Consider the following 50,840-nt stretch of genomic DNA (forward strand, 5'->3'; position numbering starts at 1 on the left):
GAGTTCTCTACTCTGGCGCGCGGACGACGCCGCGTAACGCGGGGACTGTACCACATTTTTACCGTTGATACCCAGGCTAGATTCATTCGTAGAAAGGACTACCCCAGTAGCCAGAGGAACAGCAGACCGAACATCAGTCCGACGGTTAAAATCGTCGCGCAGACGCTGTACTGAAGTTTGCCGTCCATCAGCGAATGCAGCGCGATGCCAACCACGACGGCAACCGGCATTAATGCCAGGAAGAACGGCCAGGTGTAGAGGAGGACAAATAGCGTGTTACTGCCATAGATCAGGAAGGGAATACCCAGCGCCAGCAGCCATGAAATAAAGCCAACGGCAGCGCCCGACAGAGACCAGGTGGTCTCGTCGCTGACTGCCGGCGGCGGTTCTGAACGAATAATACTGATGTTCTGGGTATTGCGCATATCGAATCCTGTTGACCTGGCGATCGGCATCCTGTGATGATGCCGCTGCCGTTTCAGGATCTGATAATATCGCTCTGTCGTAGCAGGTCTAATAATTGGTGCACCAAATTTGTTACCAATTGTTCACCGTCGAGGTGAATTTCGGCGCGCTCCGGGGATTCATACACTGAATCAATTCCGGTAAAGTTGCGCAGCTCCCCGGCCCGTGCCTTCTTGTACAGCCCTTTCGGATCCCGCGCTTCGCAGATCGCCAGCGGTGTATCGACAAAGACTTCAATAAAGCGCCCTTCGCCCAAACGTTCGCGCACCATCTGCCGCTCTGCGCGATGCGGTGATATAAACGCAGTCAATACTACCAGCCCGGCATCCACCATCAGCTTCGCCACTTCACCCACCCGGCGAATGTTTTCTTTGCGGTCGTCGTCGCTGAAGCCAAGATCGCTGCACAGGCCGTGACGCACGTTATCGCCATCCAGTAAATAGGTGCTCACGCCGAGCCGATGCAGCGCCTCTTCCAGCGCGCCGGCAACGGTGGATTTCCCCGAGCCCGAAAGCCCGGTGAACCACAGCACCACGCCGCGATGGCCATGATGCTGCTCGCGCTGCGCCTGCGTGACAGGATGCGCGTGCCAGACGACGTTTTCGTCATGTCGGGCCATTACTTGCCTCCCAGCAGGTCGCGGGCGTCCCAGTGCGGGAAGTGCTTGCGAATAAGCTGGTTCAGCTCAAGCTCAAATGCGCTGTATTGCGAAGCGCCTGCCTGAGCCTGCTCGTTCGGTTCGCGTACCATCCCTGCGCCAACGGTCACGTTGGTCAAACGATCGATAAAAATCAGGCCCCCGGTGACCGGGTTATCCTGGTATTTATCGAGTACCAGCGGCTCGTCGAAAGTCAGATCCACCAGCCCAATGCCGTTGAGCGGCAGCGATTCCACTTCGCGCTGGGTCAGGTTGTTAATATCAACCTGGTAGCGTACGCCATCCACGCGGGCGCGGGTTTTCTTACCGGCGATTTTAATGTCATAGCTCTGGCCAGGCGTTAGGGCCTGCTCCGCCATCCATACCACATCAACGCTGGCGCTTTGTACCGCAGGCAGAGAGACCGTCGCGTCCACCAGCAGGTCACCGCGGCTGATATCAATTTCATCCTTCAGCACGAGAGTGATAGCTTCCCCGGCCGCCGCTTCCGGCAGATCGCCGTCAAAGGTGACGATGCGCGCCACGGTGGATTCCACCCCCGACGGCAGCACTTTCAGGCGCTGTCCTACGCTCACGCTGCCGGCGGCAACCGTACCGGAGAATCCGCGGAAGTCGAGGTTCGGGCGGTTGACGTACTGCACCGGGAAGCGCAGCGGCTGGCTTTCCACCACGCGCTGAATCTCAACGGTTTCCAGCACTTCCAGCAGCGTCGGGCCGCTGTACCACGGCATTTTATCGCTCTGGCTGGCGACGTTGTCCCCTTCAAGCGCGGAAAGCGGGACAAAGCGAATGTCGAGATCGCCTGGCAGCTGTTCAGCAAAGGTCAGATACGCTTCACGGATGGTGTTAAAGGTCTCTTCGCTAAAATCGACGAGGTCCATTTTGTTCACCGCCACCACCAGGTGTTTGATCCCCAGCAGCGTGGAGATAAAGCTGTGACGACGGGTTTGATCGAGCACGCCTTTGCGCGCGTCGATCAGCAGGATCGCCAGGTCGCAGGTTGACGCGCCGGTCGCCATGTTGCGGGTATACTGTTCGTGTCCCGGGGTGTCGGCGATAATAAATTTGCGCTTCTCGGTTGAGAAGTAACGATAGGCGACGTCAATGGTAATGCCCTGCTCACGCTCGGCCTGCAGACCGTCCACCAGCAGCGCCAGATCGAGTTTTTCGCCCTGGGTACCGTGACGTTTGCTGTCGTTATGCAGCGAAGAGAGCTGATCTTCGTAAATCTGACGGGTATCGTGCAGCAGGCGGCCAATCAGCGTACTTTTGCCGTCGTCGACGCTGCCGCAGGTCAAAAAGCGCAGCAGGCTTTTGTGCTGCTGGGCATGCAGGTAGGCTTCAACGCCGCCTTCATTGGCAATTTGTTGTGCAATAGTCGTATTCATGGCGGCTCCTTAGAAATAACCCTGACGTTTCTTCAGCTCCATGGAGCCTGCCTGGTCGCGGTCAATCACCCGCCCCTGTCGTTCGCTGGTGGTCGAGACCAGCATCTCTTCGATGATCTCCGGCAGCGTTTGCGCATTGGACTCCACCGCGCCGGTCAGCGGCCAGCAGCCGAGGGTGCGGAAGCGTACCATCTGTTTTTTGATCATCTCGCCGGGCTGTAAATTGATGCGATCGTCATCGATCATCATCAGCATCCCGTCGCGCTCCAGCACCGGACGCTCCGCCGCCAGGTACAGCGGAACAATTTCAATATTTTCCAGATAGATGTACTGCCAGATGTCCAGCTCGGTCCAGTTGGAGAGCGGGAACACGCGGATACTTTCGCCCTTGTTAATCTGGCCGTTATAGTTGTGCCACAGCTCCGGGCGCTGGTTTTTCGGATCCCAGCGGTGGAAGCGGTCGCGGAAGGAGTAAATACGCTCTTTAGCGCGGGATTTCTCTTCATCGCGACGGGCGCCGCCGAACGCGGCATCGAAGCCGTATTTGTTCAGCGCCTGCTTGAGGCCTTCGGTTTTCATGATATCGGTATGCTTGGCGCTGCCGTGAACGAACGGGTTAATCCCCATCGCCACCCCTTCCGGGTTTTTGTGCACCAGCAGCTCACAGCCGTAGGCTTTAGCGGTACGATCACGGAACTCGTACATTTCGCGGAATTTCCAGCCGGTATCGACGTGCAGCAGCGGGAACGGCAGGGTGCCTGGATAAAACGCTTTACGCGCCAGATGCAGCATCACGCTGGAGTCTTTGCCGATGGAGTACATCATCACCGGGTTAGAGAATTCGGCGGCCACCTCACGAATGATATGGATGCTTTCCGCCTCCAGTTGCCGCAGGTGAGTAAGTCGTTTTTGGTCCATAACCGTTCCTTAAGCCAGATTTACTACAGAAGCCTTAAAGGCGTCTGAGGATGAGGTGTGTTGAAACCAGGCGAGCTGTTGATGTAATTGCACCACTTCACCCACCACCAGCAGCGCGGGCATCGGGGCGTCTTTCGCCAGGTTTTCAAGCTGTTGTAATGTGCCGGTCTTCGTTTGCTGATCGGCGCGGGTGCCGCGCGAGATTACCGCCACCGGGGTATCGCCTCCGCGGCCGTTGGCGATCAGCTGAGCGCTGATTTCCGCCGCTTTCAGGCTGCCCATATAAATGGCCAGGGTCTGGCCGCTTTGCGCCAGCCGCGCCCAGTCAAGCGGCGAATTTTCAGCGCCAAAGTGCCCGGTAATGAAGGTTACGCTCTGGGCATAATCACGATGCGTCAGCGGAATACCGGCATAGGCCGTTGCACCCGCCGCCGCCGTGACGCCCGGGACGACCTGAAACGGAATGCCCTCTTCGGCTGCGGCCTGCAGCTCTTCACCGCCGCGGCCAAAAATAAACGGGTCGCCGCCCTTCAGGCGAATCACCGTTTTGCCCGTTTTCGCCGCTTCCAGCAGCAGGCGGTTGATCTCCTGCTGCGGTACAGATACGCCGGCGGCGCTTTTGCCGACGCAGATTGTCTCCGCGTCCCGGCGCACCAGTTCACGTACTTCCGGGGTGACCAGGTTGTCGTAAAACACCACGTCCGCCTGCTGAAGGGCCTGCAGGCCGCGCAGGGTCAGCAATCCGGCATCGCCTGGCCCTGCCCCGACGAGAATAATTTCACCAGGGCGTTTTTCCGGCTGAAGAAGTTCATCTTCCAGCGCTTTTTCCGCTTCATCTTTATTGCCCGCCAGCATCAGGCTGGCAAAGCGACCGGTAAACACGCGCTCCCAAAAGCGGCGGCGTTCGGCGGTGGTTTTCAGATGGGTTTTAATATGGTGACGCCAGTAGCTCGCCGTTTCAGCCAGCCGCCCCAGGTTGGTGGGCAGCAGCGCTTCGATTTTTTCGCGCAAAATCCGCGACAGCACCGGCGCTTTTCCGCTGGAAGAGATAGCCACCAGCAGCGGAGAACGATCGACAATGGATGGAAAGACAAACGAGCACAGCGCCTGATTATCCACGACGTTGACCAGCCGATAGCGCGCGTTAGCCGCGACATAAACGCGTTGGTTCAGCTCGTCATCTTCCGTGGCGGCAATCACCAGGAATACGTCGTCAAGCTGCTGCTCTTCGAATACGGTTGCCCGCCACTGAATTTCCTCGCGCTCGACCTTTTCGGCAAGTTCCGGTATCAACGTTTCGGCGACAATTTGCACCTTCGCTTCAGCACGCAGCAAAAACGTAATCTTACGCGCGGCTATCTCGCCGCCGCCGATCACCAGCACGGGTCTGTCTTTCACTTCGGCAAATATCGGCAAGTATTCCACTGCGCAACAACTCTCTTACAATCAGCAATAGAGCGACTATAGGGTGCGGTTTAGAGCAAATGAAATTACGAAATGGAATGAGTTGTTACTCAAAAGAATAACGACCTGGGAAAGCAAATATCAAAAAGTGCTTAACACGCGGTTTTTCCACCATTTAAGAGCGATTGAAATTGTTTAACCCCGGTCACAGTTTCATACTACGCGGGTGAAATTGTTTTAAGTGCTAAAGGACCCCCTATGTTTTCCGCATTGTGCCGTCGCCTGCTCCCCCTGGCGTTGGGCGCAGGTTTTGTCTTCTCCGCCGCCCCGGCATTCAGCGCCCCGGGCGAAACTGCCAATGCCCAGGCTCGTCATATCGCCACCTTTTATCCCGGAAGAATGACCGGCACGCCGGCCGAGATGCTGTCGGCCGATTATCTCCGCCAGCAGTTCGCCCAGATGGGCTACCAGAGCGATGTGCGCAGCTTCAATACCCGCTACGTCTATACCGATAGCAATCAGCGTAAAAACTGGCATAACGCCACCGGCAGTACGGTGATCGCCGCTCATGAAGGCCAATCTCGTCAGCAGATTATTATCATGGCGCACCTGGATACCTACGCGCCGCAGAGCGATAAAGATGTTGAAAACAACCTCGGCGGCCTGACCCTGCAGGGGATAGACGACAACGCGATGGGTCTCGGCGTCATGCTGGAACTTGCTGAACAGTTAAAGAACGTTCCTACCCGTTACGGTATTCGCTTCGTTGCCACCAGCGGCGAAGAAGAAGGCCGGCTGGGTGCGCAGAATCTGCTTAAGCGCATGAGCGACGCGGAAAAGAAAAACACCCTGCTGGTGATTAATCTCGATAACCTGGTGGTGGGCGATAAGCTGTACTTTAATAGCGGCCGCAGCACGCCAGCATCGGTGCGCAAGCTCACCCGCGACCGGGCGCTGGCTATCGCCCGTAGCCACGGCATAGCGGCCTTCACCAATCCAGGGATGAACCGGGGCTTCCCGAAAGGCACCGGCTGCTGCAACGACGCCAGCGTTTTTGATAGCGCCGGGATCCCGGTACTGTCGGTGGAAGCGACCAACTGGTCATTAGGTAAGAAAGACGGTTATCAGCAGCGGAGCAAATCACGCAGCTTCCCGCAGGGCACGAGCTGGCATGACGTACAGCTGGATAACCTACAGTATATTGATAAAGCGCTGCCGGGGCGTATTGAGCATCGCGGACGCGATGTGATGAAAGTGATGCTACCGCTGGTGAAAGAGCTGGCGAAGGCGGAGAAGAGACCCGCCTCAAAATAGACTAACGATAAAATCCGGCAACAAGGACTGTCGCCATGATGCGTTTTCATTTTTTAATACCGCTAGCACTTCTCCGGGAGTGCTTTTTTAACAATCCTCGCTCAATCAGCAGGCGGTATGTCTCTCACCGTCTCCACTGCCAGAAGTCATTCAGCTTGCTGGCCAACCTGCGGGGAAAAGGGGTTTTCCTGTACCGTTGGCTGGGCACCGTCCTGTTGCCTGGACGGCGCAAGCACCGTCTGAACACACCGCTACAATCCGCGTAACCGATCCGTTGGATTTACGTTAGAGCGCTTCGAAAATATCTTCAGAATACCCGGAAGGCACATCCCTATCAGAATCAATCCTCCCCCGAAAATAACATTGGCGGAAAACGTTTCATGCAATAACCAGAGTGCGAATAGTGCGGAAAACACCGGCTCCAGATTGTAAATCAGAACGGCTCGCGTTGGCGTTGAATACCGCTGGAAATGCGCCTGAACCCAAAAAGCAATGACAGTAGAAAAGACTGCCGTTATCCCTAACGCGATGACAAGCTTGCTACTCCAGTTACGAGGGAGAATCTCACCTCCGCTGATGTGCTGTAGTCCCAGAAAGATTACGGCCATCGTAGAGATCTGTAAAAACGTTAGTGTCATATTATTATGACGCGCGCAGAAACGATCGAGCGCAATAATATGTATGGCGGTGAACAACGATCCAATAACGACCAACCCATCTCCCAGATGGAGCTGCCATCCCTGGATATCGGCCATCAGATATAAACCCGCAAGACCAAACAATGTCGCTAATATCGCGTCAAAAGAGGGGCGTTTCCCCATCAATGGTCCCGTGAGCAATAACACCCAAATGACGCTGAGCCCCGCAAGAAAACCGGTATTTGAGGCCGTTGTTAACTGAAGACCATAAATAAGGAACACAAATGAAGTTCCCAATAGCAGACCCAGTAGTAGACCAGACAGCAATGTTTGTCGCGATAATGTTCCCAATCCTCTCAAGCTGAACGGCAGCAAAAAGAAGGCCGAAAGCAGAAAGCGTAGCCCTAACACCATCATTACCGGATAGGTATTGACCACCATTTTCATAACCGGAAAACCAATCCCCCAGCCCGCCGCGACAACGGCCAGCAATAGCTCGGCAACCCAGCGTTTTGGCACTCTGGGCTTCATTTAATCCCCCCCAGGCGCTGTGCTGTACCGGCAAGCAACTCCACTGCTGTTTTAAGTTCTTCACGCTCCGTCATATGGCTAAAGCTCATGCGAATTGCCCCTTGAAGCAAGGCATCATTCAGCCCCATAGCGCTTAAAACATGGCTGGGTTTTTGTTCCGTTGAATGACAGGCTGAGGCACTACTGAGCGCAACTTTCATTTTGAGTTTTTTCAGAAGCATACTGGACTTAATGCCAGGCAAAGAGAAGTTCACGGTATTAGGCAGGCTTTGCGTCCTACAGCCATTTATCACAACGTCCGGCATTATTGATTCGAGGAGATCGATAAAATAACTCTTCATCTCTTTTTGAAACGCAATGCGCTGCGGATATGAGGAGATAAACAGCTCAGCAGCCTTTGCCATTCCAGCAATAGCCGGAAGATTCACTGTGCCGCTACGGATGCCTGACTCCTGACCTCCTCCATGAATGAGTGGCGAGTGCCGGAGGATGTCAGGCCGTGAGCTGTAGAGTGCGCCGACGCCTTTGGGGCCATAGAATTTATGAGCTGAAAAACTGACAAAATCAGGGCTGGACTGTGTCACCGAGAAGGGGAGTTTCCCCACGAGCTGGGCGGCATCGCTATGGAATAATATACCGTGCTGGCGCGCTATAATTCCAATTTGATCCAGAGGCTGTAGAACACCAGTTTCATTATTCGCTGCCATGACAGAAATTAGTCGAGTTTCTGGACGGATAGCCTCTTTTAGAGCCTCAATGGAGACGCGTCCCAGACGATCGACAGGCAGAAAAGTAATGTCGACACCGTGTCGCCTGACATACTCACAAACTTTTAGCAGGCATTCGTGCTCGATCGAACTGGTAATGATATGAACCTTGCCGGTGTGTAAGAAGTAATCAGACACCGCTCGAATAACCGTGTTATTTGCTTCAGAAGCACCAGAATTGAAAGTGATAAATTCCGCATTAGCCCCAATCATTTGTGCCACAATGGCCCTGCATTCTTCTAAATAATTTTGCGCTCTGATCCCTTCATAATGACTGACAGAAGATGCATTGGCGAAGTATTCGTCAAAGCAGTGTATAACAGTAGCGCGGACTTCAGGAGCCATGTTGGTTGTTGCGTTATTATCCAGATAAATCATGTTTATATCCACTTCCTGTTAGACAACCATAGGGTCTGCTTTTATAGACGATACGGCACTGTATTCCATTTTAGCGATGTGGCCTTCATCATCGCCAAAAAATATATTAGCGATGGTGAGATTATGATTTTGCGGTTTTTGCATAACAGTTAATGCGGTGCGGCCTTGTACCACCTTATTGTGATCTGAAAAATCAGACCAGTCGATGATCACAAAGTCACGGGCTTCTATAAATCGCTGTTTCAGTTTGAAAAGTATATCTTTATAGTGTTGGAAAATGATAGCTGGACATTTAGCAGTAAAAACGTCACCATTTTTTCTTGCTAAGACAAAAGGAATGACATCAGGGGCTGATAACTTTATTTCAGTATGAGATCCATTTTCAGTAATCAATAATCCTTCCGTATTGTCCTTGAGTTTCTTTTTTATACTTTCGATGGACCGATTTTTACTGGTTCGCTCGGAAAAAACCATTAATTTATCGCGTTTGATGAGAGTATTTTTTTGGATAAAAAATTCAATTTCCTCAGGAAGTTCTCCAGCCGTTTGCGGTTCTGATATCTTTTCGAGTTGAGGGAGAGTACAGCTATCTTCAGAACAGGCAATCCCGAGATCGTCTACCAGAATACCGTAAACGAGTTTGATATTTTTTTGATATTTACTGATAAGTTTTTTTCCGAAAGCAACGGCATCAGATAGCGTGTTAAGCGCAAACTCGTCTGCGCCAAATTGCCGATTGAAATGACCGCCTTCGAGGTAGACAACGAGCTTACCGGCACTTGTGGCGTAACTATTTTCGACTATAACTTCCAGGGAAGAATGATAATCACCTTTAGGTACTATTTCCTTTTCTAATGACATGACGCTACCTTGCGCTTTATTTAAGAAAAAACTCCCCAGCAACAGCCAGTAAAAATGGGGAAATCGAGGCGTTCAGAAAATATTGTGGTATTCGAATGATGAGAGAAAATCCGAAATATATTCTTTCTGCATTCGCCCTGACTCAAAAATATAAATACAATTTGTGGCCTGTGTCAAGCAAGGTACAAATGAGAACCTCAATCACAACGGATAATTATGAGATAATATCGTAATGAAACATAAATCACTTATATTCTTAATGGGTATAGTTTAAAAGACCAGGAATAATAGTTCATGATCGATGGAGATTTTGTCAAAGCAGATTTGTAGTTGCAGAAAAATCCATGACGCCGGGAGGCTGAAAATCGAGGCAAATCCCGGCAGCCCATCTTTCAGCCTTCCACGCAGACAAGGACGAGGCCCGGCGACAAGTCAGCGGTTATATTCTGGTAGATAACCATAGCGCCAGGCTTCACCATGACAACAGTGTGCTGAAGCCGGAAGAATTAGATAGCAGATACCCTTTTTACTGTAAAATCGTCGCCAATATGGCTTACCAGGTCAAAAAAGGGTTCTGCTGTTTTAGCCGGATGTTGTGGAAATCCCACAGGGCTACATTAGCCTTCGTGCAGCCCGCACTCTCTTTTCAGACCAAAGAAGCGCGTTTCTTCCTCCGCCATCCCCGGCTCCCATTTCCGGGTGGTGTGGGTATCCCCCACAGACAAATAGCCCTGCTCCCACAGCGGGTGATACTTCAGGCCGTGCTTTTGCAGATACTGATAGACGGTACGATTATCCCAGTCGATGATCGGCAGCACCTTAAACACGCCGCGCTGGATCGCCAGCACCGGCAGGTGGGCGCGGCTGCCGGACTGCTCGCGGCGCAGGCCCGCAAACCAGGTTTGCGCATTCAGCTCTTCCAGCGCCCGGTTCATCGGCTCGACCTTGTTAATATCATTGTACTTTTCAATACCCTCAACGCCCTGCTCCCACAGCTTACCGTAGCGCGCCTCCTGCCAGGCGGCGCTCTCCTTCGCCCGATAGATCTTCAGGTTCAGATTGAGTTTGTCCGTTAACTCGTCGATAAACTGGTAGGTTTCCGGGAACAGATAGCCGGTATCGGTCAGAATGACCGGAATATCCGGGCGCACCTGATTGACCAGATGCAGGCTCACCGCCGCCTGAATACCAAAGCTCGAAGAGAGCACATATTCGCCCGGCAGGTTTTCCAGCGCCCACGCGACGCGCGCTTCCGCGCTCAGCTTTTCCAGCTGGCTATTGGTTTCCGCCAGCTGCAAAACACGATCGACCTTCGGTAATGCGTTCAGCGCGTTTAGATCGAGTACGGACATAAGAACCTCGCTTGCCTGTTTCGCCGGGCGGTACTGCGTTTGCCCGGCCTACAAAACCCACAGGCCCGGATCGCTGCTCGCCACCGGGCACCTGGATGTTATTCCCAGAAATCACGGGCTGGGTCGAGCACCGGGCGAATGATGCCCGCACGCACCGTAAAGTCGCCGAAGCCTTCACCCGCTTCACGCTCTTTCGCCCAGCGCCCTACCAGTTCGTCGATCGAATCGAGAATTTCCGACTCGGTAATATTTTCCCGATAGATACGCGGAATACGCGTCCCGCTGCGGTTGCCGCCAAGGTGCAGGTTATAGCGGCCCGGCGCTTTACCGACCAGCCCCACTTCCGCCAGCATCGCGCGGCCGCAGCCGTTCGGGCAGCCGGTAACGCGGGTAACGATATGCTCGTCGCCAACGCCATGTTTGCTCATCACCGCCTCGACTTTATCGATAAACGACGGGAGGAAACGCTCGGCTTCCGCCATCGCCAGCGGGCAGGTCGGGAACGACACGCAGGCCATAGAGTTTTCGCGCTGCGGCGTGACGGCGTTCATCAGGCCGTGATCGCGGGCCAGCTTCTCGATCTTCGCCTTCTGATCTTCCGGTACGCTGGCAATAATCAGGTTCTGGTTCGCCGTAATGCGGAATTCGCCTTTGTGGATCTTCGCAATCTTCAGCAGGCCGGTTTTCAGCGGACGACCCGGATAATCAAGGATACGACCATTTTCAATAAACAGCGTCAGATGCCAGTTATTGTCGATACCCTTCACCCAGCCGATACGATCGCCGCGGCCGGTGAATTCGTACGGACGGATCGGCTCAAACTTGATGCCCGCCCGACGTTCCACTTCCGCCTTAAAGGTCTCAACGCCAACGCGTTCGAGGGTGTATTTGGTTTTCGCATTTTTACGATCGGTACGGTTACCCCAGTCGCGCTGGGTCGTGACCACCGCTTCCGCCACCGCCAGAGTGTGCTCCAGCGGCAGATAGCCAAACTCGCTCGCCGTACGGGCGTAGGTTTTCTTATTGCCGTGCTCAATCGATAAACCGCCGCCGACCAGCAGGTTGAAGCCGACCAGCTTGCCGTTTTCAGCGATGGCCACGAAGTTCATATCGTTCGCGTGCAGATCGATATCGTTCTGCGGCGGGATCACTACGGTCGTTTTGAACTTACGCGGCAGATAGGTCTGACCGAGGATCGGCTCTTCATCGGTGGTGGCGACTTTCTTCTGATCCAGCCAGATCTCGGCGTAGGCGCGCGTGCGCGGCAGCAGGTGCTCGGAGATCTTCTTCGCCCATTCGTAGGCTTCAGTATGCAGCTGGGACTCGTACGGGTTAGAGGTACACAGCACGTTACGGTTCATATCGTTGGCGGTGGCCAACGCGTCCAGCCCGACCGAATGCAGCATCTGGTGCACCGGCTTGACGTTCTTCTTCAGAATGCCGTGGAACTGGAAGGTCTGACGGTTGGTCAGACGGATACTGCCGTAGATGGTGTTATCGGCGGCGAATTTATCGATCGCCTGCCACTGTTTGGTGGTGATCACCCCGCCCGGCAGGCGGCAGCGCAGCAGCATCGCGTGACGCGGCTCCAGCTTCTGCGCCGCGCGCTCGGCGCGGATATCGCGGTCATCCTGCTGGTACATACCGTGAAAACGGATCAGCAGAAAGTTATCGCCTTTAAAACCGCCGGTCAGGCCGTCGTTCAAATCTTCCGCAATGGTGCCGCGCAGGTAGTTGCTTTCGAGCTTCATGCGCTCGGCGTCAGTCAGTTTACCTTCGACCACCAGCGGGCCTGGATGTTTTTCGCTCATTAGTAGACATCTCGCTGATAACGGCGCTCAACGCGCAGCTCACTTAAAAATTCGTCCGCCGCTTCGGCGTCCATCGCGCCGTATTCGGCAATCACTTCCAGCAACGTCTGCTCAACGTCTTTTGCCATACGATTGGCATCGCCGCAGACATAAATATGGGCGCCGTCGTTAATCCAGCGCCACAGTTCGGCCCCCTGCTCGCGCAGTTTGTCCTGAACGTAGACTTTTTGTTGTTGATCGCGGGACCAGGCCAGGTCGATGCGGCTCAGCACGCCTTCTTTGACGTAGCTTTGCCACTCCACCTGATAAAGGAAATCTTCGGTAAAGTGCGGGTTGCCGAAGAACAGCCAGTTCTTCCCTTCCGCGCCTTCCGCCGCGCGCTGCTGCATAAAAGCGCGGAACGGCGCGATGCCGGTGCCGGGGCCAATCATGATCACCGGCGTCTGCGGGTTGGCAGGCAGACGGAAGTTATCGTTATGCTCGATGAAGATGCGCACTTCGCCATCTTCTTCGACGCGGTCAGCCAGGAAGCTGGAAGCGCCACCGGCCCGAGCGCGGCCTTCGATGTCATAACGCACCACGCCAACGGTGACGTGGACTTCGCTTTCCACTTCCGCCTGCGAAGAAGCGATCGAGTACAGTCGCGGGGTCAGCGGGCGCAGCAGGTCGACCAGCGCCTGTGCATCCAGCTGCGCCGGGGAGAAACGCACCATATCGACAATCGGCGTGGTCGCGGCGTAATGCTGGAGCTGTGCCTTATCGCCCACCAGCGGCAGCAGGGATTCGCTGCGGGTTAAGGTGGCATAATTTTCCACGATGTTACCGGTGTTGACCGTCAGCTCGAAGTGCCACTCCAGCGCTTCGGCGAGCGGCAGCGTTTTGCCGTCAACCGTGACCGGCTCCTCGCCCGTCAGCCACAGCAGCTCTACCAGCTCTTTCACCAGAGCCGGATCGTTCTGGTACCAGACGCCCAGCGCATCGCCCGGCTGATAGCGCAGGCCGGAGTCGCCGAGGTCGATTTCAATATGGCGCACATCTTTTTCAGAATCGCGACCGGTAATTTTTTGATTCACCGCCAGCGTCGCGGTCAGCGGCGCTTCTTTGGTATAGGGGCTGGTGTGGATCTCGTTCACCGATCCGCTGGCAATCAGCTGAGACGGGACGGCGGCAGGGGCGCGCGCTTTCAGCGCCTCAACCACCCGAGCGCGCCATTCGGCGGCGGCAGCCTGATACTCTACATCAGCATCAACCCGGTCGAGCAGGCGTTCACCGCCCAGTTCGGCCAGCTTATTATCAAAATCTTTGCCGGACTGGCAGAAGAATTCATAGGAGGTATCGCCGAGGCCAAACACGGCAAATGCGGTATCGGTCAGCTTCGGCGCTTTCTTCGAAAACAGGAATTTATGCAGCGCGACGGCTTCTTCCGGCGGCTCACCTTCACCCTGCGTTGACGTCACCACGACCAGCAGCTTTTCGGAGGCAATTTGTTTGAATTTATAGTCGCCTGCGTTGACCAGCTTCACGTTCAGCTGCGCGGCCTGCAGATCGTCGCGCAGCGCTTCAGCGACGCGGCGGGCGTTGCCGGTTTGCGATGCCGAAATCAGGGTAATGGAGGGTACTTCAGCCGCCTGGGCTGGTGCAACAACCGCCGCGCCGGGCTGCTGGTTCAGCACCCCCCAAAAATAGCCGGAAACCCAGGCCAGCTGGGTGGGCGTGAAGTCAGTCGTGGCCGCCTGAAGGCGCGCCATTTGCTCCGGACTCAGCGGTAGCAAATTGGAAGGTGGGGCCTGTGTCGTCATGCGTTGTTATGTTCCAGTAAGCAAAGCTGTGATTCACGCCCTGTCAGCGTGATAAACAGAAGATAATGTATTTACTCTAAATAATTCGAGTTGCAGGCAGCGACACAGCGCCCATCAGGGCAAAGCCCAAGGCTGGGCCGAGTTATTGCCAACGCACATGCGGCTCGAAGTATGACGAGTGAGTAGGTTAACGGTGCAAATAGTAACAACTAAATAAAGGATGGAAATAACAAATAACCAAATGGACTAACCTGTTTTAGTTATAGTTATTAACAACAAAATCGATTAAATAAGCCCATGAAATATAGGCAATTAATTTGAACAGGCTGGATGAATGTGGCTATTTTCCGCTCAGGGCCGTTTTAGTTAATGCGAAAAAATGTGCTTTCCGGTACCCTACGGCGGTTTTTTGCCATATTGAGAAGAAAAGATGTCCACCACGCTGTTTAAAGATTTCACCTTTGAAGCCGCTCACCACCTGCCGCACGTGCCGGAAGGTCATAAGTGCGGTCGCCTGCACGGCCACTCTTTTATGGTGCGCCTGGAGATTACCGGTGAAGTCGATCCCCATACCGGGTGGATCATGGATTTTGCCGAGCTGAAGGCCGCGTTTAAACCCATCTACGATCGCCTCGACCATTACTATCTGAACGATATTCCCGGGCTGTCCAATCCGACCAGCGAAGTGCTGGCAAAATGGATCTGGGAGCAGATGAAACCGCGGGTACCGCTGCTGAGCGCGGTGATGATCAAAGAAACCTGCACCGCGGGCTGCGTCTATCGCGGCGAGTGATAGTGCCTTTAGCTGAATAAGACCCTGATAGCCCTGCGCTATCAGGGTTTTTTTATATCACGCGATATTGAGGTACTTGTGCGTCTGCATCGATAAGCGCCAGTTGCGGGCGATACAGGTTTCGATGCACAGGCGCGTCGCATCATCTTTCTGGCTAATTGGCTGAAGCGCGATAATACGCGGCTTTTCATCGGCCAGCGTTGCCAGCAGCTCATCCAGCGCTTCGATATCGCGCACGCGTCCAACCGGATGTTTAATTTCATCAGCCCGCTGTAGCGCCTGAGAGAGTACGTCATAGCCGCCGCGCATGTTCACCTTTGGCGACACCGTCACCCAGGTATGCGGCGTGCAGCGCACTTCGTGGGTGCCGCTGGTTTCAATCTGGCAGCTAAATCCGTTTTGCTCCAGTAAAGAGGTTAACGGCGTTAAATCATGAATGCAGGGCTCGCCGCCGGTAATGACCACGTGGCGGGCCGTCCAGCCCTGACGCCCGATGATAGCCAGCAGATCTTCGCTGCTCGCCGGGCCCCATTTATCGCTCTCTTTGGTTTTTGCCAGAATGCTGAACAGCGACACTTCCCGATCGGCAAGCTTATCCCAGGTATGTTTGGTATCGCACCAGGCGCAACCAACCGGGCATCCCTGTAAACGAATAAAAATGGCGGGAACGCCGGTGAAGTAACCTTCGCCTTGCAAGGTCTGGAACATCTCGTTAATCGGGTACTGCATAATCATCTCTGCTTAGGGTTGTGAGCGCGCATTATCGCAGATTTGCCCGCGCAGATCTTGTCCCGCGCTGCGCCGCGTGGTGGGTAGAACCTAAACCTTAATGATAAACCTCCGGCAGCTGGCCGATTCCATTATCCCGCACCGGCTGATTTAATTAGCCTGATAATCATCAGGCGACTATTAAGCGGCACGGCTAAAATTTTTGGTGTAACAAAACATGTATAATTTTGAAAGCCAAAAATAAAATAACAAACTTAAAAATAATAAATTTCAACGATGTACAAATGGATACACGAAATAATGAATTTATTGTCATAGCTTAGGGTCAAATTCGATCCACGACGCTAAATTATCTTAAAATAGCCTTAATAAACCGCACCTTATGTTCATTTTCCATTTAATATCCGTTTAATTTTCCGCGCCTAGAATCCAGTCAACCAACCATAATGAGACTGCATTCATGAATACATTATTAATTACTGGCGCGACCGGTTTTCTCGGGGGAGCAGTGTTAGAAAGCATTCTGAATAAAAAGAATGCGCCTAATCTATTACTGTTAGTTCGTGCAGATAATAGTGTAGCTGCCGTAGAACGGGTAAAGGAAAACCTGCGAAAATTCAATATTAGTGAAGAGAGATTAACGGCCCTGACGCCCGGCAACATTCTGCTGGGGGATCTGGCCAATCCGCAGCCCTTTCTCGACGACCCGCGCCTGAATCAGGTTACCCACGTGCTCAACTGCGCCGCCGTCGCCTCATTTGGTAATAATCCGCTTATCTGGAAGGTCAACGTCGAAGGCACGCTGCAGTTTGCCCGGCGGATGGCTCAGGTCGGCGGCCTTGAGCGCTTTCTGCACGTGGGCACCGCGATGTCCTGCTCGCCAGACCCCGATTCGCTGGTAGCGGAAAGCACGGCGTTTCGTGAACGCGCCGAGCATCTGGTCGAGTACACCCACTCTAAATCAACAATTGAGCGTCTCATGCGGCAGGAGTGCCCAACGCTACCGCTGGCGATCGCCCGTCCCTCTATTGTTGTTGGCCACACTCATCACGGCTGTCAGCCCTCCAGCAGCATCTTCTGGGTGTTCAGCATGGGGCTGATGCTGCAAAAATTTATGTGTTCGATGGAAGACCGCATCGATGTAATCCCCGTCGATTACTGCGCCGATGCGCTGCTGATGCTGCTTACCAGCCCGCTGGCGCGCGGAGAGGTGGTGCATATTTCCGCGGGAGAGGAAAACAGCGTAAGGTTTGCGGATATCGATAACGCGATGGCCTCCGCCCTCGAGCAGGCGCCGGTCGGCGATAAATACGCGCAGGTCAGCTATGAAACGCTGGTCAAAATGCGCCGTGAGCTGAAGGCTATTTTTGGCCCCTGCAACGAACGGCTGATGCTAAAAGCCATGCGCCTGTACGGCGCCTTCGCCACGCTTAACGTACGATTCAGCAACGACAAGCTGCTCAGCATGGGTATGCCAAAACCGCCGCGCTTTACCGATTACATTGACCGCTGCGTACAGACCACGCGCGGACTTTCTATCCCGCAGCAAATGGCGGTAGATTTTAAGTAGCCGCTTTTGCAGGTATAAAAAAAGCCAGCCCGAAGGCTGGCTTTTTCATATCAGATTAAGACAGGCTTATGCCTGACCTTTGATCTCTTTACGACCGTTGTACGGTGCTTTTTCGCCCAGCGCTTCTTCGATACGAATCAGCTGGTTGTATTTAGCAACGCGGTCAGAACGGCTCATAGAACCAGTTTTGATCTGGCCTGCAGCGGTACCCACAGCCAGGTCAGCGATGGTAGCGTCTTCAGTTTCGCCAGAACGGTGAGAGATAACGGCAGTGTAGCCAGCGTCTTTCGCCATTTTGATCGCAGCCAGAGTTTCGGTCAGAGAACCGATCTGGTTGAATTTGATCAGGATGGAGTTAACGATGCCTTTCTCGATGCCTTCTTTCAGGATCTTGGTGTTGGTTACGAACAGATCGTCACCAACCAGCTGGATTTTGTCGCCCAGTACTTTAGTCTGGTATGCGAAACCGTCCCAGTCAGATTCGTCCAGGCCATCTTCGATGGAGACGATCGGGTACTGTTTGGTCAGCTCTTCCAGGAAGTGAGTGAATTCTTCAGAGGTGAACGCTTTGTTGCCTTCGCCGGCCAGAACGTATTTACCGTCTTTGTAGAATTCAGAAGCCGCGCAGTCCATCGCCAGAGTGATGTCTTTGCCCAGCTCGTAGCCAGCAGCTTTAACCGCTTCAGCGATAACAGCCAGCGCTTCAGCGTTGGAGCCCAGGTTCGGCGCGTAGCCGCCTTCGTCACCAACAGCGGTGTTCATACCTTTAGCTTTCAGAACTTTAGCCAGGTTGTGGAACACTTCAGAACCCATACGTACGGCTTCTTTCAGGGATTTAGCGCCAACCGGCTGAATCATAAATTCCTGGATGTCGACGTTGTTGTCAGCGTGCTCGCCGCCGTTGATGATGTTCATCATCGGAACCGGCATGGAGTATTTGCCCGGGGTGCCGTTCAGCTCAGCGATGTGCTCGTACAGCGGCTGACCTTTAGAAGCAGCGGCAGCTTTGGCGTTAGCCAGAGAGACGGCCAGGATGGCGTTCGCACCGAAGTTAGATTTGTTTTCAGTACCGTCCAGGTCGATCATGATTTTGTCGATGCCAGCCTGATCTTTGGCATCTTTGCCAAGGATTGCCTGAGCGATCGGGCCGTTAACCGCGCCAACAGCTTTCAGTACGCCTTTACCCATGAAACGGGATTTGTCGCCATCGCGCAGTTCCAGCGCTTCGCGGGAGCCAGTAGAAGCACCTGACGGAGCAGCTGCCATACCGACGAAACCACCTTCCAGGTGTACTTCGGCTTCAACAGTCGGGTTACCACGGGAGTCGATGATTTCACGACCGATGACTTTAACGATTTTGGACATTAGGTTTTCCTCAGTACAAGTTAAACTAAAACTCCAGACAAACAATGCACCCGGATGGGTGCATTGCCGTTCTAACTCTTTTACTTCGCCTGACGCTTCTGGTACTCGCCAGCGGCTTTCACAAAGCCAGCAAACAGCGGATGGCCATCACGCGGCGTCGAAGTAAACTCCGGATGGAACTGACAGGCGACGAACCACGGATGGTTAGGCACCTCGATGATCTCGACCAACTGATCATCCCCGGAACGGCCCGCAATACGCAGGCCCGCATTTTCAATCGGCTTCAGCAACATATTGTTGACTTCGTAGCGGTGACGATGGCGTTCGGTAATGGTTGGCTCGCCGTACAGCTGGCGCACCAGGCTATCTTCAGCCAGCTGGCACTGCTGCGCGCCGAGGCGCATCGTGCCGCCGAGATCGCTCTTATCAGAGCGGACTTCGACATTACCGTCTTCATCACGCCATTCGGTAATCAGGGCCACGACCGGGTACTTACAGTCTGGCACAAATTCCGTTGAGTTGGCGTTTTCCATCCCCGCTACGTTGCGCGCGAACTCAATCAGCGCGACCTGCATCCCCAGGCAAATGCCCAGGTATGGAATGTTGTTTTCACGCGCGTAGCGCGCGGTGGCAATCTTACCTTCAACCCCGCGATAGCCGAAGCCACCAGGAATCAGGATTGCGTCTAAATTCTTCAGAATTTCGACGCCGCGCGTTTCCACATCCTGCGAATCAATCAGCTTGATGTTGACGGTGACGCGATTTTTCAGACCGCCGTGTTTCAGCGCTTCAATCACCGATTTGTAGGCGTCCGGCAGTTCAATGTACTTGCCGACCATACCAATGGTGACTTCACCTGCCGGGTTCGCTTCTTCGTAGATAACCTGTTCCCATTCGGCCAGGTTCGCTTCCGGACAGTTTAAGCTGAATCGTTTACAAATATAATCGTCCAGACCCTGAGATTTCAACAGGCCCGGGATTTTATAAATGGAATCGACATCTTTCATCGAAATAACGGCTTTTTCCGGCACATTGCAGAACAATGCAATTTTGGCACGTTCGTTCGCCGGAATAGCGCGATCGGAGCGGCAGACCAGAATATCAGGCTGAATACCGATGGAGAGCAGTTCTTTAACGGAGTGCTGGGTCGGCTTGGTTTTGACTTCACCCGCGGCGGCCATGTACGGCACCAGGGTCAGGTGCATAAACAGCGCGTTTTCACGACCGATATCCACCGCCAGCTGGCGAATCGCTTCAAGGAACGGCAGCGATTCAATATCGCCAACGGTGCCGCCGATTTCAACCAGCACCACATCATGGCCTTCACCGCCGGCCAGCACGCGCTCTTTGATCGCGTTGGTGATGTGCGGAATAACCTGAACGGTGGCACCCAGATAGTCGCCGCGACGCTCTTTGCGCAGGACGTCAGAGTAAATACGACCCGTGGTGAAGTTGTTGCGACGGGTCATCTTGGTGCGAATGAAACGCTCGTAGTGACCCAGGTCCAGATCGGTTTCAGCGCCGTCTTCAGTAACGAACACTTCCCCGTGTTGGATTGGGCTCATGGTGCCCGGATCGACGTTGATGTACGGATCCAGTTTCATCATGGTCACGTTAAGCCCGCGGGCTTCGAGAATGGCTGCGAGGGAAGCTGCGGCAATGCCTTTACCCAGAGAGGATACGACCCCGCCGGTCACAAAAATATAGTTCGTTGTCATGCTGAACCTGAGAAGTTAGGTTTAAAAGACGATGGAATAACCAGGACGGGAAAGCAGTATACCCGATCATGACTGACGCCACAAACTTTCATTATCCCTCCTTTTCATCAGGCCCACACAAACGCAGGGAGTGAGAAAATAGCCGCTTTTGGCGAAATGTTTTTGACGTAAATCAAGCGCTTGTTATTTAAAAAATCACACAAATAGCGCTTGATCACGAAAACTCTTTAGAGATCAGTTTCCTGGCGTTTTACTTCCTGCCACACCCGCTCCATGGTATCGAGGTCAACGCCGGTCATTTCCAGGCCGCGCGCGGCGACAATCCGCTCAACTTCGCGGAACCTGCGCTCAAACTTCAGGTTGGCTTTTTGCAGCGCAACTTCGGCTTTTACCCCTAAATGGCGGGATAAATTGACCGTCGCAAACAGCAGGTCGCCCACTTCCTCCTCCAGTTTAGCTTCATCCACCACGGCCTGCTGCGCTTCGTGCATCACTTCATCTATTTCTTCGTGCACTTTATCCAGCACCGGCCCCAGAGAGGTCCAGTCAAAGCCTACCGCCGAGCAGCGTTTCTGGATTTTATGCGCGCGCATCAGCGCCGGAAGGCTATGCGGGATGTCGTCCAGCGCGGAGTGCTGGGACTTTTCCGCTCGCTCAGCGCTTTTGATCTGCTCCCAGCGGGCCAGCACTTCGCTGCTGCTACCGGCGCTCGCCTCGCCGAAAATATGCGGATGACGGCGCTCCAGCTTGTCGCTGATGGCGGCGCAGATATCGTTAAAGTCAAAGCGCCCCTCTTCCTGCGCCATCTGAGCGTAGAAGACGACCTGGAACAACAGGTCGCCCAGCTCACCGCGCAGATCGTCAAAATCTTCGCGGGCGATAGCGTCGAGCACTTCATAGGTTTCTTCAAGGGTATACGGCGCGATGGTGGCAAAGGTCTGCTCTTTGTCCCACGGGCAGCCGTTTTCCGGATCGCGCAGACGCCGCATAATGCCGAGCAGGCGTTCGATTTGAGTCATAAGTCTGTCCTGATAAAAAAATGCCGGGTGGCGGTAGCGCCTGACCCGGCTGACATAAGCGTGGGAGTTTATCCGCCGTGCAGACGACGGGCGTCGATGACGTCAGGTACCTGATTCAGCTTCGCCAGTACGCGCCCCAGCACCTGCAGGTTGTAGATCTCAATGGTCATATCGATCGTCGCCATCTGCTGTTTAGTATCGCTGCGGCTGGCAACGCCCAGCACGTTGACCTTCTCATTGGCGAGAATGGTGGTGATGTCGCGCAGCAGGCCGCTACGATCGTTGGCCTGGACGCGCACCACCAGCGAGTAGCCCGCCGAGTAGCTCTCTCCCCACACCGCGTCAACGATGCGCTCGGGAGCATGAGACTGTAGCTCCGCGAGCTGATCGCAATCCGCGCGGTGCACCGAGATCCCGCGGCCCTGGGTGATAAAGCCCACGATCTCGTCGCCGGGAATCGGCTGGCAGCAGCGCGCAATGTGGTGCATCAGATTGCCGACGCCCTCCACCACCACGCGACCATTGTCTTTGCTGCGATTCTGCGGAGCGTGGGTTTTCTGTTGCAGCTGCTTTAACGCCGCCGCATCCTGCTCCGCCGCGCTGGGTTTATTAAACTGCGCCTGCAGGAAATTAACCATCTGGTTGAGGCGAATATCGCCCCCGCCAATCGCCGCCAGCAGTTCGTCCTGCTCGTTAAAGTTGTAGCGCGGCAGCAGATGCTTTTCCGCGTCCTTCAGGCTGATACCCAGATGCTCGAGCTCATCATCAAGGATCTGTCGCCCGGCAAGAATATTCTTGTCGCGATCCTGCTTGCGGAACCAGGCGTGAATTTTGGAACGCCCGCGGCTGGTGGTGACGTAGCCAAGGTTCGGGTTCAGCCAGTCGCGGCTGGGGTTGGGCTGCTTCTGGGTGATGATTTCAATCTGGTCGCCCATCTGCAGCTGATAGGTGAACGGCACAATACGCCCGCCGATTTTCGCCCCGATGCAGCGGTGGCCGACATCGCTGTGTATATGGTAGGCAAAATCGAGCGGCGTCGAACCCGAAGGCAAATCCACCACGTCGCCCTTCGGCGTAAAGACATAAACCCGGTCATCAAAGACCTGGCTGCGCACCTCATCCAGCATCTCGCCGGAATCGGCCATCTCTTCCTGCCAGGCGATCAGTTTACGCAGCCAGGCAATGCGATCTTCATAGCCGCGCCCGCCGCTGGCCGCTGCGCTGGCGCCCTCTTTATACTTCCAGTGCGCGGCCACGCCCAGCTCGGCATCTTCATGCATCTGGCGGGTACGGATCTGAATTTCAATGGTTTTTCCGCCGGGGCCAAGCACGACGGTATGAATTGACTGGTAGCCATTAGGCTTGGGATTGGCGACGTAATCATCGAACTCATCCGGCAGATGGCGGTAATGAGTATGCACGATCCCCAGCGCGGCATAGCAGTCCTGCAGGCGCTCGGCGACAATACGCACCGCCCGCACGTCAAACAGCTCGTCGAAGGCGAGATGTTTTTTCTGCATTTTGCGCCAGATGCTGTAGATATGCTTGGGACGCCCGTATACCTCAGCCTTGACGCCCTCGGTTTTCATTTCCGTGCGTAAATGGCTGACGAACTCATCAATATAATGTTCACGATCGATGCGCCGCTCGTGTAACAGCTTAGCGATTCGCTTATATTCCGCCGGATGCAGATAGCGGAAGCAGTAATCTTCAAGCTCCCACTTCAGCTGGCCGATCCCCAGGCGGTTGGCCAGCGGCGCGTAAATATTGGTACACTCTTTTGCCGCCAGTACGCGCTCATCTTCCGGCGCATCTTTCACTTCACGCAGATGGGCGATGCGCTCGGCGATTTTAATCACCACGCAGCGGAAGTCATCGACCATCGCCAGCAGCATGCGGCGAATGTTGTCCACCTGTTCAGAGGAGACCGAATCCGTATGGGTGGCTTTAAGCTGGCGTATCGCGGCCATGTCCCGCACGCCGTGGATCAGGGTGACAACCGATTTCCCGACGCTCTCCTGCATGATCTCTTCGCTGACGACGTTACCGTCCGCCAGCGGGAAAAGCATCGCCGCGCGCAGCGTATCGATATCCATGCTCAACATGGAGAGAATTTCCACCATCTCCACGCCGCGCCATAGCAGGAGATCGGCCTGCGGATGCCCCTGCGTTTTCTCTCGACAATAATCCCAGGTTTCGGCTAAGCGTTCACACGACTGCTGGCTGGAAATTCCCAGACTCGCGATCCATTTCTTCGGGTCAAATTCACCAGCTTTATTTAAATGTGCACTTCTTACCGCAACCATTGTCCTCTCCTTAAGGGACCGCCTGCCGAAGTCGGCAAGCCTCAACTTTTACACTTCATCCTTCAAACCGCGTCAACGCTGGCGTTCGTCTTTTATCTCAGTCACCTGCTTCTGAGGATGCCGCTTCACTGCGATTTGAATGATTCTTGTGCTCAAACAACACCATTGATTCCAGATGTCCGGTATGCGGGAACATATCGAGCATCGCCAGGCGTTGAATGGTATATCCCGCCTGCAATAAAACGTCGCTATCGCGCGCCAGGGTCGCCGGGTTACATGAAACATACACCACCCGACGCGGCGCTAATTTTATAATATGTAACATAACGCCCGCCGCGCCGGCGCGCGCCGGGTCGAGCAAGACCTTATCAAAACCGTGCTTCGCCCACGCCTGGCGGGTGACGTCCTCTTCCAGGTTCTCATGGAAGAAAGTCACATTATGCAACCCGTTCAACGCCGCGTTCTCCTGGCCCTTCGCCACCAGCGCGGGAACCCCTTCAACGCCAACCACCTGCGCCGCACGCTTCGCCAGCGGCAGGGTAAAGTTGCCCATGCCGCAAAAGAGGTCCAGCACGCGATCCTGAGGCTGGATATCCAGCCATTCCAGCGCCGTGCGCACCATCAGCTGGTTTACGCCATCGTTCACCTGGATAAAATCGCGCGGACTGAACACTAAGCGTAGACCGTCCGAGGTATACCAGGGCGCTTCCCCGCGAATATGTTCCAGTATCTCGCTTTGCGGGGCGAGGTACAGGGAAAGACCGTGAGATTGCGAAAAACGTTCCAGCTTTTCTTTATCTGCCGCGGGAAGCGCCGCCGTATGGCGCAATACCATCAGCGGGCCGTTATCCGCCTGCACCAGCTCAACGTGGCCAAGCTGACGCACCGATTTCAATTCGCTAAGACATTCACGTACCGCGGGCAATAGCGCACCAAGAGTGGGCGCCAAAACGGGGCACTGCACCACATCGACGATCTCGCTGGCGTTAGCCTTGCGGAAGCCCATCTGTAATTGTTGGGACTTTGGCTGATAATTCAAGCTCAGACGCGCCCGGCGGCGATAGCCCCACGGCGAAGCGGCTATAATGTCATCAACCTCGCGCTTCATCAGCCTCGCGAGCGCGGCGCGTTTGCTCTGCTGCTGCAGTTCAATGCTGGCGTGCTGCTGCTGGCACCCGCCGCAGATGCCAAAATGCGGGCAGCGCGGCGCCTGCCGCTGCGGGCTATCGCTAAGACGGCGTTTAACCTGGGCGCGGGCGTACTGTTTTTTATCTTCGACCACAACAACGTCAGCCTGCTCCTGTGGCAATAAACCGCTGATAAACAGCGCCTTACCCTGATGACGCGCAACGCCCTGGCCGAAGGGGTCAAGGTCATTTACTGTAACGGTTATGATCTGGCGCGTCGTCACACGCCGTTTTGCAGAGTAGAATTGCGCCATCGTAGAGATTTGTCTCAATTAAATATACTGACTCTGGATAAGAGTTCGGTCAGGATGAGCCAGAGTAACAACGCACCAGCCTCCTGAAAGATGATGTGTATATTCTCCCATAATGGAACCGCATGACCAACTACAGCCTTCGTGCCCGCATGATGATTCTTATTCTGGCGCCTACCGTCCTGATCGGTCTGCTGCTCAGTATTTTCTTCGTCGCACACCGCTATAACGACCTACAGCGCCAGCTGGAGGATGCCGGCGCCAGTATTATCGAACCGCTGGCGGTCTCCAGTGAATATGGCATGAATTTGCAAAATCGCGAGTCAATCGGGCAGCTCATCAGCGTGCTGCACCGCCGCCACTCCGATATTGTGCGCGCCATTTCCATCTACGACTCGCAAAACAGGCTGTTTGTCACCTCTAACTTTCAGCTCGATCCCGGCGAACTTCAGCTGCCAAAAGGGGAACCCTTTCCCCGCCGCCTGAGCGTGGTGCGCCACGGCGATTTGATGATTTTGCGTACCCCTATTATCTCGGAAAGCTATTCACCGGATGAATCACCGGGAAGCGATGCCAAGATGCCGGACAATATGCTGGGCTACGTGGCGCTTGAGATGGATCTCAAATCGGTGCGGCTACAGCAGTACAAAGAGATCTTTATCTCCAGCGTGATGATGCTGTTCTGTATCGGTATTGCGCTGATCTTCGGCTGGCGTCTGATGCGCGACGTGACCGGGCCGATCCGCAATATGGTGAACACCGTTGACCGCATCCGCCGGGGCCAGCTTGATAGCCGCGTCGAAGGCTTTATGCTCGGCGAGCTGGATATGCTGAAAAACGGCATCAACTCCATGGCCATGTCGCTGGCGGCCTACCACGAAGAGATGCAGCATAACGTCGATCAGGCGACATCGGATCTGCGGGAAACGCTTGAACAGATGGAAATCCAGAACGTCGAGCTGGATCTGGCGAAAAAACGCGCGCAGGAAGCGGCGCGAATCAAATCCGAATTCCTCGCCAACATGTCCCATGAACTGCGCACACCGCTCAACGGCGTCATTGGCTTTACCCGCCTGACGCTGAAGACCGACTTAAACACCACCCAGCGCGATCACCTGACGACCATTGAGCGTTCCGCGAATAATCTGCTGGCCATCATTAACGATGTTCTGGACTTCTCTAAGCTCGAAGCCGGGAAGCTTATTCTGGAGAGTATTCCGTTCCTGCTGCGCACTTCGCTGGACGAGGTGGTCACGCTGCTGGCGCACTCGGCGCACGATAAGGGGCTGGAGCTGACGCTGAATATCAAAAACGATGTGCCGGATAACGTCATTGGCGACCCGCTGCGCCTGCAGCAAATTATTACCAATCTGATGGGCAACGCCATCAAGTTTACCGAACACGGCAATATCGACGTGCTGGTGGAACAGCGCGCCATCAGCAACTCAAGGGTACAAATCGAAGTCCAGATCCACGATACCGGTATCGGAATTCCTGAACGCGATCAGTCGCGTCTGTTCCAGGCGTTCCGCCAGGCCGACGCCAGCATCTCCCGTCGCCACGGCGGAACCGGACTTGGGCTGGTCATCACCCAGCGGCTGGTGAAAGAGATGGGCGGCGATATCTCCTTCCATAGCCAGCCTAATCGCGGCTCGACGTTCTGGTTCCATATCAGCCTCGACCTCAACCCCAACGCGGTTCCCGACAGCGTGCCAACCCAGTGCCTGGCGGGTAAAAAGCTGGCCTATATCGAGGCCAACGCGGCGGCGGCGCAGTGTACGATGGAGCTACTGGCGACAACGCCGCTGGAGGTGGTTTACAGTCCGACGATGACCGCCCTACCGGATGCTCACTACGATATCCTGCTGGCCGGCATTCCCGTATCAATACGCGACCTGAGCCAGCATCGCGATAAGCTGGAAAGAGCCAGCAAGCTTGCCGATCATCTGGTGCTGGCCCTGCCGTGCCACGCCCAGGTCAGCGCCGAAACGCTGCGCCAGGACGGCATTGCCGCCTGTTTGCTTAAGCCACTGACCTCAACGCGCTTACTGCCGGCGCTGACGGCCTCCTGCCAGACGCAGCCGACGGTTCTGCCGCCGCGTTCCGATAGTAAGAAGCTTCCGATGACGGTCATGGCCGTTGATGACAATCCGGCGAATCTCAAGCTTATCGGCGCCCTGCTGGAGGATTTGGTCCAGCACGTTATCCTCTGCGACAGCGGCCAGCACGCCGTCGAGCGGGCCAGAGAAACGCAGCAGGATCTGATTCTGATGGATATTCAGATGCCGGAGATGGATGGGATCCGCGCCTGCGAACTGATTCACCAGCTCCCTCATCAACAGCAAACGCCGGTGATCGCCGTGACCGCCCACGCCCTGGAAGGGCAGCGAGAGAAATTACTCAGCGCGGGGATGAACGACTATCTGGCGAAACCCATTGAGGAGGATAAGCTCTACAGCCTGCTGCTGCGCTACCAGCCGGGAAAGACGCTACCGCCGCAGGTCGCCGCGGAGCCTGTTGAGCCGCCCGTTAACCATGACATCACCCTCGACTGGCAGCTGGCGCTGCGTCAGGCGGCGATGAAACCGGATCTGGCGCGGGAAATGCTGCAGATGCTGCTCGCCTTTATGCCGGAGGTGCGTAATAAGGTAGAAGAACAGCTGGTGGGAGAGCAGCCGGAAGGCGTGCTGGATCTCATTCATAAGCTTCACGGCAGCTGTAGCTATAGCGGCGTGCCGCGGCTGAAAAAACTGTGTCACACCCTTGAGAGCCAGCTACGCGCGGGCACCGCCGCCGAGGAGATGGAGCCGGAGTTTCTGGAGCTGCTGGATGAAATGGACAACGTCGCGCGCGAAGCCTGTAAGCTGTTGGGGATTTAGAGGATGTAAAACGCGAGCCCCGGTCTGCGCTTCGCGACCGGGGAAAAACCTATAATAGCCGGCCCATTTTCAGCACGGCGGCGACGTTTCTCGCCGTCATACGCACGTTTTCGGCGGCATTTTCCAGTGCTTGCTCCAGGGTGCAAACGGAATAAATCACGCTGAATACCGCATCCAGGCCGTGCTGATGCACGACGCCGACGTCAGCCGTCAGGCTCCCGGCAATGCCGATGACCGGCAGGTTGTAGCGTTTTGCCACCCTCGCCACGCCAACCGGCACTTTGCCGTGAACCGTCTGGCTATCGATACGCCCTTCGCCGGTGATCACCAGGTCCGCATCCGCCACGATATCGGCAAGATGGAGCGCATCGGTCACAATCTCAATGCCCGGCCGCAGCTTTGCGCCGCAAAAGGCGTACAGGCCCGCGCCCATTCCCCCCGCCGCGCCGCCGCCTTCAAGATGCAGCACATCAAGTTCTAAATCGCGATGGATAATATCGGCAAAATGGGCCAGCGCGTTGTCCAGGCAGGGGATCATCTCCGCCGTCGCCCCTTTCTGCGGCCCAAATACCGCCGTCGCACCCTGTGGTCCCGTCAGCGGGTTGGTAACATCGCAAGCGACGTCAATACGACAGCCGGCCAGGCGTTTATCAAGTTCGCTAACGTCGATGCGCGCGAGGCTCTCCAGCGCGCGTCCGCCGGCGGCAATCTGCTGGTTATCTTTGGTCAGCAGTTTCGCCCCCAGCGCCTGTACCATCCCGGCGCCGCCGTCGTTCGTCGCGCTGCCGCCGATGCCGATAATAATTTGCCTCACTCCGGCATCCAGCGCATGGCGAATCAGCTCGCCGGTCCCCCATGAAGTGGTCAGCAAAGGATTTCGCCGCGCCGGCGGTACGCTCTCCAGGCCGCTTGCCGCCGCCATTTCAATAAACGCGCACTGCCTGTCGCCCGACAGGCCATAGAAGGCCTCCACGGGTTCACCGAGCGGACCGGTGACGGTGACCGCAATCCGGCATCCCTGGGTCGCGGCAACCATGGCTTCAACGGTTCCTTCGCCACCGTCGGCAACCGGCAGCTTGACGTACTCCGCATCGGCGTAAATTTCCCGAAAACCTTGTTCTATCGCGGTTGCGACATCCAGCGCACTCAGGCTCTCCTTGTATGAATCCGGTGCGATCACTATCTTCATATGCTGTCCTTAAAATGAACGATTACCCGACGCCGTGCAGGAAACCGGTCCCCGAAGGGACCGGTATTTCTTTAGCGCACCATGCATGGACGCTTGTTATCAAACGTCCAGTTCGGGATCAAATACTGCATGCCCATCGCGTCATCGCGCGCGCCCAGGCCGTGTTTCTGGTACAGCTCATGGGCTTTCATCACCCGATCCATATCGAGCTCCACGCCCAGACCCGGTTTCGCCGGTACCTGTACCATCCCGCCTTTAATTTCAAAGGGCTCTTTGGTCAGACGCTGGTTACCCTCCTGCCAGATCCAGTGGGTGTCGATGGCGGTAATTTTACCCGGCGCTGCCGCTGCCACGTGGGTAAACATCGCCAGCGAGATATCAAAGTGGTTGTTAGAGTGCGAGCCCCAGGTCAGGCCAAACTCGTGGCACATCTGCGCCACGCGGACGGAACCCTGCATGGTCCAGAAGTGCGGATCCGCCAGCGGAATATCGACGGACTGCAGCGACAGCGTGTGGCCCATCTGACGCCAGTCGGTCGCGATCATATTGGTCGCCGTCGGCAGGCCGGTGGCGCGGCGGAACTCCGCCATCACTTCGCGTCCGGAGAAGCCCTGTTCTGCGCCGCACGGATCTTCCGCATAGGCCAGAGAGCCTTTCAGGTATTTGCCAATTTTGATCGCTTCATCCAGCGACCACGCGCCGTTCGGATCGAGGGTCACGCGCGCCTGCGGGAAGCGCTTCGCCAGCGCAACGATGGACTCCGCTTCCTCTTCCCCGGCCAGTACGCCGCCTTTCAGTTTAAAGTCATTAAAGCCATATTTCTCATACGCCGCTTCCGCCAGGCGCACCACCGCATCCGGGGTCATCGCTTCATCATGACGCAGGCGATACCAGTCGCATTTGTCATCCGGCTGGCTCTGATACGGCAGCGGCGTGGCTTTACGGTTGCCGACGAAGAACAGGTAGCCGAGCATTTCCACTTCGCTGCGCTGTTGGCCATCGCCCAGCAGAGACGCCACGTTCACGCCCAGATGCTGGCCCAGCAGGTCAAGCATCGCCGCTTCGATCCCGGTCACTACGTGAATTGTGGTACGCAGATCGAAGGTCTGCAAACCGCGTCCACCGGCGTCGCGGTCGGCGAAAGTATTGCGCACGGCGGTCAGCACGTTTTTGTATTCACCCAGCGTCTTACCGACCACCAGCGGGATCGCGTCCTCCAGGGTGGTGCGGATTTTCTCTCCGCCGGGGATTTCCCCGACGCCGGTATGGCCGGAATTATCTTTGATCACCACGATATTGCGCGTGAAGAACGGGGCGTGCGCGCCGCTCAGGTTCATCAGCATGCTGTCGTGGCCCGCGACCGGAATGACCTGCATAGAAGAAACAACGGGGGTCGAAAATTGTGCGCTCATAATTTAGTCCTTATTCAAATCAGTGACGGCCGAAAACGGGGCGTTTACGGTCAAAAGTCCATCCGGGGATCAGGTACTGCATTGGGCCTGAGTCATTACGCGCGCCGCCGGGCAGCTTTTTATACGCCTCATGCGCTTTCTGTACCTGCTCCCAGTCCAGCTCAACGCCAAGTCCTGGCGCGTCCGGAACAGCAATTTTTCCGTGCTTAATCTCCAGCGGATTTTTGGTCAGACGGCAATCTCCCTCCTGCCAAATCCAGTGGGTATCGATGGCCGTGGGGTTACCCGGCGCCGCCGCGCCGACGTGGGTGAACATGGCCAGTGAAATATCAAAGTGGTTATTGGAATGACAGCCCCAGGTCAGGCCCCAGTCATCGCACAGCTGCGCCACGCGCACCGCGCCGGACAGGGTCCAGAAGTGCGGATCGGCCAGCGGAATATCCACGGCGTTCAGCATCACCGCATGGCCCATTTCGCGCCAGTTGGTGGCGATCATGTTAGTTGCCACCGGCAAACCGGTGGCGCGGCGGAATTCCGCCATCACTTCGCGGCCGGAAAAGCCCTGCTCGGCGCCGCAGGGGTCTTCGGCGTAGGTCAGCACATCGTTCAGCCCTTTGCACAGGGCGATGGCTTCATCCAGCAGCCAGGCGCCGTTAGGGTCGACCGTAATGCGCGCATCCGGGAAACGCTTCTTCAGCGCGCGGGCGGTTTCGATCTCCTGTTCGCCGGGCAGCACGCCGCCCTTGAGTTTGAAATCTTTAAAGCCGTAGCGATCCTGCGCGGCTTCCGCCAGCCGCACCACCGCCTCGCTGTTCAGCGCTTCCTGATGACGCAGGCGATACCACGCGTGGCTGCCCGGCGTGCTTTCCAGATAGGGCAGATCGGTCTTCGTACGATCGCCCACGTAGAACAGGTAGCCCAGCACGGTCACCGCATCGCGCTGCTTGCCCGGCCCCAGCAGTTCGCAAACCGGCACGTTGAGCGCCTTGCCCAACAGATCCAGCAGCGCAGCCTCCAGCGCCGCCACCGCGTTCACCCGCAGTTCGAACGTCCAGGCGCCTTTACCAAAGGTGTCAAAATCCGCGGCCTGGTTGCCTTTATGCACCTGCTGAACCACTTTATTCAGGCGGGCGATTTCCTGCCCCAAAACCATCGGGATCGCCTCCACCAGCGTCTGATAAATCACCTCGCCGCCGGGCGCTTCGCCGACGCCGGTATTGCCGGCGCTGTCGGTCAGCACCACGATATTACGGGTAAAGTACGCGTTATGGGCACCGCCGATATTGAGCAGCATACTGTCCTGCCCGGCTACCGGGATAACCTTCATGTCGGTGATAACGGGGCTCGATTGCGTTGTCATGATGATTGTCCTGCCACAGGTTTCAGTTCAATACGCTTAATATCGCCGACCAGAACCAGATAGCTCAGCACCGCCACCAGCGCATGGACGCCCACATAAATCAGCGCGCCGTTAAACGAACCGGTGGTGCCAACGATGTAGCCAATCGCAATCGGCGTCACGATGCCGGAGATATTGCCGAACATGTTGAACAGACCGCCGCTCAGCCCGCTGATCTCTTTCGGTGCCGTATCCGCCATGACCGCCCAGCCCAGCGCGCCGATGCCTTTACCGAAGAAGGCCAGCGCCATAAAGCCGATAATCATCCACTCCACGTTGACGTAGTTACAGAACACCATCACCATCGACAGCAGCATCCCCATCACGATCGGCGTTTTACGCGCGATGTTCAGCGAGCCGGTACGACGCATCAGCCAGTCGGAAATAATCCCGCCGAGCACGCCGCCCGCGAAGCCGCAGATAGCCGGCACCGAAGCGACAAAACCGGCTTTCAGAATGGACATGCCGCGCGCCTGCACCAGATAAACCGGGAACCAGGTGATAAAGAAATAGGTTAAAGCGTTAATGCAGTACTGTCCGATATAGACGCCAATCATCATGCGGGAGCCCAGCAGCTGCTTAATTTGCCCCCATTTTACGCTAAACGGCACCTTGGCTTTGGCCGCCGCCTGATCCATGTTGATCAGCGCGCCGCCTGCGGCGATGTAATCGAGCTCTTTTTGGTTCACGCCCGGATGCTGGTTGGGTTCATGAATGACCTTCAGCCAGACAAAGCTGATGATAATCCCGAGTCCGCCCATAAAGAAGAACACGTGCGACCAGCCCACCTCATGGGTCAGCCAACCCATGATTGGCGCAAAAATAACGGTGGCAAAGTATTGCGCGGAGTTAAAGATAGCCACCGCGGTGCCCCTCTCCTGCGCCGGGAACCACGCCGCGACGATACGGCTGTTTCCGGGGAAAGATGGCGCTTCGGCCAGGCCGACAAGGAAACGCAGGGTAAACAGCGCGACGATAATGCCGAAGCCGCTGAAGATATCGACGAAGCCCTGCAGCAGGGTAAACATGGACCAGATAAAAATGGACCAGAAGTAGACGCGTTTTGAACCGAAACGGTCAAGCAGCCAACCGCCCGGGATTTGGCCGATCACATAGGCCCATGAAAACGCGGAGAAAACATACCCCATGCCAACGGCGTCAAGACCAATATCTTTGGCCATCTCCGATCCGGCAATGGATAAGGTGGCGCGGTCGCCGTAGTTGAAGGATGTGACGATAAACAGCATCACCACTATCCAGTAGCGAGCATTGGTGCGCTTTTCAGCGCCGCTCGCCGCCTGACTTAATGAACTCATTGTTGCACTCCTGAATCATAGCGTTAGCTACGTTCATTCTGAACAGCACAACCTGTAGGGTACTCAGAATGACGTGTTAGTGTTTTTCATTGTTTTCGTTATATCTGGCACTGCATTGGGAACTGGCAGGGAAAGTATAAAAAGAGGGGCTGGCGGGCTCACCGTGCAAATACACAGCTTTCACCGGCTGAGTAAATGTGATTTATGGCGTATGCCTAATGAGATGGGGGATGGTTCACGGAAATGAAAAACCGCGCGCGTTCAGAGGCGGAAACGGCGGTGCAAAAGGCAGGAGTGTGAATCAACTCTCTTGACCCCGTGAAATAGCCCGGTAAAGGCCCTGGCATTACACAGGTTTTAAGGCAAATGCCCGAAGCCAGCTACGTGGAGAATTGGTACGATCTTTTTGACCGTTAATCTGGCTCTGGCATTGAACATCAGTAAAAAAGGAGCGCCCTCTAGTGTAGGGAGAGGGCGAAACTTTTTAATCGAGCAGCGACGCCCACTGCGTTACCCACGGGTTAGAGACGCTTTCGGGTTCCGGATCTTCGCTGGCGTCAATCATCAGCATCTCGCCAACGCGCGTGCCGCCCTGTTCCTGCAATAACGCATCAAACTTTAGGCCGCCGCCGCAGAAGTTAGCGTAGGTGCTATCGCCCAGGGCGATAATCCCATAGCGTAAATGCGGCTGATACATATCTTTGATGCCTTCGTACAAGGGCACGATACTGTCCGGTAAATCACCCTGTCCGGTGGTCGATGTCACCACCAGCACATATCTACCGCTATACGACTCCCAGTCTTTGACCTCGGGATCCTCAAAGACTTTCGCCTGATGCCCCAGCCCGCTCAAAATAGCCTGCGCCTCTTCGGCGACCAGGAGCGAATTTCCATACATCGTGCCGACAAAAATTCCGACTTCTGCCATGACTATCTCCCTGAATTGACCTGTATCTCTTCATCCTGACCGCAGTCGTCGGCAAACTCAACCCTTTCATTTAGCGGGAGAAGGCCGCGCCAGCCAAACTGCGACAGCGCGCGCATCCAGACGTCGTCAAGACCGGCGCGAATAACCAACGGTTCGCCGGTAAAGGGATGCGTTAACGAGAGCTGGCTGGCGTGCAGCATCAGCCGATCGCAGCCAAAGTGCGCCGCCGCGCTGCGATTCTGCCGCAAATCGCCGTGTTTGCTATCGCCGATAATCGGATGGCGAAGATGGGCAAGATGGCGACGTAGCTGGTGTTTACGTCCGGTTTTCGGTTCCAGCTCCACCAGGCTATAGCGGGTCGTGGGGTAACGGCCGGTCGCCACCGGCATCTCTACCGTCGCCAGGCCGCGATAATGCGTCACCGCCGGCTGCGGGTCTTTATTTTCGCGGGCAAACTTATCGGCGATTTTATCCAGTTCCTCAACCAGCGGGTAATCAAGCACCGCTTCGTCGTTCAGCCAGCCGCGAGCGATCGCATGATAGCGTTTCTGCATTTGATGCTGCTCGAACTGCTGCGACAGCAATCTTCCCGCTTCGCTCGACAGCCCCATCAGTAGCACGCCGGACGTCGGCCTGTCGAGGCGATGGGCGGTGAACACGTGCTGGCCTATCTGGTCGCGCACGGTCTGCATCACCACCACTTTTTCATCACGATCCAGCCAGCTGCGGTGCACCAGCCAGCCCGATGGCTTGTTCACCGCGACCAGCCACTGGTCCTGATATAAAATCTCCAGCATCAGGCTTCGCCGCCGGCAAACAGCGCATCCAGCAGGACCAGTTCGGCCAGCACCCGCTCGCGCACGGGGTGAGCATTATCCAGAGCCATCTCATAATAGGGCGCAACGGCGAAGTTCTGCGGCAGCGGCGTTCCGCTTTCCAGAAGCTGGTGCATACGCGGAATCAATACCCACTGCAGCCATTCAAGCGGCTCCATGGTGTCGAGGCAAAACGGCTGTTCGCTGGCAAACGCGCGGCTATCGGGGGCACTATCCTGCCAGTGTTCCGTTTCGCGCAGCAGCGCTTCAATGGCGAGCAGGCGCTCGCGCACGCGATGGTCAAGAGTCATGGGAAACCTCGGTGAGTTAAAAACCGGCGCAGAATAGCAAATTCAGACGAGAAATAAAAAAAGGGAGCACTGTATAAAACAGTGCTCCCGGTTCGTTTTGCAGCAATCCAGCTACATTGGTGCTCCCTGCTCGTCCTTGAAAACTTTTCCTGAGGTCTCCTGACCATGTTCATCCATAAACAGTTGCATCCTGCTTTCACACCACCCCGATGCGAAATAACTCATCCTTAAGTCTGTCCTGATCTTCCTGATCCACCGAACGTCCCGCTCGGCTCTCGTTCTCCTTCCTGGAGGTGTCCTTTTACGCAATCCTGCGTTATCCTGTGCTTCATCCTGAAGCCTGTCCTTGCAACGCCATCCCGGCGGGTCCTGCAGAAGCGTCATCATCCTGATGTTCACTTCGTTTATCAACTCCCTGTCGATGTGTATAGAATCCCTGATTCCGCCCTGTCTTACAACCCTTGTTAAGACAATATCTTAAGATTAATCGTCAGTATCCTTAATGAGAAAATCATTAATCACTTGAAAAATATTATATTTCTTAAAATACGCCCCCTGAAGGATCGGCTTAAATGATGACGATCTCTTACAGGTCTTGTAAGAGATCTCTCACAAAAGTTTGGGTACTGTGGATTACAGAACTGGCTTAAGGGAATTAAGGAAACTCGCAAGCGAGGGAGAAAGGGTCGTCCGTTTTCGGGTGCCGAGGGTCTCTTTGATCACTTCACCGCTCATATTACAGACCGAAATGACCTCCAGTTCGCTGTCCAGCGTGGCGATAAACAGCGTGGGCGACAGCTTCAAACGCTTTTGCACCAGCAGATGACCAATCAGATTCTCCTGCACCCGCTGGAAATCATCCGGGCTCCAGGTTTGCAGCAGCGTCATGGTTTCATCGGCAGTTTCATCGGCAAAACGCGCCTGCATATCGCCGGCAAACTGAGTGGTATAATAAGCATGAAGCGGTTGTTGTACCACAATCTCCAGCGCCCGTTCAACCGCGTCAATATTTTGTGCTAATGAAAACGGCTGCGGCTGCCAGAAAACGCCGTCATCATCCGTGCCGTTGACGCACGGCGACGGGATACCGTAAAGCTCTTCGCTGCGCGGCAGGCTGGAGCGCTGCTGCTGCCACGCCTCACAATAACGTTGGGTAAATGCTTGTAGCGCTTCTGCGGTTTGCTGGTCCACCGGTTTCTCTCTTCACGTTAGACAGGATACACTTGGCATATAGTGTAACCGCTTTAACTATGGTGAAACATGTCTTCTTACGATAATCATCAGGCGCTGGCTGGCCTGACGCTCGGAAAATCAACCGATTACCGCGATACCTACGACGCAAGCCTGCTTCAGGGCGTCCCGCGCAGCCTGAACCGCGACCCGCTGGATCTGCACGCCGATAACCTGCCGTTTCACGGTGCCGATATCTGGACGCTGTATGAGCTCTCCTGGCTGAACGCCAAAGGCCTGCCGCAGGTCGCCGTGGGCCACGTGGAGCTCAGCGATACCACCGTAAACCTGGTGGAATCAAAAAGCTTTAAGCTCTATCTCAACAGCTTCAACCAGACGCGCTTTGCCGACTGGCAGGCGGTCGAGGCGACGCTGGCGCGCGATCTCAGCGCCTGTGCGCAAGGAGAAGTGAAGGTAGCGCTGTATCGCCTCGATGAGCTCGAAGGCCAGCCGGTCGCTCATCTGCACGGTACCTGCATCGACGATCAGGATATTGAAATCGATAATTACCAGTTCAGCGCCGATTACCTGCAGGACGCCGCGGCCGGCAAAGTGGTCGAAGAGACCCTGGTCAGCCATCTGCTGAAGTCCAACTGCCTGATTACCCACCAGCCAGACTGGGGGTCGGTGCAAATCCAGTATCGCGGGGCGAAAATCGATCGCGAAAAGCTGTTGCGCTATCTGGTGTCATTCCGCCACCACAACGAGTTCCACGAGCAGTGCGTAGAGCGCATCTTCAATGACATTCAGCGTTTCTGCCAGCCGGAAGCCCTTTCCGTTTATGCGCGCTACACGCGACGAGGCGGTCTTGATATCAACCCGTGGCGCAGCAATACCGATTTTGTGCCGGCCACCGGTCGCCTCGCCCGTCAATAGTAAACATTTTCACAATTTGCGCGCGTTAACCCGCGCGCAAGGTTGTGAAAACGCCATCAGCAGGGCTATTGTAATCACAGGAAGACGATAATCGTCCTGTAAGGAGTTCACTTGATTACACATGTTAGCCCGCTTGGTTCAATGGATATGCTGTCGCAGCTGGAAGTGGATATGCTTAAACGCACCGCCAGCAGTGACCTGTATCAACTCTTTCGCAACTGCTCGCTTGCTGTGCTCAACTCGGGGAGCCTGACCGATAACAGCAAGGAGCTTCTGTCTCGTTTTGAAAACTTCGATATTAACGTGCTGCGTCGCGAACGCGGCGTGAAGCTGGAACTGATCAACCCGCCGGAAGACGCTTTCGTTGACGGGCGTATTATCCGTTCCCTGCAGGCCAACCTGTTTGCCGTACTGCGCGATATCCTGTTCGTCTACGGCCAGATCCACAACACCGTTCGCTTCCCGAATCTCGATCTTGAAAGCTCGGTGCATATCACCAACCTGGTATTCTCCATTTTGCGTAACGCCCGCGCCCTGCACGTCGGCGAAGCGCCAAACATGATTGTCTGCTGGGGCGGCCACTCGATTAACGAAAACGAATATCTGTACGCCCGCCGCGTCGGCACCCAGCTGGGCCTGCGCGAACTGAATATCTGTACCGGCTGTGGACCGGGCGCGATGGAAGCGCCGATGAAAGGCGCCGCGGTCGGCCACGCGCAGCAGCGTTACAGAGACAGCCGCTTTATCGGTATGACCGAGCCGTCGATTATCGCCGCCGAGCCGCCGAACCCGCTGGTGAACGAACTGATCATCATGCCGGATATCGAAAAACGCCTGGAGGCGTTCGTGCGCATCGCCCACGGCATCATCATCTTCCCGGGCGGCGTGGGCACGGCGGAAGAGCTGCTCTATCTGCTGGGCATTTTGATGCACCCGTCGAACAAGTCGCAGGTTCTGCCGCTGATTCTCACCGGGCCAAAAGAGAGCGCCGATTATTTCCGCGTGCTGGATGAGTTTATCGTCCATACGCTGGGTGAAGCCGCCCGTCGTCACTATCGCATTATCGTTGACGACGCCGCGGAAGTGGCCCGGCAGATGAAAAAAGCGATGCCGATGGTGAAAGAGAATCGCCGCGAGACCGGCGACGCCTACAGCTTCAACTGGTCGATGCGCATTGCGCCGGACCTGCAGATGCCGTTCGATCCGACCCATGAGAATATGGCCAACCTTAAGCTCTATCCGGACCAGCCGGTGGAAGTGCTGGCAGCGGATCTCCGCCGCGCCTTCTCCGGTATCGTCGCCGGTAACGTTAAAGAGGTGGGTATCCAGGCTATCGAGAAATTCGGCCCGTATAAGATTCACGGCGACCCGGCAATGATGCGCCGCATGGACGATCTGCTGCAGGGCTTTGTGGCGCAGCATCGTATGAAGCTGCCGGGCGGCACCGCTTACATCCCCTGCTACGAAATCTGTTCCTGAGTTCTCTTCTGCTCTTCTCCCGGGCGGCGGCTTACGCCCCCGGGCTATTTCTCCCCGCCCGGGCGGCACTCTTTCTCCGCTTTTTCGCTTCTGCATTCGCCCGTATGCTTTCCAGATAAATCATTCCTTTTATGAATTTTTAGCATCGCCTTTACAAAAGCCAATCGTTTGCGTTTCCAAAAACTGCAATAAATATCACCAGGAAAAACGCCTTTTAACGTAAAAACGTCGAGAACTTCGCATTTTTACAGTAAAAACCTCGTTATTACGTCGCGCCACTATTCTCTCATATGCTGAAAATGATAGCCTCCGCGCCACAAATCTCTGGCTGATCACCAGAAACAGGCTGTTGGACTAAAATTGCTTACATTTAAAGTGGATTATTGCATTTGAGATCGCGATCACTGATGCATTCACCATATAAATGTATCTTCCCGCACCAATTGTTACGGAGAAAATGCCTAAAAAACCGTAAACAAACGAATTTCATATTATTTGGTCTTTTTTATTCAATAGATTTTGTTGCTTCCTCCAGGAGATACAGATGGAAACCACTCAAACCAGCACCATCGTTTCGGATGCTACCCGTAGCGGTTGGCGTAAGACGGACACCATGTGGATGCTGGGCCTGTACGGCACGGCTATCGGCGCGGGCGTCCTGTTTCTACCGATCAACGCCGGCGTCGGCGGTATGATCCCGCTGATCATCATGGCGATTCTGGCCTTCCCGATGACCTTCTTCGCCCACCGCGGGATGACCCGTTTCGTGCTGTCCGGTAAGAATCCGGGCGAAGACATCACTGAAGTGGTCGAAGAGCATTTCGGCGTTGGCGCAGGTAAGCTGATTACCCTGCTCTACTTCTTCGCCATCTACCCGATTCTGCTGGTCTACAGCGTGGCGATCACCAACACCGTGGAAAGCTTTATGCTGCACCAGCTGCACATAACGCCGCCGCCTCGCGCCATTCTTTCCCTGATTCTGATTGTCGGCATGATGACCATCGTGCGCTTCGGCGAGCAGATGATTGTGAAAGCGATGAGCGTGCTGGTGTTCCCGTTCGTGGTCGCGCTGATGATTCTGGCCTTTTATCTGATTCCGCAGTGGAACGGCGCGGCGCTGGAAACCCTCTCCCTGAGCAGCGCGACCGCGACCGGCAACGGCCTGTGGATGACCCTGTGGCTGGCGATTCCGGTGATGGTGTTTTCTTTTAACCACTCGCCGATCATCTCCTCCTTCGCCGTCGCGAAACGCGAAGAGTACGGCCAGGGCGCAGAGAAAAAATGTTCCAGCATTCTGGCCCGCGCGCACATCATGATGGTGCTGACCGTCATGTTCTTCGTCTTCAGCTGCGTACTGAGCCTCTCCCCGGCGGATCTGGCGGCGGCGAAAGATCAGAACATCTCGATTCTGTCTTACCTGGCGAACCACTTTAACGCGCCGATCATCGCCTGGATGGCGCCGATCATTGCGATGATCGCCATCACTAAATCCTTCCTTGGCCACTACCTGGGCGCTCGCGAAGGCTTTAACGGCATGGTGATTAAATCCCTGCGCGGTAAAGGCAAGTCCATCGAAATCAATAAACTGAACAAAATCACCGCTCTGTTCATGCTGGTCACCACCTGGATTGTGGCGACGCTGAACCCCAGCATCCTCGGGATGATCGAAACCCTGGGCGGCCCGATTATCGCGATGATTCTGTTCCTGATGCCGATGTACGCGATTCAGAAAGTCCCGGCGATGCGTAAATACAGCGGCCACGTCAGCAACGTTTTCGTGGTGATTATGGGCCTGATTGCTATCTCCGCGATTTTCTACTCTCTGTTTAGTTAATATCCCCCGCGCCGCCTGACGGCGGCGCTCCCGACAGCACTGGATGCATCATGATCAGCGTATTCGATATTTTTAAAATCGGCATTGGCCCTTCCAGCTCCCACACCGTTGGACCGATGAAAGCGGGCAAACAATTCACGGACGATCTTATTGAGCGCGGGCTGCTTTCCGAGGTAACCAAAGTCGTCGTCGATGTCTACGGCTCCCTTTCCCTGACGGGAAAAGGCCACCATACCGATATCGCGATTATTATGGGCCTGGCGGGCAACCTGCCGGATACCGTCGACATCGACGCGATTCCCGGCTTTATCCAGGACGTCAACACCCATGGCCGCCTGATGCTGGCAAACGGCCAGCAGGAAGTGGCGTTCCCGGTCGATCAGTGCATGAATTTCCACGCCGACAACCTGTCGCGGCATGAAAACGGCATGCGTATTACCGCCCTCGGCGGCGAGAAGGTTCTCTACAGCCAGACGTATTACTCCATCGGCGGCGGGTTTATCGTCGATGAAGACCATTTCGGCGTGACCCGCGAGGCGCCGGTCGCCGTACCTTATCCGTATAAAAACGCCGCCGATCTGCAGCGCCACTGCCGCGAAAGCGGGCTATCGCTCTCCGGGCTGATGATGCAAAACGAGCTGGCGCTGCACAGTAAAGAAGCGCTGGAGCAGCATTTTGCCGCGGTCTGGGAAGTGATGAGCAGCGGAATTGAGCGCGGCATCACCACCGAGGGGGTTCTGCCGGGCAAGCTGCGGGTGCCGCGTCGCGCCGCCGCGCTGCGCCGGATGCTGGTAAGCCAGGACAACACCAACAGCGACCCGATGGCGGTCGTTGACTGGATTAACATGTTCGCCCTGGCGGTTAACGAAGAGAACGCCGCCGGCGGACGCGTCGTGACCGCGCCGACCAACGGCGCCTGCGGTATCGTACCTGCGGTGCTGGCCTACTACGACAAGTTCATCCGCAAAGTGAACGCCAACTCGCTGGCGCGCTATATGCTGGTCACCAGCGCCATTGGCTCGCTCTATAAGATGAACGCCTCGATTTCCGGCGCCGAAGTGGGCTGCCAGGGTGAAGTCGGCGTAGCCTGTTCAATGGCGGCGGCCGGTCTGGCTGAACTGCTTGGCGGCAGTCCGGGTCAGGTATGCATCGCGGCGGAAATTGGTATGGAGCACAACCTCGGTCTCACCTGCGATCCGGTTGCCGGCCAGGTGCAGGTGCCGTGCATCGAGCGTAACGCTATCGCAGCGGTCAAGGCGGTCAACGCCGCGCGTATGGCCCTGCGCCGCACCAGCGAGCCGCGGGTGTGCCTCGATAAAGTCATCGAGACCATGTACGAAACGGGCAAAGATATGAACGCCAAATATCGTGAAACCTCGCGCGGCGGCCTGGCCATGAAGATTGTCGCCTGCGATTAACGCCCCCCTCCCGGTATGCTGCGGCATGCCGGGCTTCCTTTCCCTGCCCTCCTCCTTCATTTATGTTATATAAATGATAATTTAGTTATTTATTAGTTATAAAGACGATTTGTTACCTTACGGAAAAACCGCTCAAGGAGAACAAATCATGCTCAGATTATCCCGCCCGGCGCTGCTGCTACTGCTTGCAGGCTTATCCGCTTCCGCGCTGGCGAAAGCGCCGGAGACCGTGAATATCGGTTATCAGAAAGCTAATATCTTCGCGCTGCTTAAATATCGCGGCACCCTCGATGAAAGCTTCAAAAAGCAGGGTATCGCCGTCCGCTGGATTGAATTTCCCGCCGGGCCGCAGATGCTGGAAGGGCTGAACGTCGGCAGCATCGACCTCGCCGCCACCGGCGATGCGCCGCCGGCCTTTGCCCAGGCGGCGCAGGCGGATCTGGTCTATTTAGCCCACTCCCCGGCGAACCCAAAAACCGAGGCCATCGTGGTGGCGGAAAACTCGGCAATTAAGAGCGTGGCCGATCTTAAGGGCAAGCGCGTGGGGCTCAATAAAGGCTCCGACGTAAACTACCTGCTGGTGACCGCGCTGGAGAAAGCCGGGCTGAGCTATAAAGATATCACGCCGGTCTATCTGCCGCCTGCTGACGCCCGCGCCGCCTTCCAGCGCGGCGCTATTGACGCCTGGGTTATCTGGGATCCGTTCCTCGCCGAAGTGGAAACGAACGCCAAAGCGCGACAGATTGGCAATGCCGAAGGGCTGGTGCCGCACTACACCTTCTACCTGGCCAGCCGCAAATTTGCCGACACCTATCCGGATACCGCAAAGCAGGTGGTGGATGAGCTGGGTAAACTGAGCGAATGGGCCAACAGTCATCAGGACGATGCCGCCGGGATCCTCTCCACCTCAACCGGGCTGGATAAGGCTATCTGGCTGAAGACGCTGGCGCGTCTGCCTTATGGTGCCGAGCGTATGACGCCTGCGGTCTATAACGAACAGCAGGCGCTGGCGGATACCTTCACCCGTATCGGCCTGCTGCCGGTGAAAGTCGATGTTCGCAGCGCGACCTGGTCGCTGGATAAGCAGTAAGTCTTCCCTTCCCGGGTCGCGGCGCAAGCGCCTTACCCGGGCTACCGGCCCGCAGACGGCGGTGGATCCGTAGCCCGAGCGCCGCCTCCGGGAAAAACCTCCCGCCCCACAGTTCAGCCCCTCACCCTTCGAGGAGAGGGGGACCGGCAAAATTAACTCACCTTCTCTTCACTTCCGACCGCGACCTGCGCGCCGTAGCGATAGCCTGCGCCCGGATGCGGCGCAGCCAGCCGCGGGCCGGCGCCAAACAGCTTCTCGCGCAGGGTTCCCTCGCGATACTCCTGCTTAAACACGCCGCGCTTTTGCAGCTCCGGAACCAGCAAATCCACCACGTCGCGGAAGGTTTCGTGGGTCACCGCATAGGCGAGGTTAAACCCATCGACGTCGGTCTCTTCGACCCAGGACTGCAGCTCATCGGCGACCGTCTGCGGGCTGCCGACCACCAGCGGCCCGAAGCCGCCGATCCCCGCCCAGTCCGCCAGCTTCTGCACGGTCCACTGGCTGTTCGGATCGGCGGTGGAAAACGCCTCGACCATCGACTGAATCGCGTTGGTATGCAGATACTCCAGCACCTGATCCGGCTGATACTGACCAAGGTCGATGCCGGTCCAGCCGGAGAGCAGAGCCAGCGCCCCTTCGTAGCTAACGTACGGTTTATACTCCTGCCATTTAGCCTGAGCTTCACGATCGGTTTCGCCGACGATGACCGTCTGCATATTGAAGATCAGGATGCTGCGCGGATCGCGCCCGGCCTCCTCGGCGCGACGGCGAATATCCGCCACCGTCTTTTTCAGCAGCACTTTCGACGGCGCGCCGACAAATACGCACTCCGCGTGGCCGGCGGCGAACTGCTTGCCGCGGCTGGAGGCGCCCGCCTGATAGAGTACCGGCGTACGCTGCGGCGACGGCTCGCAGAGGTGGATCCCCGGCACCGAGAAGAAGTTCCCCTGATGGTTAATCGGGTGAATTTTTCGCGGATCGCTGAAGATCTTACGTTCCCTGTCGCGCAGCACCGCGCCATCCTCCCAGCTCCCCTCCAGCAGCTTATAGACCACCTCCAGATATTCATCGGCATAGTCGTAGCGGGCGTCGTGGTCGGTCTGCGCTTTCTGGCCAATATTACGCGCCCCGCTCTCAAGATAGGAGGTCACGATATTCCAGCCCACTCGCCCCTTGGTCAGATGGTCGAGGGTTGAAAGACGGCGGGCGAACGGATAGGGATGCTCAAAAGAGAGCGAAGCGGTCAGGCCGAATCCCAGATGCTCCGTCACCAGCGCCATCGGCGTAATCAGCGCCAGCGGATCGTTGACCGGCACCTGCGCCGCCTGGCGGATCGCCGCATCGCCGTTGCCGTTCAGCACGTCATAGACTCCCAGCACATCGGCGATAAATAGCCCGTCAAACTTGCCCCGCTCCAGCAGACGCGCCAGGTCGACCCAATACTCGAGGTCTTTATACTGCCAGGAGCGGTCGCGCGGATGGGCCCACAGCCCCGGCGACTGATGGCCGACGCAGTTCATATCAAAAGCGTTCAGACGAATTTCACGTTGTGATGACATAGCACTCTCCACGGCGCGCCCCGCTGTCGGGACGCGCGCATAATCATTAAAGGAATCAGGGGATAAAAGGCGTTCAGAACGCCGGACATCGGGCGGATTGTTTGACGCCCAGGGTCCGCAGCGCTTCGTCGGCCACGGCGGCGGCATGGTCGGCCACCTGCGGCAGCCCCATTAATTCTCCGAAATACGCCCGCGCGGCGGGTCCGGAAACCAGCAGATTGGGCGTAATCCGCCCTTCCCGGCCTATCGCCCGCGAGCGGCGATCGACGTCCAGGCCAAGGCCGAACGCATCGGCGCGAATCAGCCCACGCTGGCTCAGCTGACGCAGCAGCGGCTGGCTGTCGGTCAACCCGCCGTGCGCCGGGCCGGTGGTTAAAATAAAGTGGTCAGCGCTCAACCGCAGCGTTTCACCGCGCCGGGGCGCCAGGGTTAGCGCCAGCTTTTGCGCGTCGCCTTCCAGCGCCGTCAGCCTGGCCGCCAGCACCCGCAGGCTGCCGTCGCGCTGGCGCTGCTCAAGGACCCCGGCGACCTGCGGAGCGATACGGTAGCGGTGAACGTCCCAGTAGCTGCGCAAATGACGCAGGAAGCGCTGGCGATCGGCCACCGTCAGCCCCTGCCAGATGCTCTGCCCCTGATTACGCACCGCGTCCAGCACCACCTGCCAGGCCTGTCCCTGCTCCGCCGCGCGCTCGATATCCAGACGGATTTGCCGCAGCCGCTGGCGCAGCGTTCCGCGATCGTATTCGCCAGGCCAGGGTTCACTACTGCCGCTGAGGTTGCTGCGGGACAGCAGCCCGCGGCGTGAAAATGCCGCGATCGGCCCCCGATGGCCCAGACGCGTCAGGGTCGCGACGGTGTCCGCCATCGTCAGGCCGGTGCCCATGACCGCGACGCTCGCTTCCGGGGCGATAGTTGCCAGCACGCCCGCTCGCCAGGGGTTAGCGATGAGCGCCGGATGCGTTGCGAACGGCGTCGCCAGCGACGGCAGCGACGGCGGCGGATGGCTGATGGCCAGCACCAGCAGATCGGCCTGCAGCCGACGCCCGCCGTCGGTGACAACTTCACCATGATTAACGCTCAGCGCCTGCTCGCGCAGATGCGTCAGCCGCCCGCCGCTGGCGCGCGCCTCCTCGGCGAAACGCTGGGCGACATAGCGGCCAAACTGACCGCGCTGCGGATAGACCGCGCCGTCTGCCAGCAGGGCATGAGGGTCATCCGCAAAGGCGGGTTGGCTGCGGTACCAGCGATCGAACGCGCCCTCCTCTTCACCGGCAAGCTGCATCCGCGCGGCAGGAACGTTAATCCGATGGCTCGGTTCGGTCGTGGAGTAGGCCACGCCCGCGCCGGGCACCTCGCGCGGCTCCAGCAGCGTGACCCGCACGCCAACCGGCGCCAGGCGCAGGAGATGAATCGCCACCGCCGCACCGCTAAATCCGCCGCCGACAATCACCACGTGCGGTTCAGTTTGCATAGCCCACCGCCTTCACAAATCGGTGTAACATACGCGCCTCCTCAGCTTGCGCTGACCTGTTTCACCGGACGCTTATCGCCGCCGATGGTTTCGCCAAACGGGCCGGTATTGACGCTACGCGCCTTCGGCTGATCGTGGCCTGCCAGCGGCAATAGCGGCATGACCAGGTCAGCGAAACGATGGGCTTCTTCCAGATGCGGGTAGCCGGAGAAGATAAAGTTGGTGATACCGAGCGCCTGATATTCACGAATGCGTTCTGCCACCTGCTGCGGATTGCCGACCAGCGCCGTCCCGGCCCCGCCGCGCACCAGCCCCACGCCCGCCCACAGGTTCGGCGCAATACGCAGATTGTCGCGCGATCCTTTATGCAGCGAACTCATTCGCGCCTGGCCGGTGGAGTCCATACGGGCAAAAATTTTCTGCGCCTGGGCGATAGTTTCGTCATCAAGGTGTGAAATCAGCCGATCGGCGGCGGCCCATGCCTCCTCTTCGGTTTCGCGAACAATCACATGCAGACGAATCCCGTACTGCAACGTGCGGCCCCGCGCGGCGGCGCGCTCGCGCACTATCGCCAGCTTTTCGGCCACCAGCGCCGGCGGCTCCCCCCAGGTCAGGTAGGTATCGATTTGATCGGCGGCGACGTCGATGGCTTCCTCAGAGGAGCCGCCAAAAAACAGCGGCGGGCCGTTTTCCTGTACCGGCGGAAACAGCACTTCCGCGCCTTCCACGTGGATATGCTCGCCGTGATAATCCACCTTTTCGCCTTTCAGCAGGCGCGAGTAGACGTCGAGAAATTCGCGGGTGACCTGATAGCGTTCGCCGTGGCTGAGGAAAATACCGTCGCCTTTGTTCTCCACCGGATCGCCGCCGGTCACCACGTTAATCAGCAGCCGACCGCCCGACAGGCGGTCGAGCGTCGTCGCCATCCTCGCCGCCAGCGTCGGCGGCTGCAGGCCCGGACGAACGGCCACCAGATAGCGCAGGCGGCGGGTCAGCGGCGCCAGCGCCGAGGCCACCAGCCAGGAGTCTTCGCAGCTTTTCCCCGTTGGGATCAGCACGCCGTAGTAGCCGAGGCTGTCGGCCGCCAGCGCCACCTGCTGCAGGTAAGGCAAATCAACCGGGCGTCCGCCCTCCGAGGTGCCCAGGTAGCGGCCATCGCCGTGGGTGGGCAGAAACCAGAACACGTTGATTTTATCGTCGGTTTTTTGCGTCATTATCCATTTCCTATATAACCATATCCGATATTTATCGAAGAGTTGTTTTAATTTGGTTATATGAGTGTTAGCGATAATCGTGCCAATGGTGAATAAAAAATTAACACTATAAATTCAGTGAGTTACAAAAAGTCGAACCTTACGCCGCTGTTGCAAATGCCGCAGCCAATGCGTCCGGACTGCGGCATTTGCAACAGACCGGCGAGTTAGCCCTCTGGTTTCCGTCCCCGGCACAGGATAACTTCAGGGCATCAAATACCGGAGGTCACCATGCTGAATCCTGAATTTCCATCCTCTACGCCCGCGCTGATCGACCCGGCGTCAAAAGCGTTTCAGAGCCTGCTGGATAAACTGGCCCCCACCGAGGCGACCGTGCTGATTGTCGGCGAAACCGGCACCGGTAAGGAGGTCGTCGCCCGCTACCTGCATCACCATAGCCCGCGCCGCCACCGGCCGTTTCTGGCCGTCAACTGCGGCGCGCTCAGCGAAAGCCTGGCGGAAGCGGAGCTGTTCGGCCATGAAAAAGGGGCGTTTACCGGCGCGGTACAAGGCCATCCCGGCTGGTTCGAGGCGGCGGAGGGCGGCACCCTGCTGCTCGATGAAATCGGCGAGCTTAGCCTGCCGCTTCAGGTCAAACTGTTGCGCGTTCTGCAGGAGCGCGAAATCACCCGCGTCGGCTCGCGCAAGGCCATTAAGGTGGACGTGCGGGTGATCGCCGCCACCCACGTGGACCTGATGCAGGCCATCCGCGAGCGTCGTTTCCGCGAAGACCTCTACTATCGCCTGAATATCGCCCTCGTCCCGCTGCCGCCGCTGCGCCAGCGTCGCCAGGATATTCCCGTACTGGCGGACCATTTTCTCTCGCTCTACGCCCGCCGCCTGGGCCGCCCGGCTCGTCGTCTGGCCCCGGAGACGCTGGCAAGGCTGATGGAGTACCCCTGGCCGGGCAATATTCGCGAGCTGGAAAACACTCTGCATAACGCGGTATTGCTGAGTAAAGAAGAGGAGATCGGCCCCGCCCAGCTGCGGCTGACGACGCTGAACAATGAGCCCTCGGCGGCGGGCGATAATGAGCTCGACGATTTTATTCGTCGTCAGCTTTCCCTGCCGGGCGAGCCGCTGTGGGAGAGGGTCACCGGGGCGTTAATACGCGGCGCGATGGCCCACAGTGACGATAATCAAAGCCAGGCCGCGGCGCTGCTCGGTATTAGCCGCCACACGCTGCGCACGCAGCTGGCCAATTTTGGCATCATTAAAAGCCGCCGCCGTCAGGAGCCTCTCTTCGGCGCGGCGGTCAACAGCGTCTCTCGCGACCGGGAATTGCGCATCGGCTTCCAGCGCTTCGGCAATCTTGGCATCCTGAAAGCGCGGCAAAGTCTCGAGCAAGCCTTTGCCAGCCGCGGCGTCAGCGTGCTGTGGAGCGAATTCCCCGCCGGGCCGCAGCTGCTGCACGCCCTCGCCTGCGATGAGATCGATTTTGGCACCACCGGCGAAGCGCCGCCGGTTTTCGCTCAGGCGAGTAACGGCGAGCTGGTCTACGTCGCCTGGGAACCGCCCGCTCCGCAAAGCGTGGCGATGGTCGTCCCGCAGCACAGCGACATTCGCACCATTGCCGACCTGCGCGGCAAGCGTATCGCGCTGAATAAGGGCTCTAACGTGCACTGGCTGCTGCTGCATATCCTGGAAGAGGCCGGGCTGGCATTAAACGACGTCAAAGTGGTCTATATTCCGCCGAAATATCCGCTGACCGCCAGCGATTACCTGGCGGTGGACGCCTGGATGATGTGGGATCCGCTGCTCAGCGACGCGGAATATAGCGGCGAATTACGGGTTGTTGCCAGCGGCGAGGGGCGCGTCAATAATCACCAGTTCTACCTGTCGCGCCGCGACTACGCCAGCCGCAATAGCGATATCATGCAGCGCCTGTTAGCCGAGCTGGCGCAGACCGGCCAGTTTATTGACCAGCACCGGGAGCAAGCCGCCGGACTGCTCTCCGCCGAGCTGGGGCTTAACGCCGCCTCTCTGACGCGCGCCTTATCGCGCCGCAGCCATCGTCCGCGGCCGATGGATCTCAACGTGATTCGCGCCCAACAAAGTATCGCCGATCGCTTTTACGCGCTGGGGCTTATCCACAAACCGGTTTCGGTGCGCGAGGCGGTCTGGTACGGCGAAGCCACCAATAGCGATCTCGGCCTGCTGATGCACGTTGATTAGCCGGAAACTGCGAGTCATCTTCCTGATTTCCCTGGCGCCAATAGCCTCATCCGCGCGGCGATGTTACCCTGAAAGGCACTGCAATAAGAGCCTATTTATGAGGATATTCGTGGCCGTTCATCTGTTAATCGTCGACGCACTTAATCTGATTCGCCGCATCCACGCGGTGCAGGGGTCACCCTGCGTCGACACCTGCCTGCATGCGCTTGAACAGCTGGTGGTCCATAGCCAGCCAACCCACGTGGTGGCGGTATTTGATGATGAAGACCGCGGCCACGGCTGGCGACATCAGCGTCTGCCCGATTATAAAGCCGGGCGCGCGCCGATGCCGGAGACCCTCGAAGCGGAAATGCCGGCGCTGCGGGCGGCGTTTGAGCAGCGCGGGTTTCGCTGCTGGGCGCTCAGCGGCAGCGAAGCCGACGATCTTGCCGCGACCCTGGCGGTCAAAGTGGCGCAGGCCGGCCATCAGGCAACCATCGTTTCAACCGACAAAGGCTACTGCCAGCTGCTGTCGCCAACGATCCGCATCCGCGACTATTTTCAGAAGCGCTGGCTTGATGCGCCGTTTATCGCCAAAGAGTTTGGCGTGACGCCGGAACAGCTGCCTGACTACTGGGGGCTGGCGGGCATCAGCAGCTCAAAGGTTCCCGGCGTGGCGGGCATTGGGCCGAAAAGCGCCGCCCAGCTGTTAACCGATTTTCAGGATCTGGAAGGGATCTACGCGCGGCTGGCGGACGTGCCGGAGAAGTGGCGCAAGAAGCTGGAAGAACAGAAAGAGATGGCCTTCACCTGCCGGGACATCGCGCGCCTGCAAACCGATTTACAGCTGGACGGCAACCTGCAGCAGCTGCGGCTGGCACGATAGCGCCGGGCCGCGGTGCGCGCGGCTTCCCGGAGGCGATGCTGCGCATCTGTCCGGGCTACCGGACCGCAGACGGTGAGCGCATTCCCCGGGTCGCGGCTTACGCCTTACCCGGGCTACCG

Annotated in this window: 39 protein-coding genes; 11 read left to right on the top strand and 28 right to left on the bottom strand. The window is 56.7% G+C overall.

Annotation, left to right across the window (positions count from 1 at the left end; genetic code table 11):
* Positions 1 to 98: 98 nt before the first annotated feature.
* Genes ABLU67_RS12140 through cysG form a run of 5 tightly spaced genes read right to left on the bottom strand, consistent with a single transcriptional unit; the run spans position 99 to position 4,845 of the window.
* Entirely contained in the window at positions 99 to 425 is a 327-nt protein-coding gene (locus tag ABLU67_RS12140) for a DUF3561 family protein (protein WP_004124286.1), read from the bottom strand.
* A gap of 53 nt (positions 426 to 478) precedes the next feature.
* The gene (cysC, locus tag ABLU67_RS12145; protein WP_004853621.1) at positions 479 to 1,084 is read right to left on the bottom strand and encodes an adenylyl-sulfate kinase; all 606 of its coding nucleotides are present in this window, start codon (positions 1,082 to 1,084) and stop codon (positions 479 to 481) included.
* Positions 1,084 to 2,511: a sulfate adenylyltransferase subunit CysN gene (gene cysN, locus ABLU67_RS12150; RefSeq protein ID WP_014226587.1), complete on the bottom strand. Its 1,428-nt coding sequence runs from the start codon at positions 2,509 to 2,511 to the stop codon at positions 1,084 to 1,086. Before cysN ends, cysC begins: the two co-directional genes overlap by 1 nt.
* A gap of 9 nt (positions 2,512 to 2,520) precedes the next feature.
* Positions 2,521 to 3,429, bottom strand: coding sequence for a sulfate adenylyltransferase subunit CysD (cysD, locus tag ABLU67_RS12155; RefSeq protein ID WP_004104981.1), 909 nt, complete (start codon positions 3,427 to 3,429; stop codon positions 2,521 to 2,523).
* A 9-nt stretch (positions 3,430 to 3,438) separates the two neighbouring features.
* Positions 3,439 to 4,845 (bottom strand): siroheme synthase CysG, encoded by a 1,407-nt coding sequence (gene cysG, locus ABLU67_RS12160; RefSeq protein ID WP_163586344.1) that lies wholly within the window; start codon positions 4,843 to 4,845, stop codon positions 3,439 to 3,441.
* A gap of 246 nt (positions 4,846 to 5,091) precedes the next feature.
* On the opposite strand from cysG, the gene ABLU67_RS12165 reads away from it, so the two are divergent.
* Positions 5,092 to 6,147, top strand: coding sequence for an aminopeptidase (locus ABLU67_RS12165; protein WP_316548200.1), 1,056 nt, complete (start codon positions 5,092 to 5,094; stop codon positions 6,145 to 6,147).
* A 251-nt stretch (positions 6,148 to 6,398) separates the two neighbouring features.
* On the opposite strand, the gene ABLU67_RS12170 is transcribed toward ABLU67_RS12165, so the two are convergent.
* The 6 genes from ABLU67_RS12170 to cysJ form a co-directional block, all read right to left on the bottom strand.
* Positions 6,399 to 7,316 carry a DMT family transporter gene (locus tag ABLU67_RS12170; RefSeq protein ID WP_038424895.1) on the bottom strand — a complete coding sequence of 306 codons (918 nt, stop codon included), beginning with the start codon at positions 7,314 to 7,316 and terminating at the stop codon, positions 6,399 to 6,401.
* Entirely contained in the window at positions 7,313 to 8,461 is a 1,149-nt protein-coding gene (locus tag ABLU67_RS12175) for a cysteine desulfurase family protein (RefSeq protein ID WP_049083763.1), read from the bottom strand. Before ABLU67_RS12175 ends, ABLU67_RS12170 begins: the two co-directional genes overlap by 4 nt.
* A gap of 18 nt (positions 8,462 to 8,479) precedes the next feature.
* Positions 8,480 to 9,322 (bottom strand): hypothetical protein, encoded by an 843-nt coding sequence (locus ABLU67_RS12180; RefSeq protein ID WP_267649310.1) that lies wholly within the window; start codon positions 9,320 to 9,322, stop codon positions 8,480 to 8,482.
* Between the two features lie 617 nt (positions 9,323 to 9,939).
* Positions 9,940 to 10,674 (bottom strand): phosphoadenosine phosphosulfate reductase, encoded by a 735-nt coding sequence (cysH, locus tag ABLU67_RS12185; RefSeq protein WP_049083762.1) that lies wholly within the window; start codon positions 10,672 to 10,674, stop codon positions 9,940 to 9,942.
* A 98-nt stretch (positions 10,675 to 10,772) separates the two neighbouring features.
* The gene (gene cysI, locus ABLU67_RS12190; protein ID WP_267649311.1) at positions 10,773 to 12,485 is read right to left on the bottom strand and encodes an assimilatory sulfite reductase (NADPH) hemoprotein subunit; all 1,713 of its coding nucleotides are present in this window, start codon (positions 12,483 to 12,485) and stop codon (positions 10,773 to 10,775) included.
* Positions 12,485 to 14,284, bottom strand: coding sequence for an NADPH-dependent assimilatory sulfite reductase flavoprotein subunit (gene cysJ / locus ABLU67_RS12195; protein WP_025106432.1), 1,800 nt, complete (start codon positions 14,282 to 14,284; stop codon positions 12,485 to 12,487). Before cysJ ends, cysI begins: the two co-directional genes overlap by 1 nt.
* Positions 14,285 to 14,714: 430 nt before the next feature.
* Here cysJ and queD point away from each other — a divergent pair, with 430 nt between their 5' ends.
* Positions 14,715 to 15,077 (top strand): 6-carboxytetrahydropterin synthase QueD, encoded by a 363-nt coding sequence (queD, locus tag ABLU67_RS12200; protein WP_004853637.1) that lies wholly within the window; start codon positions 14,715 to 14,717, stop codon positions 15,075 to 15,077.
* A gap of 57 nt (positions 15,078 to 15,134) precedes the next feature.
* Here the strand turns inward: queD and queE are convergent, their stop codons facing one another.
* Positions 15,135 to 15,806, bottom strand: coding sequence for a 7-carboxy-7-deazaguanine synthase QueE (queE, locus tag ABLU67_RS12205; RefSeq protein WP_004124321.1), 672 nt, complete (start codon positions 15,804 to 15,806; stop codon positions 15,135 to 15,137).
* A gap of 460 nt (positions 15,807 to 16,266) precedes the next feature.
* On the opposite strand from queE, the gene ABLU67_RS12210 reads away from it, so the two are divergent.
* The gene (locus ABLU67_RS12210) at positions 16,267 to 17,376 is read left to right on the top strand and encodes an SDR family oxidoreductase (protein WP_025106430.1); all 1,110 of its coding nucleotides are present in this window, start codon (positions 16,267 to 16,269) and stop codon (positions 17,374 to 17,376) included.
* Between the two features lie 66 nt (positions 17,377 to 17,442).
* On the opposite strand, the gene eno is transcribed toward ABLU67_RS12210, so the two are convergent.
* The 5 genes from eno to rlmD all read right to left on the bottom strand — a co-directional run bounded on the left by eno (position 17,443) and on the right by rlmD (position 25,225).
* Positions 17,443 to 18,741 (bottom strand): phosphopyruvate hydratase, encoded by a 1,299-nt coding sequence (eno, locus tag ABLU67_RS12215; RefSeq protein WP_004124327.1) that lies wholly within the window; start codon positions 18,739 to 18,741, stop codon positions 17,443 to 17,445.
* 80 nt (positions 18,742 to 18,821) lie between these two features.
* Positions 18,822 to 20,459, bottom strand: coding sequence for a glutamine hydrolyzing CTP synthase (pyrG, locus tag ABLU67_RS12220; RefSeq protein ID WP_004105009.1), 1,638 nt, complete (start codon positions 20,457 to 20,459; stop codon positions 18,822 to 18,824).
* Positions 20,460 to 20,686: 227 nt separating this feature from the next.
* Positions 20,687 to 21,478 (bottom strand): nucleoside triphosphate pyrophosphohydrolase, encoded by a 792-nt coding sequence (gene mazG, locus ABLU67_RS12225; RefSeq protein WP_014226596.1) that lies wholly within the window; start codon positions 21,476 to 21,478, stop codon positions 20,687 to 20,689.
* A 68-nt stretch (positions 21,479 to 21,546) separates the two neighbouring features.
* Positions 21,547 to 23,784: a GTP diphosphokinase gene (gene relA, locus ABLU67_RS12230; RefSeq protein WP_004853643.1), complete on the bottom strand. Its 2,238-nt coding sequence runs from the start codon at positions 23,782 to 23,784 to the stop codon at positions 21,547 to 21,549.
* 97 nt (positions 23,785 to 23,881) lie between these two features.
* Positions 23,882 to 25,225, bottom strand: coding sequence for a 23S rRNA (uracil(1939)-C(5))-methyltransferase RlmD (rlmD, locus tag ABLU67_RS12235; protein WP_348852312.1), 1,344 nt, complete (start codon positions 25,223 to 25,225; stop codon positions 23,882 to 23,884).
* A 122-nt stretch (positions 25,226 to 25,347) separates the two neighbouring features.
* Here rlmD and barA point away from each other — a divergent pair, with 122 nt between their 5' ends.
* Positions 25,348 to 28,101 carry a two-component sensor histidine kinase BarA gene (gene barA / locus ABLU67_RS12240; RefSeq protein WP_049103723.1) on the top strand — a complete coding sequence of 918 codons (2,754 nt, stop codon included), beginning with the start codon at positions 25,348 to 25,350 and terminating at the stop codon, positions 28,099 to 28,101.
* 49 nt (positions 28,102 to 28,150) lie between these two features.
* Here barA and ABLU67_RS12245 read toward each other — a convergent pair whose 3' ends face one another.
* The 8 genes from ABLU67_RS12245 to syd form a co-directional block, all read right to left on the bottom strand.
* Complete coding sequence (locus tag ABLU67_RS12245; RefSeq protein WP_014226599.1) at positions 28,151 to 29,290, bottom strand: glycerate kinase; 1,140 nt, start codon at positions 29,288 to 29,290, stop codon at positions 28,151 to 28,153.
* Between the two features lie 71 nt (positions 29,291 to 29,361).
* Positions 29,362 to 30,702, bottom strand: a complete 1,341-nt coding sequence (gene gudD / locus ABLU67_RS12250; protein ID WP_014226600.1) for a glucarate dehydratase — start codon at positions 30,700 to 30,702, stop codon at positions 29,362 to 29,364.
* 19 nt (positions 30,703 to 30,721) lie between these two features.
* Complete coding sequence (locus ABLU67_RS12255; protein WP_064358547.1) at positions 30,722 to 32,062, bottom strand: enolase C-terminal domain-like protein; 1,341 nt, start codon at positions 32,060 to 32,062, stop codon at positions 30,722 to 30,724.
* Positions 32,059 to 33,417 carry a galactarate/glucarate/glycerate transporter GudP gene (gene gudP, locus ABLU67_RS12260; protein ID WP_004124361.1) on the bottom strand — a complete coding sequence of 453 codons (1,359 nt, stop codon included), beginning with the start codon at positions 33,415 to 33,417 and terminating at the stop codon, positions 32,059 to 32,061. The genes ABLU67_RS12255 and gudP overlap by 4 nt, the downstream gene beginning before the upstream one ends.
* A gap of 484 nt (positions 33,418 to 33,901) precedes the next feature.
* Complete coding sequence (locus ABLU67_RS12265) at positions 33,902 to 34,345, bottom strand: flavodoxin (protein WP_014226602.1); 444 nt, start codon at positions 34,343 to 34,345, stop codon at positions 33,902 to 33,904.
* 2 nt (positions 34,346 to 34,347) lie between these two features.
* Entirely contained in the window at positions 34,348 to 35,142 is a 795-nt protein-coding gene (gene truC, locus ABLU67_RS12270) for a tRNA pseudouridine(65) synthase TruC (protein WP_014226603.1), read from the bottom strand.
* Complete coding sequence (locus ABLU67_RS12275; RefSeq protein ID WP_014226604.1) at positions 35,142 to 35,471, bottom strand: YqcC family protein; 330 nt, start codon at positions 35,469 to 35,471, stop codon at positions 35,142 to 35,144. The genes truC and ABLU67_RS12275 overlap by 1 nt, the downstream gene beginning before the upstream one ends.
* A gap of 633 nt (positions 35,472 to 36,104) precedes the next feature.
* Positions 36,105 to 36,662, bottom strand: a complete 558-nt coding sequence (gene syd, locus ABLU67_RS12280; RefSeq protein ID WP_014226606.1) for a SecY-interacting protein — start codon at positions 36,660 to 36,662, stop codon at positions 36,105 to 36,107.
* A gap of 69 nt (positions 36,663 to 36,731) precedes the next feature.
* Here syd and queF point away from each other — a divergent pair, with 69 nt between their 5' ends.
* From queF to ABLU67_RS12305, 5 genes are all read left to right on the top strand, one after another.
* Positions 36,732 to 37,577 carry an NADPH-dependent 7-cyano-7-deazaguanine reductase QueF gene (gene queF, locus ABLU67_RS12285; RefSeq protein WP_004853651.1) on the top strand — a complete coding sequence of 282 codons (846 nt, stop codon included), beginning with the start codon at positions 36,732 to 36,734 and terminating at the stop codon, positions 37,575 to 37,577.
* A gap of 111 nt (positions 37,578 to 37,688) precedes the next feature.
* Positions 37,689 to 39,056: a nucleotide 5'-monophosphate nucleosidase PpnN gene (ppnN, locus tag ABLU67_RS12290; RefSeq protein WP_004853652.1), complete on the top strand. Its 1,368-nt coding sequence runs from the start codon at positions 37,689 to 37,691 to the stop codon at positions 39,054 to 39,056.
* A 544-nt stretch (positions 39,057 to 39,600) separates the two neighbouring features.
* Positions 39,601 to 40,890 carry an HAAAP family serine/threonine permease gene (locus ABLU67_RS12295; protein WP_004124376.1) on the top strand — a complete coding sequence of 430 codons (1,290 nt, stop codon included), beginning with the start codon at positions 39,601 to 39,603 and terminating at the stop codon, positions 40,888 to 40,890.
* A 50-nt stretch (positions 40,891 to 40,940) separates the two neighbouring features.
* Positions 40,941 to 42,308 carry an L-serine ammonia-lyase gene (locus ABLU67_RS12300; RefSeq protein ID WP_032751051.1) on the top strand — a complete coding sequence of 456 codons (1,368 nt, stop codon included), beginning with the start codon at positions 40,941 to 40,943 and terminating at the stop codon, positions 42,306 to 42,308.
* A 148-nt stretch (positions 42,309 to 42,456) separates the two neighbouring features.
* The gene (locus ABLU67_RS12305; RefSeq protein WP_014226608.1) at positions 42,457 to 43,398 is read left to right on the top strand and encodes an aliphatic sulfonate ABC transporter substrate-binding protein; all 942 of its coding nucleotides are present in this window, start codon (positions 42,457 to 42,459) and stop codon (positions 43,396 to 43,398) included.
* Positions 43,399 to 43,550: 152 nt separating this feature from the next.
* Here the strand turns inward: ABLU67_RS12305 and ABLU67_RS12310 are convergent, their stop codons facing one another.
* From ABLU67_RS12310 to ssuD, 3 genes are all read right to left on the bottom strand, one after another.
* On the bottom strand, positions 43,551 to 44,957 hold the full coding sequence (locus ABLU67_RS12310; RefSeq protein WP_014226609.1) for an LLM class flavin-dependent oxidoreductase: 1,407 nt from the start codon (positions 44,955 to 44,957) through the stop codon (positions 43,551 to 43,553).
* A gap of 73 nt (positions 44,958 to 45,030) precedes the next feature.
* Positions 45,031 to 46,428: an FAD-dependent oxidoreductase gene (locus ABLU67_RS12315; RefSeq protein ID WP_348852313.1), complete on the bottom strand. Its 1,398-nt coding sequence runs from the start codon at positions 46,426 to 46,428 to the stop codon at positions 45,031 to 45,033.
* Positions 46,429 to 46,469: 41 nt separating this feature from the next.
* Positions 46,470 to 47,642, bottom strand: coding sequence for an FMNH2-dependent alkanesulfonate monooxygenase (gene ssuD / locus ABLU67_RS12320; RefSeq protein WP_014226611.1), 1,173 nt, complete (start codon positions 47,640 to 47,642; stop codon positions 46,470 to 46,472).
* Between the two features lie 270 nt (positions 47,643 to 47,912).
* On the opposite strand from ssuD, the gene ABLU67_RS12325 reads away from it, so the two are divergent.
* Positions 47,913 to 49,856, top strand: a complete 1,944-nt coding sequence (locus tag ABLU67_RS12325; RefSeq protein WP_049079281.1) for a sigma-54-dependent Fis family transcriptional regulator — start codon at positions 47,913 to 47,915, stop codon at positions 49,854 to 49,856.
* A 109-nt stretch (positions 49,857 to 49,965) separates the two neighbouring features.
* The gene (gene xni / locus ABLU67_RS12330; protein WP_014226613.1) at positions 49,966 to 50,721 is read left to right on the top strand and encodes a flap endonuclease Xni; all 756 of its coding nucleotides are present in this window, start codon (positions 49,966 to 49,968) and stop codon (positions 50,719 to 50,721) included.
* Positions 50,722 to 50,840 lie beyond the last annotated feature (119 nt).

Origin of the sequence: Klebsiella sp. GN_Kp190, assembly GCF_040061795.1 — a bacterium.
GTDB classification, from domain to species: Bacteria; Pseudomonadota; Gammaproteobacteria; order Enterobacterales; family Enterobacteriaceae; genus Klebsiella; species Klebsiella michiganensis.

Coding starts and splice junctions, on each gene's coding strand:
- ABLU67_RS12140 (WP_004124286.1), bottom strand. CDS start 425: ATGCGCAATACCCAGAACATCAGTATTATTCGTTCAGAACCGCCGCCG.
- cysC (WP_004853621.1), bottom strand. CDS start 1,084: ATGGCCCGACATGACGAAAACGTCGTCTGGCACGCGCATCCTGTCACG.
- cysN (WP_014226587.1), bottom strand. CDS start 2,511: ATGAATACGACTATTGCACAACAAATTGCCAATGAAGGCGGCGTTGAA.
- cysD (WP_004104981.1), bottom strand. CDS start 3,429: ATGGACCAAAAACGACTTACTCACCTGCGGCAACTGGAGGCGGAAAGC.
- ABLU67_RS12165 (WP_316548200.1), top strand. CDS start 5,092: ATGTTTTCCGCATTGTGCCGTCGCCTGCTCCCCCTGGCGTTGGGCGCA.
- ABLU67_RS12170 (WP_038424895.1), bottom strand. CDS start 7,316: ATGAAGCCCAGAGTGCCAAAACGCTGGGTTGCCGAGCTATTGCTGGCC.
- ABLU67_RS12175 (WP_049083763.1), bottom strand. CDS start 8,461: ATGATTTATCTGGATAATAACGCAACAACCAACATGGCTCCTGAAGTC.
- ABLU67_RS12180 (WP_267649310.1), bottom strand. CDS start 9,322: ATGTCATTAGAAAAGGAAATAGTACCTAAAGGTGATTATCATTCTTCC.
- cysH (WP_049083762.1), bottom strand. CDS start 10,674: ATGTCCGTACTCGATCTAAACGCGCTGAACGCATTACCGAAGGTCGAT.
- cysI (WP_267649311.1), bottom strand. CDS start 12,485: ATGAGCGAAAAACATCCAGGCCCGCTGGTGGTCGAAGGTAAACTGACT.
- cysJ (WP_025106432.1), bottom strand. CDS start 14,284: ATGACGACACAGGCCCCACCTTCCAATTTGCTACCGCTGAGTCCGGAG.
- queD (WP_004853637.1), top strand. CDS start 14,715: ATGTCCACCACGCTGTTTAAAGATTTCACCTTTGAAGCCGCTCACCAC.
- queE (WP_004124321.1), bottom strand. CDS start 15,806: ATGCAGTACCCGATTAACGAGATGTTCCAGACCTTGCAAGGCGAAGGT.
- ABLU67_RS12210 (WP_025106430.1), top strand. CDS start 16,267: ATGAATACATTATTAATTACTGGCGCGACCGGTTTTCTCGGGGGAGCA.
- eno (WP_004124327.1), bottom strand. CDS start 18,741: ATGTCCAAAATCGTTAAAGTCATCGGTCGTGAAATCATCGACTCCCGT.
- pyrG (WP_004105009.1), bottom strand. CDS start 20,459: ATGACAACGAACTATATTTTTGTGACCGGCGGGGTCGTATCCTCTCTG.
- mazG (WP_014226596.1), bottom strand. CDS start 21,478: ATGACTCAAATCGAACGCCTGCTCGGCATTATGCGGCGTCTGCGCGAT.
- relA (WP_004853643.1), bottom strand. CDS start 23,784: ATGGTTGCGGTAAGAAGTGCACATTTAAATAAAGCTGGTGAATTTGAC.
- rlmD (WP_348852312.1), bottom strand. CDS start 25,225: ATGGCGCAATTCTACTCTGCAAAACGGCGTGTGACGACGCGCCAGATC.
- barA (WP_049103723.1), top strand. CDS start 25,348: ATGACCAACTACAGCCTTCGTGCCCGCATGATGATTCTTATTCTGGCG.
- ABLU67_RS12245 (WP_014226599.1), bottom strand. CDS start 29,290: ATGAAGATAGTGATCGCACCGGATTCATACAAGGAGAGCCTGAGTGCG.
- gudD (WP_014226600.1), bottom strand. CDS start 30,702: ATGAGCGCACAATTTTCGACCCCCGTTGTTTCTTCTATGCAGGTCATT.
- ABLU67_RS12255 (WP_064358547.1), bottom strand. CDS start 32,062: ATGACAACGCAATCGAGCCCCGTTATCACCGACATGAAGGTTATCCCG.
- gudP (WP_004124361.1), bottom strand. CDS start 33,417: ATGAGTTCATTAAGTCAGGCGGCGAGCGGCGCTGAAAAGCGCACCAAT.
- ABLU67_RS12265 (WP_014226602.1), bottom strand. CDS start 34,345: ATGGCAGAAGTCGGAATTTTTGTCGGCACGATGTATGGAAATTCGCTC.
- truC (WP_014226603.1), bottom strand. CDS start 35,142: ATGCTGGAGATTTTATATCAGGACCAGTGGCTGGTCGCGGTGAACAAG.
- ABLU67_RS12275 (WP_014226604.1), bottom strand. CDS start 35,471: ATGACTCTTGACCATCGCGTGCGCGAGCGCCTGCTCGCCATTGAAGCG.
- queF (WP_004853651.1), top strand. CDS start 36,732: ATGTCTTCTTACGATAATCATCAGGCGCTGGCTGGCCTGACGCTCGGA.
- ABLU67_RS12295 (WP_004124376.1), top strand. CDS start 39,601: ATGGAAACCACTCAAACCAGCACCATCGTTTCGGATGCTACCCGTAGC.
- ABLU67_RS12300 (WP_032751051.1), top strand. CDS start 40,941: ATGATCAGCGTATTCGATATTTTTAAAATCGGCATTGGCCCTTCCAGC.
- ABLU67_RS12305 (WP_014226608.1), top strand. CDS start 42,457: ATGCTCAGATTATCCCGCCCGGCGCTGCTGCTACTGCTTGCAGGCTTA.
- ABLU67_RS12310 (WP_014226609.1), bottom strand. CDS start 44,957: ATGTCATCACAACGTGAAATTCGTCTGAACGCTTTTGATATGAACTGC.
- ABLU67_RS12315 (WP_348852313.1), bottom strand. CDS start 46,428: ATGCAAACTGAACCGCACGTGGTGATTGTCGGCGGCGGATTTAGCGGT.
- ssuD (WP_014226611.1), bottom strand. CDS start 47,642: ATGACGCAAAAAACCGACGATAAAATCAACGTGTTCTGGTTTCTGCCC.
- ABLU67_RS12325 (WP_049079281.1), top strand. CDS start 47,913: ATGCTGAATCCTGAATTTCCATCCTCTACGCCCGCGCTGATCGACCCG.